General features: G+C 47.8%; 46 protein-coding genes (1 of these 46 running past the window's edge). 15 read left to right on the forward strand and 31 right to left on the reverse strand.

Going from position 1 to position 48,694, the window contains the following annotated elements:
• The 5 genes from uppS to rpsB form a co-directional block, all read right to left on the reverse strand.
• Window positions 1-650: the 5' portion of a polyprenyl diphosphate synthase gene (gene uppS / locus FJM67_RS07375; RefSeq protein WP_140588147.1), read on the reverse strand. The gene continues 82 nt to the left of window position 1, outside the view; only the first 650 of its 732 coding nucleotides appear in the window; it begins with the start codon at window positions 648-650; its stop codon lies beyond the left edge, outside the window.
• 52 nt (window positions 651-702) lie between these two features.
• On the reverse strand, window positions 703-1,260 hold the full coding sequence (gene frr, locus FJM67_RS07380) for a ribosome recycling factor (RefSeq protein WP_140588148.1): 558 nt from the start codon (window positions 1,258-1,260) through the stop codon (window positions 703-705).
• Window positions 1,261-1,267: 7 nt separating this feature from the next.
• Window positions 1,268-1,990 carry a UMP kinase gene (gene pyrH, locus FJM67_RS07385; RefSeq protein WP_140588149.1) on the reverse strand — a complete coding sequence of 241 codons (723 nt, stop codon included), beginning with the start codon at window positions 1,988-1,990 and terminating at the stop codon, window positions 1,268-1,270.
• A 116-nt stretch (window positions 1,991-2,106) separates the two neighbouring features.
• On the reverse strand, window positions 2,107-2,967 hold the full coding sequence (tsf, locus tag FJM67_RS07390; protein WP_140588150.1) for a translation elongation factor Ts: 861 nt from the start codon (window positions 2,965-2,967) through the stop codon (window positions 2,107-2,109).
• 90 nt (window positions 2,968-3,057) lie between these two features.
• The gene (gene rpsB, locus FJM67_RS07395) at window positions 3,058-3,792 is read right to left on the reverse strand and encodes a 30S ribosomal protein S2 (protein ID WP_140588151.1); all 735 of its coding nucleotides are present in this window, start codon (window positions 3,790-3,792) and stop codon (window positions 3,058-3,060) included.
• 334 nt (window positions 3,793-4,126) lie between these two features.
• Here rpsB and map point away from each other — a divergent pair, with 334 nt between their 5' ends.
• The 5 genes from map to FJM67_RS07420 all read left to right on the forward strand — a co-directional run bounded on the left by map (window position 4,127) and on the right by FJM67_RS07420 (window position 10,384).
• On the forward strand, window positions 4,127-4,978 hold the full coding sequence (gene map, locus FJM67_RS07400) for a type I methionyl aminopeptidase (RefSeq protein WP_140588152.1): 852 nt from the start codon (window positions 4,127-4,129) through the stop codon (window positions 4,976-4,978).
• 48 nt (window positions 4,979-5,026) lie between these two features.
• The gene (gene glnD, locus FJM67_RS07405; RefSeq protein ID WP_140588153.1) at window positions 5,027-7,720 is read left to right on the forward strand and encodes a [protein-PII] uridylyltransferase; all 2,694 of its coding nucleotides are present in this window, start codon (window positions 5,027-5,029) and stop codon (window positions 7,718-7,720) included.
• 2 nt (window positions 7,721-7,722) lie between these two features.
• Window positions 7,723-8,913 carry a succinyldiaminopimelate transaminase gene (gene dapC / locus FJM67_RS07410; RefSeq protein ID WP_140588154.1) on the forward strand — a complete coding sequence of 397 codons (1,191 nt, stop codon included), beginning with the start codon at window positions 7,723-7,725 and terminating at the stop codon, window positions 8,911-8,913.
• Window positions 8,914-8,933: 20 nt separating this feature from the next.
• Window positions 8,934-9,971, forward strand: coding sequence for a 2,3,4,5-tetrahydropyridine-2,6-dicarboxylate N-succinyltransferase (dapD, locus tag FJM67_RS07415; RefSeq protein WP_140588155.1), 1,038 nt, complete (start codon window positions 8,934-8,936; stop codon window positions 9,969-9,971).
• A 62-nt stretch (window positions 9,972-10,033) separates the two neighbouring features.
• On the forward strand, window positions 10,034-10,384 hold the full coding sequence (locus tag FJM67_RS07420; RefSeq protein WP_140588156.1) for an ArsC family reductase: 351 nt from the start codon (window positions 10,034-10,036) through the stop codon (window positions 10,382-10,384).
• A gap of 2 nt (window positions 10,385-10,386) precedes the next feature.
• On the opposite strand, the gene FJM67_RS07425 is transcribed toward FJM67_RS07420, so the two are convergent.
• Complete coding sequence (locus tag FJM67_RS07425) at window positions 10,387-10,626, reverse strand: hypothetical protein (protein ID WP_140588157.1); 240 nt, start codon at window positions 10,624-10,626, stop codon at window positions 10,387-10,389.
• A gap of 63 nt (window positions 10,627-10,689) precedes the next feature.
• Here FJM67_RS07425 and dapE point away from each other — a divergent pair, with 63 nt between their 5' ends.
• The 4 genes from dapE to panD are packed head-to-tail and all read left to right on the forward strand — an operon-like array spanning window position 10,690 to window position 12,907.
• The gene (dapE, locus tag FJM67_RS07430) at window positions 10,690-11,829 is read left to right on the forward strand and encodes a succinyl-diaminopimelate desuccinylase (protein ID WP_140588158.1); all 1,140 of its coding nucleotides are present in this window, start codon (window positions 10,690-10,692) and stop codon (window positions 11,827-11,829) included.
• Window positions 11,830-11,840: 11 nt separating this feature from the next.
• Entirely contained in the window at window positions 11,841-12,116 is a 276-nt protein-coding gene (locus FJM67_RS07435; protein ID WP_140588159.1) for a hypothetical protein, read from the forward strand.
• Between the two features lie 5 nt (window positions 12,117-12,121).
• Window positions 12,122-12,496, forward strand: a complete 375-nt coding sequence (locus FJM67_RS07440) for a hypothetical protein (protein WP_140588160.1) — start codon at window positions 12,122-12,124, stop codon at window positions 12,494-12,496.
• Between the two features lie 30 nt (window positions 12,497-12,526).
• Entirely contained in the window at window positions 12,527-12,907 is a 381-nt protein-coding gene (gene panD / locus FJM67_RS07445) for an aspartate 1-decarboxylase (RefSeq protein WP_140588161.1), read from the forward strand.
• A gap of 55 nt (window positions 12,908-12,962) precedes the next feature.
• Here panD and tpx read toward each other — a convergent pair whose 3' ends face one another.
• Both tpx and FJM67_RS17905 read right to left on the reverse strand, forming a co-directional pair.
• On the reverse strand, window positions 12,963-13,460 hold the full coding sequence (gene tpx, locus FJM67_RS07450; protein WP_140588162.1) for a thiol peroxidase: 498 nt from the start codon (window positions 13,458-13,460) through the stop codon (window positions 12,963-12,965).
• Between the two features lie 36 nt (window positions 13,461-13,496).
• Window positions 13,497-13,961: a cold-shock protein gene (locus tag FJM67_RS17905; protein WP_140588195.1), complete on the reverse strand. Its 465-nt coding sequence runs from the start codon at window positions 13,959-13,961 to the stop codon at window positions 13,497-13,499.
• Between the two features lie 276 nt (window positions 13,962-14,237).
• Between FJM67_RS17905 and FJM67_RS07460 the strand changes: the two genes are divergently transcribed.
• Window positions 14,238-14,456 carry a SlyX family protein gene (locus FJM67_RS07460; RefSeq protein WP_140588163.1) on the forward strand — a complete coding sequence of 73 codons (219 nt, stop codon included), beginning with the start codon at window positions 14,238-14,240 and terminating at the stop codon, window positions 14,454-14,456.
• 4 nt (window positions 14,457-14,460) lie between these two features.
• On the opposite strand, the gene FJM67_RS07465 is transcribed toward FJM67_RS07460, so the two are convergent.
• From FJM67_RS07465 to cysM, 10 genes are all read right to left on the reverse strand, one after another.
• Window positions 14,461-15,261 carry a class I SAM-dependent methyltransferase gene (locus tag FJM67_RS07465; RefSeq protein WP_140588164.1) on the reverse strand — a complete coding sequence of 267 codons (801 nt, stop codon included), beginning with the start codon at window positions 15,259-15,261 and terminating at the stop codon, window positions 14,461-14,463.
• A complete protein-coding gene (locus FJM67_RS07470; protein WP_140588165.1) occupies window positions 15,248-15,532 on the reverse strand; it encodes a hypothetical protein in 285 nt (94 codons plus the stop codon). Before FJM67_RS07470 ends, FJM67_RS07465 begins: the two co-directional genes overlap by 14 nt.
• An 18-nt stretch (window positions 15,533-15,550) precedes the next feature.
• On the reverse strand, window positions 15,551-16,354 hold the full coding sequence (locus FJM67_RS07475; protein WP_140588166.1) for an undecaprenyl-diphosphate phosphatase: 804 nt from the start codon (window positions 16,352-16,354) through the stop codon (window positions 15,551-15,553).
• Window positions 16,355-16,357: 3 nt separating this feature from the next.
• Window positions 16,358-17,068: a tRNA (adenosine(37)-N6)-threonylcarbamoyltransferase complex dimerization subunit type 1 TsaB gene (gene tsaB / locus FJM67_RS07480; protein WP_140588167.1), complete on the reverse strand. Its 711-nt coding sequence runs from the start codon at window positions 17,066-17,068 to the stop codon at window positions 16,358-16,360.
• Between the two features lie 6 nt (window positions 17,069-17,074).
• Entirely contained in the window at window positions 17,075-17,731 is a 657-nt protein-coding gene (gene adk / locus FJM67_RS07485) for an adenylate kinase (RefSeq protein ID WP_140588168.1), read from the reverse strand.
• Window positions 17,732-17,962: 231 nt separating this feature from the next.
• The gene (gene ppc / locus FJM67_RS07490; protein WP_140588169.1) at window positions 17,963-20,593 is read right to left on the reverse strand and encodes a phosphoenolpyruvate carboxylase; all 2,631 of its coding nucleotides are present in this window, start codon (window positions 20,591-20,593) and stop codon (window positions 17,963-17,965) included.
• Between the two features lie 37 nt (window positions 20,594-20,630).
• Window positions 20,631-21,434: a nucleoside triphosphate pyrophosphohydrolase gene (mazG, locus tag FJM67_RS07495; protein WP_140588170.1), complete on the reverse strand. Its 804-nt coding sequence runs from the start codon at window positions 21,432-21,434 to the stop codon at window positions 20,631-20,633.
• On the reverse strand, window positions 21,434-23,677 hold the full coding sequence (gene relA / locus FJM67_RS07500; protein ID WP_140588171.1) for a GTP diphosphokinase: 2,244 nt from the start codon (window positions 23,675-23,677) through the stop codon (window positions 21,434-21,436). Before relA ends, mazG begins: the two co-directional genes overlap by 1 nt.
• Window positions 23,678-23,689: 12 nt before the next feature.
• Window positions 23,690-25,033, reverse strand: a complete 1,344-nt coding sequence (gene rlmD, locus FJM67_RS07505; RefSeq protein WP_140588172.1) for a 23S rRNA (uracil(1939)-C(5))-methyltransferase RlmD — start codon at window positions 25,031-25,033, stop codon at window positions 23,690-23,692.
• A gap of 45 nt (window positions 25,034-25,078) precedes the next feature.
• Entirely contained in the window at window positions 25,079-25,972 is an 894-nt protein-coding gene (cysM, locus tag FJM67_RS07510) for a cysteine synthase CysM (RefSeq protein WP_140588173.1), read from the reverse strand.
• Between the two features lie 138 nt (window positions 25,973-26,110).
• Here cysM and FJM67_RS07515 point away from each other — a divergent pair, with 138 nt between their 5' ends.
• Entirely contained in the window at window positions 26,111-26,335 is a 225-nt protein-coding gene (locus FJM67_RS07515) for a hypothetical protein (RefSeq protein WP_140588174.1), read from the forward strand.
• Between the two features lie 41 nt (window positions 26,336-26,376).
• Window positions 26,377-29,175 (forward strand): response regulator, encoded by a 2,799-nt coding sequence (locus FJM67_RS07520; protein WP_140588175.1) that lies wholly within the window; start codon window positions 26,377-26,379, stop codon window positions 29,173-29,175.
• Here FJM67_RS07520 and acpS read toward each other — a convergent pair.
• The 8 genes from acpS to glgC form a co-directional block, all read right to left on the reverse strand.
• The gene (acpS, locus tag FJM67_RS07525; protein ID WP_140588176.1) at window positions 29,111-29,506 is read right to left on the reverse strand and encodes a holo-ACP synthase; all 396 of its coding nucleotides are present in this window, start codon (window positions 29,504-29,506) and stop codon (window positions 29,111-29,113) included. The genes FJM67_RS07520 and acpS overlap by 65 nt on opposite strands.
• Entirely contained in the window at window positions 29,506-30,261 is a 756-nt protein-coding gene (gene recO, locus FJM67_RS07530) for a DNA repair protein RecO (RefSeq protein ID WP_140588177.1), read from the reverse strand. Before recO ends, acpS begins: the two co-directional genes overlap by 1 nt.
• Window positions 30,261-31,235, reverse strand: coding sequence for a GTPase Era (gene era / locus FJM67_RS07535; protein WP_140588178.1), 975 nt, complete (start codon window positions 31,233-31,235; stop codon window positions 30,261-30,263). The genes recO and era overlap by 1 nt, the downstream gene beginning before the upstream one ends.
• Window positions 31,228-31,911, reverse strand: a complete 684-nt coding sequence (gene rnc / locus FJM67_RS07540) for a ribonuclease III (protein ID WP_140588179.1) — start codon at window positions 31,909-31,911, stop codon at window positions 31,228-31,230. The genes era and rnc overlap by 8 nt, the downstream gene beginning before the upstream one ends.
• A gap of 13 nt (window positions 31,912-31,924) precedes the next feature.
• Window positions 31,925-32,749 (reverse strand): signal peptidase I, encoded by an 825-nt coding sequence (gene lepB, locus FJM67_RS07545; RefSeq protein WP_140588180.1) that lies wholly within the window; start codon window positions 32,747-32,749, stop codon window positions 31,925-31,927.
• A 54-nt stretch (window positions 32,750-32,803) separates the two neighbouring features.
• Window positions 32,804-34,609 (reverse strand): translation elongation factor 4, encoded by a 1,806-nt coding sequence (lepA, locus tag FJM67_RS07550; protein ID WP_140588181.1) that lies wholly within the window; start codon window positions 34,607-34,609, stop codon window positions 32,804-32,806.
• A gap of 175 nt (window positions 34,610-34,784) precedes the next feature.
• Complete coding sequence (locus FJM67_RS07555) at window positions 34,785-35,411, reverse strand: riboflavin synthase subunit alpha (RefSeq protein ID WP_140588182.1); 627 nt, start codon at window positions 35,409-35,411, stop codon at window positions 34,785-34,787.
• 194 nt (window positions 35,412-35,605) lie between these two features.
• Complete coding sequence (glgC, locus tag FJM67_RS07560; protein ID WP_140588183.1) at window positions 35,606-36,868, reverse strand: glucose-1-phosphate adenylyltransferase; 1,263 nt, start codon at window positions 36,866-36,868, stop codon at window positions 35,606-35,608.
• 92 nt (window positions 36,869-36,960) lie between these two features.
• On the opposite strand from glgC, the gene glgA reads away from it, so the two are divergent.
• The gene (gene glgA / locus FJM67_RS07565; RefSeq protein WP_140588184.1) at window positions 36,961-38,394 is read left to right on the forward strand and encodes a glycogen synthase GlgA; all 1,434 of its coding nucleotides are present in this window, start codon (window positions 36,961-36,963) and stop codon (window positions 38,392-38,394) included.
• Window positions 38,395-38,456: 62 nt separating this feature from the next.
• On the opposite strand, the gene FJM67_RS07570 is transcribed toward glgA, so the two are convergent.
• The 5 genes from FJM67_RS07570 to trxC form a co-directional block, all read right to left on the reverse strand.
• A complete protein-coding gene (locus FJM67_RS07570) occupies window positions 38,457-39,209 on the reverse strand; it encodes a substrate-binding periplasmic protein (RefSeq protein WP_235890013.1) in 753 nt (250 codons plus the stop codon).
• 202 nt (window positions 39,210-39,411) lie between these two features.
• Window positions 39,412-41,598 (reverse strand): penicillin-binding protein 1B, encoded by a 2,187-nt coding sequence (gene mrcB, locus FJM67_RS07575; RefSeq protein ID WP_235890014.1) that lies wholly within the window; start codon window positions 41,596-41,598, stop codon window positions 39,412-39,414.
• Window positions 41,599-41,910: 312 nt separating this feature from the next.
• Window positions 41,911-44,985, reverse strand: a complete 3,075-nt coding sequence (locus FJM67_RS07580) for an EAL domain-containing protein (RefSeq protein WP_140588187.1) — start codon at window positions 44,983-44,985, stop codon at window positions 41,911-41,913.
• A gap of 48 nt (window positions 44,986-45,033) precedes the next feature.
• Window positions 45,034-45,972 carry an ABC transporter substrate-binding protein gene (locus tag FJM67_RS07585; RefSeq protein WP_181161449.1) on the reverse strand — a complete coding sequence of 313 codons (939 nt, stop codon included), beginning with the start codon at window positions 45,970-45,972 and terminating at the stop codon, window positions 45,034-45,036.
• A gap of 124 nt (window positions 45,973-46,096) precedes the next feature.
• Entirely contained in the window at window positions 46,097-46,537 is a 441-nt protein-coding gene (trxC, locus tag FJM67_RS07590) for a thioredoxin TrxC (protein WP_140588189.1), read from the reverse strand.
• Window positions 46,538-46,770: 233 nt separating this feature from the next.
• Here trxC and FJM67_RS07595 point away from each other — a divergent pair, with 233 nt between their 5' ends.
• Window positions 46,771-48,417 carry a putative bifunctional diguanylate cyclase/phosphodiesterase gene (locus tag FJM67_RS07595; RefSeq protein WP_140588190.1) on the forward strand — a complete coding sequence of 549 codons (1,647 nt, stop codon included), beginning with the start codon at window positions 46,771-46,773 and terminating at the stop codon, window positions 48,415-48,417.
• Between the two features lie 16 nt (window positions 48,418-48,433).
• On the forward strand, window positions 48,434-48,694 hold a 261-nt coding region (locus tag FJM67_RS07600; protein WP_181161441.1), incomplete at its 3' end, for a recombinase family protein.

Below are 48,694 nucleotides of genomic sequence, written 5' to 3' on the forward strand. Positions count from 1 at the left end.
AACACTGGCAGAAACACAAACTCAGAGTAAGCCGCCTGCCATAATAAAAAGTTGCTGATACGCTGCTCCCCTGAAGTCCTTATCATTAAATCAGGAGGCGGTAAATCAGCTAGACAGGTATGCTGGTGTAATCGCGTTTCATCTATTTCATCAGCGGATAAACTACCTGCCGCGACTTGCTTCGCAAGACTTTTTGCCGCTTCTGCGATGTCCCAACGGCCGCCATAATTCGCCGCAATAGCTAATACCATGCCGCTATTAGTAACAGTGGCTTGCTCGGCGTGACGAATTTCTTGCTGCAGACTATCACTAAACCCTTGGGTATCACCAATTACGCGCAGACGGATGCCATATTCATTTAAGCGCTTCACTTCTTTCTTAAGGGAGCGCATAAATAAACGCATCAAGCCATCCACTTCGGCTTTTGGCCGTTTCCAGTTTTCACTTGAAAAAGCAAACAAAGTGAGCACTTTGACACCAGCCCGGGCGGCAGCTTCTACGGTACGACGTACCGCTCCAGCACCTGCTGTGTGGCCAGCGATACTGGGAAGGAGCTTATTTTTCGCCCAGCGATTGTTGCCGTCCATAATAATGGCAACATGGGCAGGTGGAAGCGGTGACTGACCGCGCCCTTGGTCCGACTGCGACATGTACAAGTATCCAAAGCGAGGGTACACAAAGGCGAGCTGGGCTCGCCTTAGCTTAGATTGCCATTAGGTCTTTTTCTTTCGCGGCTAAGCGCTCGTCAACCTGAGCAATGTACTTGTCGGTCACTTTCTGCACTTGATCTTGACCACGACGATCGTCGTCTTCTGAAATCTCTTTCTCTTTCAACAGTTCCTTCAGGGTACTGTTGGCATCACGACGGATATTACGAATCGCAATACGACCATTTTCTGCTTCGTTCTTCGCTTGTTTAGCGTAGTTACGACGCGTTTCTTCTGTCAAAGCTGGTAACGGAATGCGAATTAGGTTACCTGTCGTAACCGGGTTAAGACCCAGATCGGACTTCATAATGGCTTTTTCAATCTCAGGAACCATTTTTGCTTCCCAAGGAGACACGCCCAACGTACGAGCATCTTCAACAGTGATGTTTGCAACTTGGTTAAGGGGGCTTTCACTGCCGTAGTAATTCACCTTGATCGGGTCAAGCAAACTAGGATGAGCTCGGCCAGTACGAATTTTATTGAACGCCACTTCTACAGAAGCAACTGCTTTACTCATGCGCTCTTCAGCGTCTTTGATAATATCGTTAATCATCGTTTCCTCACTTAATCAGTGTGCCTTCGTTTTCACCAACCATGATATTGATTAATGCGCCTGGTTTATTCATGTTAAAGACACGTACCGGCATATGGTGGTCACGAGTTAGACAAATGGCAGTTAAGTCCATGACACCCAACTGTTTTTCTAAAACTTCGTTGTAGCTAAGGGTATCATATTTCACTGCAGCAGGGTCTTTCATTGGGTCAGCAGAATAAACACCATCTACTTTGGTTGCCTTCAAGACCACATCAGCATCAATTTCAATGCCGCGCAGACAGGCCGCAGAATCTGTGGTAAAGAATGGGTTGCCAGTACCAGCAGAGAAGATCACCACATCACCATCTTTTAGGTGACGCATCGCACGGCGACGATCATAGGGCTCTACAATCCCTGTCATATTAATTGCCGACATAACACGAGTAGAAATATTGGCACGCTCTAGAGCATCGCGCATTGCCAAGGCATTCATAACTGTAGCCAGCATCCCCATGTGATCGCCAGTCACACGATCCATGCCCGCTTGACTCAAAGCTTGTCCGCGAAATAGGTTGCCACCGCCAATCACTATGCCGACTTCAACCCCAATACCACGTAATTGCCCGATCTCTAATGCCATGCGGTTGAGCACTTTCGGATCAATACCAAAAGTTTCATCCCCCTGCAGGGCCTCTCCACTCAACTTAAGCAAAATACGTTTGTAATTTGAACTTTTTTCTTTTGGCATCGTGACCTCCAACCAGGGCATTTTAGACATTGCAGAGCATAATACACTGCTTGCAAAAGTAGTATTCATAAAAAGGGGCAGTCAAGCTGCCCCTTTGATTATTGCCTATCCAGCAATTAACCTTTCAACTGTGCCGCAACTTCAGCTGCGAAATCAGTTGCTTCAACTTCAATGCCTTCACCTACTTCAAGGCGAACAAAAGAAGTAACAGAAGCGCCAGCATCTTTCACAAGTTGACCCACTTTAACTTCTGGGTTCTTAACGAAAGGCTGCTCTACTAGGCTGTTTTCAGCCAAGAATTTCTTCATACGACCAACGATCATTTTGTCAACGATCTCAGCTGGCTTGCCAGCCATATCAGGCTGCGCACGGATGATTTCTTCTTCTTTCGCTAACACTTCTTCAGGCATATCTTCGCCACGTACCACACGTGGAGAAACAGCAGCTACGTGCATAGATACGTCTTTCGCCAACTCGGCGTTACCACCTTCAAGTTGTGTTAGTACAGCGATTTGGCCGTTACCGTGTAGGTAACCACCTACTAGACCACCTTCTACAAGCACAGCGCGACGTGGAGTGATGTTCTCACCGATTTTTTGCACTAGGGCTTCACGTAGTTGACCTACTTCACCTTCAAGCAATACTGCCATGTCGGTTTCTTTGCTTTCGAACACGATGTCAGCAACTTTGTTAGCAAAAGAAACGAAGTTTTCATCGCGGGCAGCAAAGTCAGTTTCAGAGTTAACTTCAACTAGGACACCGTAAGAGTTGTCGTCAGCTAGGCGCAATACCATTGTACCTTCTGCCGCAGTACGACCAGCTTTCTTAGCTGCTTTCATACCGCTTGATTTACGTAGTTCTTCGATCGCTAGCTCGATGTCACCGTCAGCAGCAGCAAGTGCTTTTTTACACTCCATCATGCCAAGACCAGTGCGCTCGCGTAGCTCTTTCACCATTTTAGGAGTTACTGCAGCCATGTTAATTCCTCTTGAACGATTACAAATTTATAAAAAAGGGGGCGAGTTGCCCCCCTTTCAGCAAACAAAATCAATGTTAGCGCAAAAAGATTACGCTTCAGTTGCTTCGCTAACTTCTACAAACTCATCAGCAGTACCCGCTGCAGCTGCACGACCTTCTAGCGCTGCATCAGCAAACGCAGATACGTACAATTGTACGGCGCGGATAGCGTCGTCGTTTGCAGGGATAACGTAGTCAACACCATCTGGGTTGCTGTTTGTATCTACGATACCGATAACTGGGATACCTAGTTTGTTCGCTTCTTTGATTGCAATGCGCTCGTGATCAACGTCGATTACGAAAAGAACGTCTGGCAGACCACCCATATCCTTGATACCACCTAGAGAACGCTCTAGCTTCTCAAGTTCACGAGTACGCATTAGCGCTTCTTTCTTGGTCAACTTTTCGAACGTACCGTCATTCATTTGCGTTTCAAGGTCACGTAGACGCTTGATAGAAGCACGGATCGTTTTGTAGTTAGTCAACATACCACCCAACCAACGGTGGTTAACGTATGGCATACCAGCGCGAGAAGCTTGCTCAGCTACTGATTTAGATGCCGCACGCTTAGTACCAACGAACATCACTTTGTTTTTGTTCTCAGCCATTTTTTTAACAAGCGCTAGGGCTTCGTTCATAGCTGGAACAGTGTGTTCTAGGTTGATGATATGGATTTTATTGCGCGCACCGAAGATGAATGGCTTCATCTTTGGGTTCCAGTAACGAGTTTGGTGACCGAAGTGTGAACCAACCTGTAGTAGGTCGCGCATAGAAACTGTAGGCATTAGATTTTCCTTTATTTTGGGTTAGTTACTCTTACTAACAGCCCGACTCTCAGCCCGTCTGGGTTTAAGGCAACCCTGGACACCCTTGAGAGGAAGCATTCGCGGTAGTAAGGTCGTTAGATTAAGTTTAGTTTTTTCGCTTCTAGCTAACCGTTTCATAACGGCCATAAAAGCGAGGCGTTTTATACCACAAAATCAAATTAAGCAAAAGCACCAAGATACTGTACCAGCAGCTTGGATGGATATTTTTCCCTCCGCGGGGGCGATAAAGGTTCTCAACTCATGTAGAATACGGGCCATTATTATCTTATTCGCCTTTATAGATAGAGTTATTATGAGCAACGAAATCCTAGAGCGCGTCGCGCTTCTTACGCAAAACGGTCGCGCGGAAGTCCCCGCTTGGACACCACGCCCCGCAGCCACCCGTTTTACTGATATTAATGACATTAACGGTATGCGCGAGGCTGGCCGCTTGGCTGCCGAGGTGCTAACCATGCTGGCTGAATATGTCGTTCCCGGTGTAACAACTGAGCAACTGGACATCATTGCTCACAATCATATTGTGACGAGTCAAGGCGCCATCCCTGCGCCGCTCAATTACCATGGTTTTCCAAAGTCCTGCTGTACTTCGGTAAACGATGTCATTTGCCATGGCATTCCGAATGATAAAGCCCTCAAAAAAGGGGATGTGGTGAACATTGACATCACCGTGATCAAAGATGGCTATTACGGCGATACCAGTAAAATGTTTTTTGTTGGCGATGTTGCCCCCCATGCTAAGCGACTTTGCCAAGTCACCCAAGAGTGCCTATATCTCGCCATCAAAATGGTTAAGCCCGGCGTTCGGCTCGGTGACATTGGTGCCGCCATATCAGCCCATGCACACAAAAACCATTACAGTGTCGTAGAGGAATATTGCGGTCATGGTTTGGGAACTACTTTCCATGGCGAACCACAGGTCGCTCACTATGGTCGTGCTGGCACGGGTGTCGTGCTGGAAGAAGGTATGACCTTTACTATCGAACCTATGATCAATGCCGGCAAGAAGCAGGTCAAACATACTGGCCCAGATAACTGGATCGCCAAAACCAAAGATGGCCGTCTTTCTGCCCAGTACGAGCACTCATTACTAGTCACTGCGGACGGAGTTGAAATCCTTACTCTGCGCCCCGAAGAGACAATTTAGCGATAACGATTAGCATCCTTTTCGAATAAAACATGGTTTGAGGCCTCTATGGACTTTCCTGCTCACCCTGATTCTCCACCTCTTCTGACGCCTGAAGAGAAACAGTTTTTGGCACAAAGTAGCACCAGCGCTAGCCAATACCGGGCATTGCTGCGGGAAAAGGAAGCCGCCTACCACGATTTATTCCATGCTCTCTATCCTATTGAAAAGTTGGTAAAGGGACTTGCCAGATTATATGACGATGTCATGCAAGCTGCTTGGATCGCCCGTGGACTGGGAGATGAAACCAGTGTCGCCCTCGTGGCAGTGGGAGGCTATGGACGTGCCGAGTTACACCCAAAATCGGATATAGATCTGCTGATACTGACCCATGATGAGCAGCCCGTACCGGAAGAGAAACTCGAAGCCTTTATCACTTTCTTGTGGGATTTGAAGCTGGACGTAGGCCATAGTGTACGCTCTATCCGCCAGTGTACCGAGATGGCAGCTAATGATGTGACCGTCATTACCAACCTTATTGAATCTCGTACCCTTTATGGCCCAGCCGAATTACTGGCAAATCTTAACCTGCATATAGATGTGAGTCAGATGTGGGATGGCCATAGTTTTTACCGGGCCAAAATCGACGAACAGCGCCAGCGCCACGATAAATACCAGAATACCGCTTACAACCTTGAGCCTAACTTGAAGGAATGCCCGGGTGGACTGCGCGATATGCAGGTGATCGACTGGGTGGCTAAACGCCATTTACACACCCATCGCCTCAGCGCCCTAATCGACAAACAGTTTTTGTCAGAGGATGAGTATTTACAGCTCAAGGGAGCTGTTAGCCACCTATGGCGCATTCGCTGGGCATTGCATATGACAGTAGGACGCAAAGAAGACCGACTGCTATTCGATCATCAACGCACTTTGGCACGCATGTTTGTCTTTGATGATGACGATCTAAAGCGTAATGTTGAGCGCTTCATGCAAGGCTATTACCAAAGCGTTGCCGCTATACAGCAACTGAACGATTTGCTTTTACAGCACTTTGAAGAGTCTTTCCTGTTCATTGATGACAACCCTGTGATCGAGCATGTGAATGAACGTTTTCGTATCTGTAATGGACAAATCGAAGCCTGCGCCGCTGACTTGTTTCAGACTACCCCGTCAGCCATGCTAGAAGTCTACAAGCTACTAGGGGAACGCAGTGATATTCGCGGCATTCGCGCTAATACCATGCGCATGCTGCGAGACAACCTCGACTTAATCGACGATAACTATCGCAACGATCCGGTCAACACCAGCCTGTTTCTCGACATCATTGCCAGCCCCTATCGTATGACGCGAGTGCTGAGATCAATGAAGCACATTGGTCTGCTAGGTCGCTATTTACCGGAGTTTGGCGCCATTATCGGCCAGATGCAGCATGACCTATTCCACATATACACCGTTGATGCCCACACGCTGCAGTTAGTGGAAAACCTACGCCGGCTTTGGCAACCCGAGGCACGCAATAATTTCCCCATTTCTTCTCAGACCATCCGCCATTTAGCCAATGTGGAATTACTTTATATTGCTGGTCTGTACCATGATATTGCAAAAGGACGTGGCGGCGATCATTCTGAGCTTGGTTGTGTCGATGCTCAACTATTCTGCGAACGACATGGACTTTCTAAGCACGATACGGACTTAATTGTATGGCTAGTAAGAAACCATCTACATATGTCCGTTACCGCCCAGCGCAAGGATATTTCTGACCCGGAAGTTATTTGGGAATTTGCTAGCTTTGTTGGCAATCAAGAGCGCCTAGACTACTTATTCTTGTTAACCGTCGCTGATATTAACGCCACCAACCCAACCATGTGGAACAGCTGGCGCGCATCGCTAATGCGTCAACTCTATCTCGAGACTAAACGAGCATTGCGGCGTGGGTTGGACTCCCCTATCGATGCGGATATGCAAAGTGACGAACACAAACAACGGGCCTTGGAACTTCTGATTGAACGCAATGTAGATATGGCTGAGGCAGAAGAAATCTGGGAGCGTATCGAGGAAGAATACTTTATCCGCTCCAGTGGTGATGAAATCGCTTGGAACACCGAGGCCATTCTCAAACATCGCCCAAGTACCAAACCCTTAGTAGCCATCACAACGCTAGGTGGCCGTAATTTTTCTGGTGCCAGTAAGATCTTTATCTATACACCACTGGCCAGCCATTTGTTCGCTGTAACAGCAGCGCTACTGGAGCAGCTGGGCCTCACTATCCTCGATGCCAAAATCAACACCACGACGGACAACTACAGCCTAGACACCTTTGTGGTGATGGACAGTAATGATAACAACACCAATCTTTATCTGGACAATAAGCGTATTCAGCTAATTCGTGAAACCCTAATGGAACAGTTGGACTCGCCATCATTGTATGAAAGCATGGTTCGTCGCTTTACTCCGCGCATTCTAAAGATTTTCAATGCGCCATCGACAGTGCAATTTGTTTCGCAACCGGAAGAGGTATGGTCAGCCCTAGAAGTCACGGCACCAGACCGTCCAGGGTTACTAGCCTTAATCGGGCAGTTCTTTATGCAGTCGGGTATCATGCTGCACAAAGCCAAAATTGCTACCTTAGGTGAACGGGTAGAAGACACCTTTTATATTACCGAAGAAAATGGCGAGCTGATTAGTGACCCAGTGCGTATGGATTTTATTTGCCAATCTTTAAAAGACAGTATTGACCGCTTCTCACAGGCGACGGATTAACTATGAACCCATCTATTGCTGCATTACACCCCTATCCATTTCAAAAACTCGCTGACTTATTAGCGGGCACCAAGCCTGCTGCCGATAAGTCACTGATCAAGTTGACCATTGGCGAGCCACAGCATGCGGCACCAACACTTGTGCTAAACGCATTGCGGGATTCTTTAACTGGCGTCTCAAGCTACCCAGCAACTAAAGGCTCGTTAGCCTTGCGTGAAGCCATTGCCAATTGGGCCAAGCGCCGCTTTGCTTTACCTGAGTTAAACCCAGAAACTCAGGTGATCCCGGTAACGGGCACTCGCGAGGCACTGTTCGCTATTACCCAAGCAGTAGTTGGAAAAAAGGCGAACCCACTGGTCATTAGCCCGAATCCGTTTTACCAAATTTACGAAGGGGCCACTATTCTTGCCAATGCCGAGCTAAAGCTTCTGCCTTGCAGTGCCGCAAATGGATACCAAATCGATTATCGAGCCGTCACGGATGCGGAATGGGCCCGTTGCGAACTCTTATTCGTTTGCTCCCCCAACAACCCCACTGGTAGCATAACCAGTCTTGATGACTACCGTTATTTACTGGAAAAGGCACAAGAGTTTGACTTTACCATTGCCGCGGATGAGTGCTACTCAGAAATTTATTTTGACGCACCACCCTTAGGTCTATTGGACGCTTGCATCCAACTTGGAAATCCCACTTTCAAACAGTGTCTGATTTTCCAATCCCTGTCGAAGCGCTCTAACTTGCCAGGCTTACGCTCTGGATTTGTAGCGGGCGATGCACAACTCTTAGAAGGCTTCTTGCTATACCGCACCTACCATGGTTGCGCAATGCCACCGCATCACCAAGACGCGTCCATAGTCGCTTGGAACGATGAAGCTCACGTTGCCGAAAACCGTGCTATTTACCAACGTAAATTTGATCAAGTGTTGGCCTTGCTAGAACCCGTAATGAAGGTAAGCAAACCAGAGGCAGGCTTCTACCTTTGGCCAGAACTGGATATGGATGATGAAGCCTTCTGTATCAAACTATATGAAGAAGAAGGCGTATTAGTATTACCGGGCAGCTACCTAGGGCGCAGCGTTGACGGACATAACCCCGGCAAAAATCATGTGCGTATGGCACTGGTCGCCGAAGAACAGGAATGTGTTGAGGCTGCTCAGCGTATTCGTAACTTTATTATTCGACACCAATCTTAATTTAGCGGAGACAAAACCCAATGAGCGATTCGATTTTCGCGTTTGGCCTAGGTGTAGGCACTCAAAACAAAGAAGGTAACTGGTTAGAAGTATTCTACCCTACTCCTGTACTTGCACCTGAAAAGAGCGTCGTTGACGCCATACTAGAAAGCACCAATTTTGAAGGTGGTAATGATACTCTAGTACTGGAAGAAGGCGACTTGAACCGCCTACATTTAGCTCTGCTAAAAGCCGGCAACATCGAACAGGCGGAATTAGCGTCACGCCTAAAGGCATCTACTCAACCAGTGGTATTGTGTGTGCTTACCAATGATGCAGCGCCACAAAATCCAGCCGAAGTTTACTTGAAGCTACAACTGATCTCGCATCGTTTAGTTCAACCACATGGCACGAAACTAGACGGCATGTTCGGCTTACTTATCAATACTGCCTGGACTAGCGAAGGTCCAATCGATGTTCGTGAATTGGCGGATCGCCAGCTTTCTGCTCGCATGGAAGGGCGTACTATCGAAGTATTCAGCGTTGATAAATTCCCGAAAATGGCCAACTTTGTAGTGCCAAGCGGTGTTCGTATTGGTGACACGGCGCGCATCCGTCTTGGTGCTCATCTAGGTGAGGGCACCACCGTAATGCACGAAGGTTTTGTCAACTTCAACGCAGGCACGCTGGGCGTAAGCATGGTTGAAGGCCGAATTTCTGCCGGTGTAGTGGTTGATAATGGCTCTGACCTAGGTGGTGGTTGTTCTACTATGGGAACACTTTCCGGTGGTGGCAATATCGTTATCAAAGTGGGTAAAGAGTGTTTGATCGGCGCTAACGCAGGCATTGGCATCCCACTAGGCGATCGTTGCACAGTAGAGTCTGGTCTATATATCACGGCTGGGTCTAAAGTCGCCGTGTTAGACGACACTAACACCGTGGTTTCTACCGTGAAAGCACGTGATCTTGCTGGTCAGTCAGATTTGCTATTCCGCCGAAATTCTCAAACTGGCGCGATCGAATGCAAGACCAATAAGTCTGCTATCGCTCTGAATGAAGCACTACACGCACATAACTAAGCACTATCGCTACCCGGCTTTAAGTCGGGTAGCCTTGTTACAGATCTTTTAGGTAGATTTCTATGACCATTATTTACGGTATAAAAAATTGTGACACTATGAAGAAGGCGTTGCGCTGGCTCGATGAGAACCAGATTGCCTATCGGTTTCATGATTACCGCAAGGATGGACTCGAGCGAGAGCTGTTACAGCAATGGCTTGACCAAGAAGGCTGGGAAAACTTAGTCAATAAACGTGGCACCACTTGGCGTAAACTTGATAGCGCTGAACAAGAGGATATGCCTAACCGGGCCGTCGAACTGTTTCAGCAGCATCCAGCAATGATCAAACGCCCCTTGCTTGTACACGAAAATCAGATCACACTTGGCTTCAAAGCGGAAATCTACCAAGCATTATTTCAGATTAACAAATGATCCTATTCCTGGATCACGGTCTCATAGCGTGATGGCTGAGCTGCCGGTTGATCAGAAATTTGCACAGATCGCACTGACTGAGTAGCACTACGCTGACGGTCACTTTCGATCACGGGCGTGTAGTAAGCTTCTTTGTTACCACCTCCAAATAGAGCGTTTGCTGTGTCTACCGCGGTATCGACCACGCTACACGCGCCTAAGGGGAATGCTAGCAAAGCAACAAGCAAGGATTTGAATCGCATAAGTATCTCGGCTGAGTTAAGTTTAAGTAGCTAAAATATCCAAACCAACAACAAAGGTAAAGAATGTCTGACCTCACCCCCACCCTCGAACTGGCCCTCGACTTAATATCTCGTCCTTCCGTTACCCCAGAAGACGCCGGCTGCCAGGAAGTCATGATCTCACGCCTGCAAAAACTTGGCTTCAAGATCGAAAGAATGCCGTTTGGTGAAGTGGTGAATTTTTATGCGAAACGAGGTAGCAGTGGCCCTAACCTTATGTTTGCGGGTCATACTGATGTTGTACCAACTGGTCCGATCGAGCGTTGGAAGGTATCCCCATTTCAACCAAAAATTATCGATGGCGTTCTTTATGGTCGCGGCGCCGCCGATATGAAAGGCAGCCTTGCCGCCATGATTACTGCGGTAGAAGAGTTCGTCACTGCCAACCCAAATCACGATGGTCAAATATCATTTCTGATAACCAGCGATGAAGAAGGACCCTTTGTAGACGGCACCACACGGGTAGTAGATGCCCTCATCGCACGCCATGAGATTGTCGATTGGTGTATTGTTGGGGAGCCTTCTAGTACCAAGACCTTGGGTGACATTATCAAGAATGGCCGTCGCGGCTCTTTTAGCGGTGATTTAACTATTTTTGGCAAGCAGGGACATGTGGCCTACCCCCATTTAGCCATCAACCCAATTCACCTCGCCGCTCCCGCTATAGCGGAGTTATCGCAAACCGTGTGGGATGACGGCAACGAATTCTTCCCGCCGACCAGTTTCCAAGTATCCAACATTCATTCTGGCACTGGCGCAACCAATGTAGTACCTGGCACATTACAAGCTCAGTTTAATTTCCGCTTTTCATCCGAACTAAGTTTTGAGCTATTAAAAGCAAGAGTAATTGGCATTCTAGATAGTCATAATCTCAAATATGATATCGATTGGACCTACAATGGTCTGCCCTTCTTGACGCCTCCGGGGGAGTTGGTGGATGCGGTTACGCAAGCTATTGAAACCACTGTTAACATCACGCCAGAACTATCGACCTCTGGCGGTACATCTGATGGCCGCTTTATCGCTAAAATGGGGACTCAGGTGGTTGAGTTAGGACCGGTGAATGCAACTATCCATCAGATCAACGAATGTGTAGATGCACAAAGCCTAAATGACTTATCCACTATCTACCGTCGGGTATTGGAAAATCTATTTGTAAAATAGCGACCCATGCGATGGCAAAATTCCTACAGATTCTGGACCAGCTGGCATTAAAACTTGGTAAAAATCCTAAACTTGCTCTGATGAAATTAATTCAGGGCGGTTTGTTATTTGCCTTCGGTGTGCTGGTGATCTTCGTTGCAGATAAAGTAATCATGCCCTCTGTTTATCAAGAGATCATTGCCGGATTCGGTTTACTGATCGCCGCTGCTGGTGTGCTTTGGTCTCTTATTGGTTATCTATCTATGAGCGTTCTTCGTATTTATCACATGCTTAAAAACAAGGATTAAGCAGTATGCAGCCAGATATTGAAATCTATTTACTGTCCTGCCCTACCCCGAATATTGAGGCATGGCTAACTGATTTATTTGGACCATTAGACGCCGTCCCAAGCACTGAAACGGGGATAAAGTTTATAGCCCACTATCAGGGACAGCACATTCCCATCACGATCTTGGAGCAAGCGGCGGGCAAACGTTTTACCTCCGTTTGGTTTGACTCGGAACATACTCCTTGGGCGAATGACATAGAATGCGCTGAAGCAGCCTTCGCTTCATTAGGTTGTGAAGTGCGCTGCAATATGGCTAGCTGGGAAGAAGATGAGGAATTAGATCCAGACCTTTGGTGGCGGATCAATAAAAACGGCGCTGGCCCTTATATTTGGCGCTGAATATCCCTTGGTAATAACGTGAGAGAAAACATGCAAATTACTTTGCTGAAAGGCAAATTACACATGGCGACAGTGACTCAGGCGGAACTTTGGTACGACGGTTCTTGCGCCATTGATGAAGAATTAGTAAAGCTCGCTGGGTTGCGAGAATTTGAAAAAATCGAAATATACAACGTGGATAATGGCGAACGCTTTGCCACCTACGTCATCTTAGCGGAAGCAGGATCAGGCACTATCTCTATGAACGGTGCGGCTGCGCGTAAAGTGCAAGTTGGCGATCGGGTGATCATTGCAGCCTACGGACAAATGAGTGAGGCGGAAGCCACTACCTTTAAACCTAAGCTGGTTTATCTAACCAAAGGCAATCAAGTAGAACGTACTACTAATACGATTCCTATGCAGAAAGATTAAAAAAATAGGCCCATGAAGGGCCTATTTTATGTGCTTAACAGATGTGCTTTATCAGTTACGCTAACACGTTTAACACGGCTTCGTAGTTTGGCTCGTCAGCGGTTTCCGCTACTTGTTCAGTATGCAGCACCTGACCATCTTCACCGATCACTACAACAGCACGACTGAGGATGCCAACTAATGGGCCGGTAGTGAAAGTGACGCCATAATCTTCACCAAATGAAGAACGGAAGCTTGAGCCTGTTAGTACATTTTCAATACCTTCGGCGCCGCAGAAACGGGCTGCTGCGAATGGTAAATCCGCAGAAACACAGATAACAACCGTATTGTCTAGTTTAGCAGCCTGTTCATTGAACTTGCGTACAGAAGTGGCGCAAGTGGGCGTATCAATAGAAGGGAAGATGTTAAGTACTAGTTTCTTACCAGCGTAATCGGCTAAGGTTGCGACGGAAAGGTCCGTTTTAACCAATTCGAACTCTGGTGCCTTGCTACCAACTGCCGGCAATTCACCGACAGTCTCAATAGGATTACCTTTTAACGTTACCGTTGCCATATGATTCTCTCGATCGATTATAATGTGCGTTACTGATTATTTTTTGACAATAGAGACGCTTTCCGCCTGCTTGCCTTTTTCGCCCTCAGTAACATAAAAGCGAACCTTTTGTCCTTCAATTAGAAAACGGCGACCACGCCCGCGAATAGCACGATAATGTACAAACACATCATCACCATTATCCATGGTTAAAAAACCAAATCCCTTGGAAGAGTTGAACCATTTAACGGTGCCTTCTTCGCGATCATCCGCCTCGTCGCTCTCTTCGGAGTCTTCGTCATCAGATACGTATTGACGTGTTTCTTGGCTCAAAAGGGCACCGATATATACAGCGACAAATACGAAAGCAAAGTAAATTACATAGTGAGTACCGATATCAGATTCCCCAACCGCTGGAGCAATCAATAACGGTGTTACCAAAGCCAAGATGATACTGACTAATAGTGCGCGCATTGAAAAAAATGCCATTCCTGTTTTTGTTGTTTCCTGTTGTGAACTCATAGTTTTATCTCTATTAATGTTGAAATACACATCCCGCACCACCATATCGACAACTGTGTTTTGTGGTGGGGTCACACCCATAACTAAGTACCCAAGGGTACGCAACCGCAACCCTACTGATAAAGTGGCTTACTTTTTACTTTGCTGGTGGGTTACAAACGATGAACCAGCAAAAACTACGCCAAAAAGAAAGCCTCTACGCATCGGCAAATACGTAATATAATTCAGAAAATTAAGCACTTAGCTTACCTTTAGACTACCACACCGAGCCCCGTTATGAATACCTTAGAACTGCAATCAAGAATCGATGAACTGGAAATGAAAAGCCAGTTCCAAGAAGACACTATTGATGCACTCAATCAGGCACTGGTAACCCAACAAAAAGATATCCTGCTACTAAAAGATCAAATTCGTTTGCTAGCAAAACAAATTGAAACAGCAAAGCAACAGCAACAAGGCATTCGCGATATTAACGAACGCCCGCCGCACTACTAACTAGCTAATCAGAGTTATCTAAAGAGCGCTTGACGTAAATATCAAAGCGTCCTGACTTACCTTCTAGGCGATAAGTGGGCTCTGCGTTATTTAAATCGGGCGCTCCTTTAGGTCGTTTAACCACCACGCGAAAACGGGCTAGCGACATCGCCTGTGGCAACAGCTTATCGCTGTCTAAATCTGCGCCCACCAAGTCTCGGAAAAAAGCCATTTCTTTTTTAGCGGCAGCGGTGGCTTTGTCATTGTGCGGAAACATAGGGTCAAGGTAGACCACATCGCAGCACTCGGACGCTTCCAGATCCATTATGGAACCACTAGTTAGGTCCATATTCTCGATGATATCCATGACCTCTATATGTACCGCTGCACGCTCTAGTCCATCGCGCAGCAGAGCGGACACGAAAGGCACCCGTTCAAACATTTGCACTTTGCAGCCGAGCGTCGCAAAGACAAAACTATCCCTGCCAAGACCTGCGGTCCCGTCAATCACATGGAGACCAGTCCGTTTATTGAGACCCACCGCCTTAGCGATATCTTGCCCCTTGCCACCACCAAAACGGCGCCGATGATCAGCAGCACCGGTGGTAAAATCTACCATCACCGGATTCGGTGCTCCTTTTCCTGTCTTAGCAATAGCCAGACCGTCAATGCCGAGCATTAAAAGATATTCGTAATCGGTCGCGAACTTAAGAGGGGGCTTGAAGGCATAGAAAGGCAACTGCAAATCAGTCGCCAGTTCCTTGGCCGCTAGATTTAATGAAGGAGAAGATGCGGCAACAGCAAGGGAATTGCTAGGCAAAGACATCTACTCCAATTAACTGATTACGAGGATTATCGGCAGATAAGCTCTGTGTCGCTTGATAAGCACTTAGAGCATTTTGCGCCAACCAACTCAGGGAATCGATTTTCTGAAAACGTGGCTGCTGCGCAAACAATGTTTCAAATGATGCGACATCACTGGTGCTCGCTACCTCACGGGAGGGGGTTGCACTGCTCCTACCCTGATCCGTCAGTATGCGACCAGTCTGATTATTCTGATTAGGACTGACGACTGGAAAGTTACTACCAATTCTCACCTTATCCCACTCCTAGACTTAACCTAGATAAATAATCAGCAACAAAATACCACCGAGGGCTAAGCGGTACAGCATAAATGGTAAAAACCCAATATTGTTCAACCATTTCAAGAAGAAGTAGATACAAAGGTAAGCACTAATCGCCGATAACGCAACACCCCAAACGATCGCCTGCCAGTCTACCGGCATAGAACTACTGAGCAACTCCACCGTTTTTAAGCCACCAGCCGCGACGATCAATGGCACGGACAAGAGAAAAGAGAATCGTGCTGCGGCTTGACGGGAAAACCCCAACATACGTGCCGCCGTCATGGTAATACCAGAACGGGAGGTACCTGGAATGAGCGCCAGCGCTTGAGCAAGACCGATAACAACTACGCTTGGTAAACCCAGCTTATCGATATCAAGGCGATCTGCAAAAAAGCGATCAGACACCCATAGCAAAACACCAAAACCTATGGTGGTCATAGCAATCACTAGGATTGAGCGTAAATGGGTCTCAATGAAGTCCCCAAACACCACACCTGCAACCCCAGCAGGGATCGTGGCCAGAATAATCCACCAACCTAATCTACTTTCTGGCGTCGCCGGTTTACCAACAAGGGCGGCCAACCACCCTATGGCAATCGCCCAAATATCCCGCCAAAAATAGCCAATAACAGCAACGAGAGTACCAACATGCACCGCCACGTCAAAGGCAAGCCCTTGATCAGGCCAGCCCAGTAACTGGGAAGGCAAAATCAAATGGGCGGAACTGGAGATCGGTAAAAACTCAGTGAGACCTTGGATCAAGGCCAAAAAGACAATGTGGTACCACAGCATGAATTAGCGCTTTCCTATGCGGGGAGGTTGTTTTTCCCAAGTAATTTCGTCACGTAAATAGACTGGGATGGCTTGGGAAGCGGCTACGCTTTTACCTTGAGCAAAGTCCCTAGCAGCCAATTCCGCTATGCAAGCAGCCCGCGGTGCAATATCAGTCAAAATAAGATTGGCAGGTTGTGGTAGTCGAGCTTGAATGTCGTCTGCATAACACCAGCCTGAGCCCACCCCTTGATAGGGTAAGTCGAAAACGGGCAAAACTTCAGGTTTGATAACTCGCTCGGCCCAGCACTCTTGCAAGTGCCACTGTTGCTCATCATCTACCTGAATATGATAGCCCCCGGCATAAATCTCCCCCATGCGAGCATCTAATGCTGCTAGCCAATAGTCACCGCCATGGAGCTGATAGCCTTCTAGAGCCATCGCCGCTAAAGTACTCACTGGCACGACAGGAAGATCAGCGCCATAGGCCAACCCTTGTACAATACCGGCACTAATTCGTAGTCCCGTAAAACTGCCAGGACCACGCCCGAACGCCAACGCATCCAGTTGAGCTAGAGATAGTTCTGCTTGGGCAAGGATCTGATCTACCATGGGTAAAATCAGATCATTATGCTGTCTAGGTGCCATGCGGAAGTCTTCCAACACAGCACCATCGACAATCAACGCCACCGAACAAGCTGGCGTTGAGGTATCTATGGCTAAAATCGCTGTCATTAATGCTTAAGCCTTTAGCGCTGCAATCAAACCTTGTTTAATGGTTGCCAAGTCACCGACACCATTGATTTTCACAAATTGTGGAGCATTTTCAGGCTCTTGCTCTTGCCATTGTTGGTAATAACCGATCAATGGAGCAGTTTGATCATGGTAAACAGTCAAGCGCTTACGTACGGTCTCTTCGGTATCATCGGCACGTTGAATTAAAGGCTCGCCAGTAACGTCGTCTTTACCTTCTTCCTTAGGTGGGTTGTATACCACATGGTAAGTACGACCAGAACCTTCGTGCACACGACGGCCACTCATGCGCTGTACGATTTCTTCGTCTGACACATCAATCTCAACCACGTAGTCAATCTTCACGCCAGCTTCTTTAAGGGCATCAGCTTGCGGAATGGTACGAGGAAAACCGTCAAACAAAGCGCCATTGGCACAGTCTTCCGCTTGCAAGCGCTCTTTCACTAGACCAATGATGATGTCATCGGAAACCAGTTGACCGGCATCCATCACCGCTTTGGCTTTAAGACCTAGTTCAGTTCCTGCTTTTACGGCCGCACGTAGCATGTCGCCAGTTGAGATTTGAGGAATACCAAACTCTTCCGTAATGAATTGAGCTTGGGTTCCTTTACCTGCGCCTGGGGCACCTAACAGAATGATTCGCATAAATTCTCTCCAAAAGTCTGCGTAAAAAATCGGCGTAACAAGCAAGAACACTGCCGGGGTCTACTCGATATATTTATAAGTATGGTTCGAGTGACTTACTTGCTAAAAAATTCATATCTAAAAAAACGGTCGCCGCCAAGAATAACCAAGCGGCGGCGAACGATGCAAATTAAGAGTCTAAGTTGTCGACTAAAGTCGGGGTATATTACGTATTTTTGAGATTTTTACTACTTAGCCCGTATTTTGCATACCACTGGCAATACCAGCCATGGTAATCATCAGCGCTTTATTGACTGCGCTATTATCCTGATCTTTGCGACTACGGTAGAGCAACTCTGCCTGTAAATAATGCAATGGATCGATGTAGGGATTACGCACATCAATGGACTGACGAATAGTTTTATTATCTTCGATGAGGCGTTCCTGTTGCTTGACCTCTTTCACCAAACTACACACTAATTCGAGCTTTTTGCGTAATAAACGCCCCAGACCGCGCAATTCCTCGGGAACTAGGCGTTTTTCATAGTATTCCGCAATTTCTGGCTCAGTCTTCGCCAATACCATGTCTAACATATCCAAGTAAGCACCGAAGAACGGCCACTGCTTGTGCATTTCTCGCAGTTTTTCCAAATTACCGGACTCAATGCTCTGTTGCAACGCACTCTCAGCACCTAGCCATGCTGGCAGCATCAAGCGAATTTGCATCCAAGCGAAGATCCATGGAATCGCCCTTAGGCTTTCCACGCCACCGTCAGAACGACGACGGGCAGGACGCGAACCTAATGGCAATTTTGCCAGTTCTTGCTCTGGAGTAATGGCTCTAAAGTAAGGCACGAATTCCTGATGTCCACGGACAATAGAGCGGTATTGATTCATGCCCTCTTCCGCCATTTCATCCATTAACGCCCGCCATTCTGCTTTGGGTGCAGCTGCCGGAATTAGTGTCGCTTCCATAACGGCTGAGCAATACAACTCCAAAGAACGTACAGCAATGTCTGGAATACCAAACTTGAAGCGAATCATTTCACCCTGTTCGGTCACTCGAATGGCACCGTTAACTGATCCTGGCGGTTGGGACAGAATCGCCACATGGGCTGGGCCGCCACCACGACCAACCGTACCGCCACGGCCATGGAATAGGGTCAAATGAACGCCATGACGTTTGCACAGGGCGGTGAGTGCTTCTTGAGCTCGGTATTGCCCCCATGTCGCGGCAATTTGCCCGGCATCTTTAGCGGAATCGGAGTAGCCGATCATCACTTCTTGGCGACCATCAATATAGGCTTTATACCAAGGCGTCGTGAACAATTGCTCGATGATTGGCTCCGCATTATCCAGATCCGCTAAGGTTTCAAACAATGGCACGATCGGCAGCTTGAAGCTGACCCCAGACTCTTGCAGTAACAGGGCAACCGCCAGCACATCGGAAGGTGCACTTGCCATGGAAATAACATAAGAACCAAATGAGCTACGATGCCCTTGTGCGATCATAGCAAAGGTATCTAACACCTCTTTGACTTCCGCCGTTGGCGTCCATTCTCGCGGCAGCAAGGGGCGTTTGGAGTTTAGTTCAGCCAGTAGAAAGGCCTGACGAGAAGCTTCGTCCCACTCGGCGTAATCACCTAATCCGTAGAATCGAGTAATCGCAGACAGCACCTCGATATGACGCGAAGCATCTTGGCGTACATCAAGGCGCACCAGCGTCAGACCAAATGTTGAAACACAACGAATCACATCTAACACAGCACCATTGGCAATTACCTTCATACCGCAATCAATCAACGATTGGTAACACAATACCAAATCGTCGTGCAGCTCTTGGGCATCAAACATAACACCTTCGAGGGAAGCAGCTTTCCCTTCTAGGCTAGCTTGAGCCCATTCTTTGGTGGCAATCAGACGGCGTTCTAGCTGTCTGATCACTTCACGATAGGGCTGAGAACTGTCTCCCACCCGTTCACGTAAAGCCCCGTTGCACTGGGTCATGGAAAATTCCGAGCGCAATATAGAAAGATCTTTTATATACAGATCGGCAGCCATCCAACGGGCGAGCAGGGTCACTTGTCGCGTCACGTCATGGGTAACATTAGGGTTGCCATCTCGATCCCCACCCATCCAAGTAGCAAAACGGATCGGCGCCAGGTTGAGGGATAGGCGGTCCTTATCCGTATACTTGGCGAATTGTTCGTCCAATTGACGGAAGAAACGCGGTACCGCTTGCCACAAGCTCTGCTCAATCACCGCAAACCCCCATTTGGCTTCATCAACCGGCGTAGGACGCTGGTCACGAATTTCATCCGTATGCCAAGCCTGGGTAATGATTTCTTTCAGACGGCGAACGTGCTTTGCTTCTTCGAGGGGCAGGATATTGTCTTTGTCCAGTGCTTCTAGCTCGCTCGAAATATTGTCGTACTTGCGAATCAAGGAACGGCGCACCACTTCCGTCGGATGGGCAGTGAGCACTAACTCTACCGATTGTTGCGCCAGAGCCTCTTCCATTTGCTCGGCAGAAAAGCCTTTTTCATGTAACCGAGTCAGCAGATTGCCTACCGGGTTTTTATAGATACCCAAACTTTCATTGGTGCGGCGACGGTGTACTCGATGGTACTGCTCCGCAATATTTGATAGGTTCAAAAACTGATTAAAAGCCCGAGCCACTGGCACTATGTCTTTGTCTGCCAATGCTTCTAGAGCCTCGATCAGTGCTTGAGAATTACCAGACTGACGCCCATCTTTGGAAAGTAGACGAATATTCTCGACGGTATCAAGGAAGTCTTCACCTAAGTGGTTGCTCATGGTTTCGCCCAGGCAGTCCCCTAGCAAGCGTACATTTTCGCGCAGCGAGGCTTGACGGTCGGTCACTATACGTCTCCTTTTGGTGGTATTTTTGTCGGTTGCATTATAGGCCTTGGCGTTTTGCTTCGTCCCACAGTTCATCTAATTGCTCGAGAGAACAGTCGGTTAACGCTACGCCTCGGCCAGATAGTACCTGTTCTATGTAGGCAAAGCGATGACGAAATTTCCGGTTTGTTCGACCCAAAGCGACATCGGGGGAAACCCGACTATGCCGTGCTAAGTTCGCGACAGCAAACAACACATCACCAAGCTCAGCTTCCACTTCATCTTGACTTAGATGCTGATACGCCTGCTCAAGCTCGTTGAGTTCTTCACGAATCTTGGCAAACACCGGAGCCACTTCACTCCAATCAAAACCCACCTTAGCAGCAGTCTTCTGGATTTTTACCGCCTGCTCCAGTGGCCCCATGCCAGTTGGCACTGCATCTAGCAAATGCTGTGGCTTGCTGGCCTTTTCAGCAGCTTTGATGCGCTGCCAATTTTCCGAAATTTGCTCTTCTGTGATCTCAGCCGCCTGCCCGAAGCTGGATAATGTTCCATCTGGGAATACATGAGGATGACGACGCAGCATTTTTTCCATTAATACGCGCACCACATCATCAAAGGTAAAGTCACCGTTCTCTGCCCCTATCTGAGCTTGAAATACCACTTGAAACAATAAGTCTCCCAACTCTTCACATAGATGCTGTGGGTCCTGTTGCAAGACCGCATCCATCACTTCGTAGGCTTCTTCAATGGTATAAGGGGCAATGGTGGCGTGAGTCTGTTTTTGATCCCAAGGACAACCATGCTGACGATCCCGCAGCATGGCCATCAATTGTTGCAGATCCGTGGTGGTAAAACTCATTAATCTTTCTCGCGAAATACATCTAGAACGTTAGGCAACTGATTGATCCGGTGCAGCAGGCGCGACAGCACACTCAACTCGCCCACCTCAATGGTAAAGCGAATCATAGCGCTATTATTTTCCTTGGTGGACAAGGTGTTCATCGCCAGTAAATTGACTTTCTCGTTGGCAATCAGGGCGGTAATGTCATTGAGCAAGCCGGTGCGATCATAGGCGCGAACTTGTATGTTGACGGGATAAAGGTTATCCAATTCTTCACCCCAACTCACCTCTACCACACGTTCCGGTTCATCCACCGAGTGCTGAACCATATTAATACAGTCTTGACGATGTACCGACACGCCGCGACCTTGGGTGATATACCCCACGATTTCGTCCCCTGGAATCGGGGAGCAACATTTTGCCATTTGGGTAAGCAACTGACCGACACCCAAGATGTGAACGTCATTGTCAGCCGCCTTATGACGACTTTTCTTAACGCGAATGGGTCTTGGGGACGGTTCCCCATCTAGACCATGGATATCATCAATCACTCGCAACACGCGCGAAAGCTGGATATCCCCCGCCCCTAAGGAAACGTAGACATCGTCTATATTTACAAAGTTGAAGCGCGCGGCAATCGCCTCTAGATCAAGGCTGGATTCCTCGATACCTAGACGTTTGAGCTGTTTACTGAGTAGCGCGCGCCCCGCTTCTAGGTTGTTGTCCCGATCTTCTTTACGGAACCAACTTTGAATTTTCGCCCGCGCTCGGCTGGTGTTGACGTAACCGAGGGTTGGATGCAGCCAGTCACGACTCGGCGCACCTTCTTTAGCGGTGAGAATTTCGACCTTATCACCGGTTTTCAGAGGCGTAACCAACGAGATAATGCGACCGTTAACCTTGGCCCCACGACAACGATGACCAATTTCCGTATGTACTCGGTAAGCGAAATCCACCGCCGTTGCATTGACCGGCAGATCAACGACATGCCCCTCGGGGGTAAACACATAGATGCGGTCTTGCTCGATATCATTACGCACTTGGGCCGATAGGGACTCCAGATCCCCTTGGACTTCATTGAAATCCAAGATGGTTCGCAGCCACTGTAACTTTTCCTCATAGCTGGAGCTATTGGAGCTGAGATCTGTCCCCTTGTATTTCCAGTGGGCACAGACCCCAAGCTCTGCATCCTCATGCATCTTGTGGGTACGAATCTGAATCTCTAATGCCCGACCTTGAGGGCCGACGACCGCCGTGTGTAACGATTGATAGCCATTGGATTTCGGATTACTGATGTAATCATCAAATTCATTCGGCACTGGGTGCCACAGATTATGAACAATACCCAGCACCGCGTAACACTGCATTGGCTCATCCACCAAAATACGTACGGCACGGACATCATACACTTCATCAAAAGGAATATTTTTGCGACGCATTTTGCGCCAGATACTGTAAATGTGCTTAGCCCGCCCAGTCACATCCGCATGGATATTGATTTCTGCCATGCGCTGCTTTAACAGCTCGATCACATCATCAATAAATTGCTGGCGATCAAGCCGTTTTTCATCCAATAACTTAGCAATACGCTTATATTCTGCTGGGTAAAGGTAGCGGAACGATAGATCTTCGAGTTCCCACTTGATATGACCTATCCCTAGACGATGGGCCAAGGGGGCATAAACGCTTTGCACTTCTAGGGCAACAGATTCTTTACGCGCATCATCTTGGTGCTTGGCTTCTTTGATCGCACAGGCACGTTCCGCTAGTTTGATCAGTACCACTCGCACGTCATCAATGATGGAAACGAGCATTTTGCGCAGAGCTTCGAGCTGGTTTTCGTGGCTGCCTAGTACCTCAGCGGTGGTATCAGCGGAAAGATTTTTCGATACCTCTCCCATGCGGATGACACCTTCCACCAAGGAGGCCACCTTGCGGCCAAACATATCGGCGACTTTACTCAGCGCCAATTGATCCTCGCGCACCGCACGATAGAGCGCTGCGGCAACCAAGGAGTCTTGGTCGGCACGGAATCCTGCCAGAATTTCTACCATCTCCAAGCCAGCACGGAAGGTACTTGCTTGAGGCCCCCAGTAGGATGTTCGACCACTGGCCGCTTCTGCTTGACGAGCCAACTCACAGGCCATACGCAGTGGGATTCGGGTGCCTTCATCAATTTTGTCGGAAAGTTGCCCCATCCAGGCATCGATGTCTACGGAACCATCCGCTAAAATCGGGTGATCCTTTCTTACCGTTACCATTCGCTTTTCCTTCTATTTTCGTTGTAACAACATCATAGTTTCCACATGACTGGTATGGGGGAACATATCCATTAAACTCACCCGCACAACCTGATAACCATGATCGACTAGATACTCCGCATCCCTTGCTAATGTGGCTGCATTGCAAGAAACGTACAAAATCTGCTTGGCCTTAAGCTTGACTAAGCTCGGCAAGAATTCCCACGCCCCGGCCCGAGGGGGATCTAACAAGACTTTGGTCACTCCAGCCTGCTGTAACCACTTACCCACTGGTTGAGTTAAATCCGCAGCGATAAATTCGAGATTGTCCAATCCGGCACGAACCGCATTTTGTCGGCCTGCCGCGATGAGTGACTCTAAACCTTCTACGGCATAAACCTTAAGACTTCGTTGCGCCAGTGGCAAAGAAAAATTACCTGCCCCACAAAACAAATCCAACACCACGTCGTTTGCACTAGGGGCTAACCACGTCATCGCTTGGTCAACCATGTCGTCATTTATGACCCCATTAACTTGGATAAAATCCTGAGGGTGAAAACCAATTTTCTGCCCAGCAACAGGATAGCTATGCTCTTGATGTTGACTAATTCGATCCTGCTCCGGCTCTTGCCAGTATAAAAGTATGTCTTGCTGGCGTGCCCATTGTTCAAGGGAATCACGCTGCTCAGAGGCTAATGGCCGTGACAACCGTACAATCACACTGACACCCAGATCGTCTTCGAGTAGCTCAATATGACCAATTTTCCCGGCGATTTGCTGTTCTATGATTTGGGCACGTAAAAGCGGCAAACAGCCCTGCAGCGACAGCGTCAATACGGGGCACTGTTCTATATCAACGATACGATTGGAGGATTGTGCTCGAAAGCCGATACAAGTCTGGCCTTGGGTCACAAACACCGACAATCGAGCGCGACGGCGGTAACCTTGTTCAGGACCAGTCAGCCACGCAATAGCTTCACCATTGGTAAGCGTTTTACGCAGCTTGTGGCGTAAGCCCTGCTCTTTAGCTTGGTGTTGTAATGTAATGGGCAGGTGTTGTAGCTGGCAACCGCCACACTCATCGTAATGGGAGCAAAACGGAGTTTGGCGTTGCTCAGAAGTTTGTATTAAGCGCGAGACGCTCCCTTCATCGAACTGGCGGGTAGACTTACTTAGGCGCACATCAACCACTTCCCCCGGTAGAGCACCTTCAATAAAGATTACTTTGCCATCAATACGAGCGAGCCCTTTGCCTTCGGCGGTGAGGTCGGTGACAGGCACCTGGGATAAGGTTTTCTGAATCGGGGCAGAAGGTTTGCGTTTGGGAGACCTATTCAATTTACCGTTCTCTTGGTAGCTACAACGAGGGCACATCATACCCTAGTTGCCAATTTCTACATAGAACCCCCCAAACGCTTCCCGTTAGGCGTTAAATACCCCAGTTGAGAGATAGCGGTCACCACGGTCACAGATAATAGCGACAATGGTGGCGTTGTTTACTTGGCGTGATAGCTGCAAGGCGGCACTGACCGAGCCCCCGGAAGAGACACCACAGAAAATGCCTTCTTGAGTCGCCAAATCACGCATCACTTGCTCAGCGTCTGTTTGAGCAATATCCATGATCAAATCCACCCGCTCACGCTCAAAAATGGTCGGCAAATAGGCTTCTGGCCAACGACGGATACCGGGGATACTGCTACCTTCTTGCGGTTGTAAACCGACGATTTGTACATCAGGGTTTTGCTGTTTAAGGTATTTGGAGACCCCCATAATAGTGCCAGTCGTTCCCATTGAACTGACAAAATGGGTGACAGTTCCTTGGGTTTGCTGCCATATTTCTGGGCCAGTGCTCAGGGTGTGGGCGCTCGGGTTATCTGGATTGGCGAATTGGTTCAACACAATACCGATCCCTTGCTGTTGCATTTCCAAAGCGAGATCGCGGGCTCGCTCCATTCCTTCTTCTTTGGACACAAGATGCAGCTTTGCACCGTAGGCTGACATGGCCGCCTTGCGCTCATCGCTCATATTGTCTGGCATAATCAAATGCATGGTGTAGCCCATAATGGCAGCAGCCATGGCCAGAGCAATGCCAGTGTTACCGGAGGTGGCTTCGATGAGGCTGTCGCCAGGTTTAATATCGCCCCGTGCTTCAGCCTGCTTGATCATATTTAATGCCGGGCGATCCTTCACCGAACCCGCAGGATTTTGCCCTTCCATTTTCAATAGGATGGTATTGCTAGGGTTTGGATTTATACGCTGTAGGCGAATCAGGGGCGTATTTCCCACTAAAGATTCAATGGTAGGGTACTCGATCATAAAAACTTCGTTGACATTGTTTTGTTTAAAATGAACACTTTACATAATGCAATACAAAAGCATTAGAATGCTTTTGTATAGATTTATACAATACGAACTCGTTATAAACTTAGTTCTCTTCCTATTGGAGATCGTAAGATGCGCAAGATTACCTTGCTCGGCCTGTTAACCGCAGCGATCGTTTTATCAGGCTGCGACATGTTCGGCGGCCCATCAGCAGATATCCCTGATGCAGAGCTGCGTAGCAAATGGCGCGAGTGTAAGACCATCGCTAACCCATCTCGTACAAAAGTGCTCGCTTGCGAAAACTATGAACGGGAATGTGCCCGTCGTAAAGACAAGGGCAACTTTGTTTGTTACTAAAACCTAATATTTACAAACTTCAAGCCAAATAAGGAAGGCTGATGCGCTGGTTAACCTCCTTGCCCTACTCCCGCAAGTTAACTTTAGCCATCTATCTTCCTATTTTGGTCATTTCTGTTTGTTCTGTATTACTCATCATTGCTTCCCATCACCGTAGCAACTACCAACAGCTGTTTGAGAGTGTGGAGCAAATCAGTGAGCAGGTTGCCAACGCCAGTGAATATGCCTTGTTATTCAATGACAAGTCGTTGCTGGGCAAAAATATCGACAGCCTGTTGCAGCACCCCAGCATAGTCGGAGCCACCTTTTTTGATGGCTTGAGCCGCCGAGTCGAAAGCGCCGGTAACGACATTGAACCAGGGCAATTCATTCCCGCTTTGCAGACAGAACAGCGTCCAGAACAGCAACTATTTATTGTTACGGCACCTGTTTACTACACTATTTCTCAAGGTGAGAGTCTACTTGGCTTACAAGCCAGCACTACCGACAACAATATTGTTGGCTGGCTCCAGATTGCAGCCACTTATACCCCCACAGAATTAGTGAATTTACGCTTTACCCTATTCAGTCTTGGCATTTGCTTGGTGTTTAATTTAGTCGCACTCATTCTGAGCCGTCGTCTTGCCCAGCACTTATCAACGCCTTGGTTACAACTAAAGGACGCCGTAGATAACATCTACCAAGAAAACTTTGGCTACAGCCAGAATTTAGTATTCCCGTTGGAATTTGCCCAAACGAAAGAGGCCCTCGATTACATTGATAGTCGCCTAGCAAACTATCAAGCACAAATTGATGCAGAGATTGAGCAACAGACCCGAGATCTCAATACCCATTCTGAAGAACTAGAGGAAAAAAGTGCCGAACTGCACTTTGCCAACAAACAAGCGGAAGAATCCAATAAACTCAAATCCGAGTTTCTAGCGAACATTTCCCACGAAATCCGCACCCCTCTCAGCGCCATTCTTGGGTTTACCGAAGTGCTGCGTAACTCACCATTAACGGCAGAGCAGCTTTCACACATCAATACGATTCAGCTATCAACCCGCAATCTACTCACTACCATCGGCGATATTTTAGACTTTGCTAAACTCGAATCAGGCAAACTCCTATTAGAGCAGCGAGAATTTAATCTGCATAATCTAATTAATGAGGTTTTCCATGCCCTTTCATCGAGTCTACTGAACGATTCCAAAGACCTGGAGTTCGTCTGTGATTATGCTGCCGATACACCAGAGTGGATCTTGGCGGATGATGGCCGTTTCCGCCAAATTCTGATGAATTTGATTGGTAACGCGATCAAATTTACCAACAAGGGTTATATTCAGGTTGATGTGTCCACCAAGACCCGTCGTAACAGGCGTGTAGAGTTATTAATCCAAGTACGTGACACCGGTGTTGGTATCGCCAATGACGAAATAGGAAGATTATTCCGCCCCTTCTCCCAGGTTGATGCAAGAACCACCAGAAAATTTGGCGGCACAGGACTGGGGTTAGTCATTTCAAAGGAACTGGTTAAACAAATGCGCGGGGAGATCACCGTATCCAGCAGCGTTGGGAGAGGCACCAATTTCTACTTCACCGTCGATATACCAGTGGCGCAACGAGCGCCGACACCAATACAGCCAATCAACAAGAAGCTCTTTATATTTGAGCCAGCTCACATCTGTCACCGCTCTCTCGCCCATCATCTAGGGTTGCTGAATATTGATGCCCATTGGTTCACCGATGGAAAAAGTCTTGTGCAGGCGTTGCAAGCCAAATCATCAGCTCAGCCTGATGCGCTACTCTTATCCACCTCTAGCCGAATCGTCAGTGAAAACGAGTTGCTCGCGTTAGTGCAGTATTGTCAAACGGTCTTAGAAATACCTTGTGTCTTGATGGGCCACACAACTTCTCCTAGTTTTTCGATCGACCGTTTCCGCCCCTATACCAACGCCTTTATCAGCAAACCATTCTCCACCAGTGAATTAAGTCAGGCATTAACAGAGCAAGCTCTCCCTACCTTGCTTAATCCGCAGTCCGCTTCCCCAGCTCCCACTCTTAAGGCCAACAGCCGAATTAAGGGATTGTCGATCCTCGCAGTAGATGACACACAAGTAAATCTTCACTTGGTACGCCATTGGTTAACTCCCCACGGGATTGAATTGGATTTAGCCTACGATGGTCTGCAAGCCGTTGAGCGGGCTAAAGAAAAAGACTACGACCTGATCTTGATGGATATTCAGATGCCCCAAATGGATGGTATCGAGGCGACCCTGCAAATCCGTCAACTACCGGGGCACATAGAAACCCCAATTATCGCTCTGACCGCCCATGTCCTTGGGGACGAGAAGAAGCGTATTATCGCAACAGGCATGAACGACTATCTTACCAAGCCCATTACTGAAGAAGTGCTATTTAAAACCATAGAACATTGGTGCTTTGGCGAAGATAGCCACGATCAAGCCGTGGCCAGAGCATTAGAAGGTATCTTTGATTACCAAAAAGCGCTCACCATGACCAATCAAAATCATGCGATAGCTAAAGATCTGTTCACCATGATGGTAGAAGGATTACCCCACGACTGGCGCATGATCCAACTGCATTATGAGCAGGGCAACCTAGATGAGCTGATATCGGCGGTGCACAAACTACACGGCGCCAGCAAGTATACTGGCACCATCGGCATCACCAAGCACGCTAACTACCTAGAAACCCATCTAAAAGAGTTTGGCTTTGAGGATGTGGAGGAAGTCTATAATGACTTTATTGCGGCCATCCAAGAATTTGAACAGGCTATTCCTCTGGTTCAATGGCCTCAGCAATCACAAACGCCTGAGCATAATGGCGCTCATCGCTGAGTGTTAAATGCCACTTAATAGGTTGCCCAACTAGTTGCTCTATTTCTTTTGCTACCGTTAAAACGGGTTGACCACTTGGCAAATTCGCCACAGTAAAATGCTGGAAACTTACCCCATTACCAATCCCTGTCCCAATCGCCTTTACTGCTGCTTCTTTTGCAGCAAAACGCTTGGCTACAAAGGCATTAGCTCGTTCTGACGTTGATATTTGCTGCCACTGCGCTACTTCAGAGTCGCTCAGAATACGCCGAACAAAACGCTCTCCAGTCTTCTCTATAGACGTTGCAATACGTCGAATATCGACTAAATCCGTGCCAATACCAATAATCATCAATTTACTCCTATGACAGGGTAACGGAACAAGGGCACCTGCCACAGACGTTCCCCCTGATACGGCTGCTGCGGTAACAATTTGCGAGCATTAATTGGTTTGCCCAGTAGTTGGTCCAACCAAATTCGATGCAGCTCTTTCCCCATAAGTAACACTAAGGGATCAGACCACAAACCAGCCACGTAGGCATTGGCAACAGCCCCTTCCACAAAGATCAAAGGTTTGACCTTAGGCTGCTCGCCAAAATAAGGACGTAGTCCATGCTGTCCATCGAGTTGATAGATCTGCTGAGGCTGCAACGGCTCCCCACGACTGGTGGCCGCTAGCGGGACTTCATTGCCTAGTTCATGAAATAGTCCCGCTTCAAAACGACGTAGGATGGGCGCTAAGGGCAAACCGGTGATAAATCCCTGCAACAGCCACTGATAGAGTTGAAACAATTCTGGTAACGGCAAATGAAATGGCAGTAATCTCTCCATGATTTCATGGATATAAAATGCGCTGTAGAGGCTTGTCCCACTCAGTTGAGCAGCGGCCCCACTGGCCTCGACTTTTTGGATCGTTTTTAGCTCACCGCGACCAGATACAAAACACTCGTAAAACAAAAATGGCCCGGGGGTAACCCGAGCCTCTTTTTTATTACGGCGAAACACACCGCGGATAAGACCCAATTCTTGGGTAAAAATATCCAGTAGAAGTTTATTGTCTTGAAAGGGGCGAGAGTGAAGCACATAGCCCCGCACCCATTGCGCCATTAGTCTTCCTGATAACCTAAACTTGCCAATGCACGTTCATCATCTGACCAGCCCGAACGTACTTTTACCCAAAGGTTCAGCATTACCTTGTATTGGAATAGATTTTCCATATCGATACGTGCTTCACGACCAATAAGCTTAATCTTAGCGCCCTTGTCACCGATGATGATGCGCTTCTGTCCGTCTCGTTCCACTAGGATTAAGGCGCTGATATGTATGGTAGAGCCTTCGTAAACAAACTCTTCGATCTGCACCGCCACTTCGTAGGGCACTTCCTGACCCAACTGACGGGTGATTTTCTCCCGTACAATTTCTGCCGCCAAAAAGCGTGAGCTACGATTGGTGATCTGATCTTCTGGGTAGTATTGGGAGCCTTCCGGAATATAGCTCTCTACTAGTTTCTCTAATCGATCAAGATTACTGTTACGCAAGGCGGAAATAGGTACGATCTGGGCAAAATCCATCTTCTCCGATAGTTGCATCAAGCGCGGTAGCAATTCATCCTTTTCTTCTAGTTTGTCCACCTTGTTCACTACCAACACCACCGGAGCGTCAGCGTATTGCACCCGTTGCAGCACCACTTCGTCCTGCTCCGTCCAGCGCTCCGCTTCAATCACAAACAATACCAAGTCCACATCTTTCAAAGCAGAGGAGGCAGTACGATTCATGTAGCGGTTAATCGCCTTATCTTCCCCTTTGTGAAGTCCTGGTGTATCCACATAAATAGTTTGCACATGACCTTCGGTTTTCACACCGATAATCTGATCACGGGTAGTTTGTGGCTTACGGGAAGTAATCGATAACTTTTGCCCTAAAATATGGTTCAGCAGGGTGGATTTCCCTACGTTAGGACGACCAACGATGGCAACGAAACCACAATGGGTGATTTCTAGGGGCTCATCAAGTTCATTATCCTGGGCGTCGTCAAAGTCGTCACCTAGGTACTCATGCTCTGGCAAGTCATCGTTATGCATGTTTTTGATCCAGTAATTTCAGCGCTTTAGCAGCAGCATTTTGTTCAGCGATACGGCGACTGTTGCCTTTGCCCTTGATTGGCTCATCCAATAACTCAACCTGGCAATGCACAAAGAAAGTCTGATCATGGGGATCACCGACAATATCCACCACATCGTATTGGGGCAGCCCATGGCGACGTGCTTGCAAGTATTCCTGCAAGCGGGTTTTCGCATCTTTGGTCACGATTTTAAGGGAGGTGGCATCTAAACGCTGGCGATACCAAGCTAGGATATGCTCCCGACACACATCCATACCAGCATCAAGATAGATAGCACCTATGATGCCTTCGACCGCGTCGGCAAGAATGGAATCACGGCGGAAACCGCCACTTTTTAACTCACCAGCACCTAATTTAAGATAGTCACCCAAGCCAAACTCCCGGGCTAACTCCGCTAGGGTATCCCCCTTAACAAGGGATGCTCGCAGGCGACTCAACTCTCCCTCTTTGGCCTTGGGAAAGCGATGAAACAGGTCTTCCGCAATGACGTAATTGAGAATGGAATCACCAAGGAACTCTAAGCGCTCATTGTTTTTACCACCAAAACTACGATGCGTTAAAGCCAGCTCTAACAGTCCAAGGTCAGCAAAAAAGTAACCTAACCGCTGACACAACTTCTGATACAGTGAACTCAAAACATCTCCAAAATTATTCTATTAAGCCATTATTTTTAAAATTGGGCAGGCTGAAGAACTCGTTCCAGTGCAACCAAACGTAAAATGCGCGCCCTTTCAGGTTTGCTGCTGGCACAAAGCCCCAAGCACGGCTGTCGGCACTATTGTCCCGATTATCGCCCATCACGAAGTAATGGCCTTCTGGCACGATCCAGTCGCCATCAAGTGGGCTACGGCGGTAGCTCTCGTATATTTCGTGTTGCACACCCAACAAATCTTCTTTAAATACTTTAACTGGCTCGCCACTGGGGTTCTTTGACACCATCAGATCTGCCAAAAATTCATCACTGATAATTTTACCGTTAATCATCAGGGTTTTGTTGTGGTAGCTGATCACATCCCCAGGCAAACCGATCAAACGTTTAATATAGTTCACGCTAGGTTGTTTCGGGTACTTAAACACTACAACATCGCCACGCTCCGGCTGGGTCGTTGGAATCAGTTCGGTATTTAGAACCGGAAGGCGCACGCCATAGTCCAGTTTATTCACCAAAATGAAATCACCAATCTCCAACGTCGGCAACATTGAACCGGAAGGAATCTGAAACGGCTCAACTAAAAAAGAGCGAACCCCAAAAATCACCGCAATGATGACAAAGTAGGATTTCACTTCTAACAACCATTTAGGGGCACCACCAAGGCGCTCCTTTGCTTCTTTGTTCATCGCCTCAACCGCACTGCTCGGCAATTGGGACAGAGCTTCTTTGCGTTTTGGCGCATAAATCACTCGGTCATATACCCAAGCGATCAGCGTCACTAAAAAGGCAATGGCGAGAATAATCTCGAAATCAAAATCCATTGTTGCTCTCCAAGCAAAAGAGCCGCAGGTTATGCGGCTCCCAAGTCATTATGATTAACTGTCCACTTTCAACACAGCGAGGAACGCGGCTTGCGGAACTTCGACGTTACCCACCTGCTTCATGCGTTTCTTACCTTCTTTTTGTTTCTGCAACAGTTTCTTCTTACGGCTAACGTCACCACCATAACATTTGGCAGTTACGTTTTTGCGTAATGCCTTCACGGTCGTACGGGAGATAATCTTAGCCCCAACTGCGCCCTGAATAGCAACATCAAACATCTGGCGTGGAATCAGTTCCTTCATCTTTTCACACAACAAACGTCCTTTATGCTGCACGTTATCTCGGTGCATGATTAACGCCAACGCATCCACTCGATCGCCGTTAATCAGAATATCGAGACGCACCAAAGGAGCAACCTCAAAGTGGTGGAAGGAATAATCTAGGGACGCAAAGCCACGACTACAAGACTTCAGACGATCAAAAAAGTCTAAAACCACTTCATTCATCGGCAAATGGTAGCGCAACTGCACTTGGCTACCCACGTACAACATGTCTTTTTGAATACCGCGTTTTTCCACACATAGGGAAATCACGTTACCGAGATAATCCTGTGGCACTAGGATATTTGCTTCTACGATCGGCTCGCGCATTTCGCGAATGCCGCCCGGATCTGGCATTTTCGACGGACTGTCAACATTGATCACTTCACCATTGTTGAGCTCGACTTCATACACTACTGTCGGCGCCGTAGTAATCAAGTCTAAGTCATACTCGCGTTCTAAACGCTCTTGGATAATCTCCATGTGGAGCATGCCCAAGAAGCCACAGCGGAAACCAAAACCAAGCGCATCAGAGGTTTCCGGTTCGAAGAACAAAGACGCATCGTTCAGGGTTAACTTATCTAACGCCTCGCGGAAATCTTCGTAGTCATCAGAGCTTACGGGGAATAAACCAGCGTATACCTGAGGCTTCACTTTCTGGAAACCGGCAAGCTGAGGCACATCTGGAGTCGATGCCAAAGTAATGGTATCCCCCACTGGTGCACCATGGATATCTTTAATACCCGCCACCACATAGCCTACTTCACCGGCACGGAGAACGCCGGTTTCTTTACGCTTAGGTGTGAAAATACCAATGTTATCAACAGGATAAGTCTTTTTAGTCGACTTGATAAAAATCTTATCTTTCTTTTGAAGCGTACCTTGTTTAATGCGCACCAAAGAGACGACGCCAAGGTAGTTATCGAACCAAGAGTCGATGATTAGCGCCTGTAGGGGTGCCTCGGTATCACCTTGCGGCGGTGGAATCGTTGCAATAAGGCGCTCTAAAACGTCTTCAACACCAATGCCAGTTTTTGCCGAACAAGTTACTGCGTCGGTCGCATCAATACCTATAATTTCCTCGATTTCCGCCGCGACACGGATTGGCTCAGCTTGGGGCAAGTCGATCTTATTAAGTACTGGCATCACTTCCAGGCCTTGCTCGATAGCGGTATAGCAGTTCGCTACTGATTGCGCTTCAACGCCTTGGGCGGCATCCACAACCAACAAAGCCCCTTCACAGGCAGCAAGGGAACGGGATACTTCATAGGAAAAGTCGACGTGCCCCGGTGTATCGATAAAGTTCAACTGATAGGTGTTTCCATCTGCTGCTTTGTAGTCCAACGTCACACTCTGGGCTTTAATGGTGATACCGCGCTCACGCTCAATATCCATCGAGTCCAGTACTTGGTTGGCCATCTCGCGCTCAGACAGACCCTCACACTTTTGGATAAAGCGGTCAGCCAGCGTCGATTTGCCGTGATCTATGTGGGCAATGATACTGAAGTTACGTATGTGCTTGAGATTATCTGACACGATGAACCTACATAAAGAAAAAAGTTAATCTGAGTCTCTGTTGATAAATAGCTTAGTTAACCACACGACGGTTAATAATCTGAGCTTATGAACGAGTTCTCGGGGAAAATGTGGCGCGCATTCTACCGAAAATCCCTAGTAGACTCCATTTATTTCCGAGCACGCCACTAGAGACATATTAGGGAAGCACGATTCCCCGTTGTTTCAATACGCGCTCGACAGTATCAACGGTCGCTTGGGTATGGGCGTCGATTTCCAGATTCACTTTATCGCCAACCTTGATGGTGCCAAAGGTTGTAAGACGCAAGGTTTCGGGGATCAGAGACACCTCAATCCAATCGTCACCGATAGCACTTATGGTAAGACTTGCCCCATTTAGTCCGACATAACCTTTGTCAAACAAATAGCGGCGCTCATCCTGGTGGTTATTTACCTGAAAACGAATGTGTACGCTTTGCTCAATTTTCTCCACCTGGGACACAGTCACCGTCGTCATAATATGGCCCGACATGACATGACCGCCCACTTCATCCCCCATTTTGGCAGCACGTTCAAAATTAACTGTATCGCCAGCGTTCAAAATGCCAATATTGGTTAATGCTAGGGTGGTATCAATCACATCAAAGCTCAGATAATCTCCTTCGATTTTGGCAACGGTCAAACATACCCCATTGATAGCAACACTAGCACCCAGCTGCTGATCAGCCATTACACCGACGGGGAAACGAACTTCAAGACGCATATTGCGCCCTATTGGTTGACACTGAGCCACTTGGGCAATGCCTTGAACAATACCGGTAAACATGATTTTGCCTTTCGCTAGAAGTATGTGGAATAGGTTAACACAGTCCCTTGCAACAGGCACTGGGGAGAATTTAACCCAAACGTCAAAAGTCGCGCCAGTATTCACTTTGCGCGACTTATCATGTATTCACCAAGAGGGTTATCCACAGGCGGAGGGGATAAAAAAACCCAGCTAATGCTGGGTTTTTAAAACGTTTATTCAGCCACCGGAGGCAGTTTATCGATCATTTCTTGTGTCACTAAAACGATGCCATCTTTGTTGCGGTAGAAACGTTCCGCGTCAGCTACAGGATCTTCGCCAATGACGGTATGAGGCGGGATCCGGGTATCTGAATCCAACACCACTCGGGTCAAACGACAATGACGTCCGATATCACAACGGGGCAATATCACCGACTTATTGACGTGGGAGTAGGAATTGACTCGCACGTTGTTAAATAGAATCGATTGTTCAACGGTAGAACCTGACACGATACAACCCGCTGATACCACGGAGTTTAGCGCCGTACCAATACGTTCTTCGTAATTGTAGTTAAACTTAGCCGCTGGGCGCTGGTACTGGGTGGTGCGGATTGGCCAGCTTTCGTCGTACAAATCTAATTCTGGGACCAGCTTGGTCAAGTCCATATTAGACTCCCAGTAAGCGGTCAAAGTACCCACATCCCGCCAATAAGGGGTATCAGGATAGCTTTCATTTTTGATACAGCTGTTGGCGAAGTGGTGGGCTTTGATGCGGGATTTACCGACAAACAAAGGAATCAAATCCTTACCAAAGTCGTGGCTAGAGTCATTGTCTCCTGCATCGGTGACTAAATTTTCACGCAGGAAGCGGGTATTGAAAATATAGATCCCCATACTTGCCAAGGATACCTTCGGATTACCTGGCATGGTTGGCGGATTGCTCGGTTTTTCTTCAAAGGCGATGATGTTGTTATCTTCATCCACATGCATGATACCGAACTGATCCGCCTCTTCTACCGGAACTTCAATGCAGGCCACACTCACATCTGCACCGCTTTCGATGTGCTCCGCCAGCATAATGCTGTAATCCTGCTTATAAACATGGTCCCCAGCAAGAATTAGGATGAACTCGGAGTCAAGCTCGTCGATCATTTTTAAATTTTGGTATACCGCATCCGCTGTACCACGATACCAGTCCTCACCGGTTTGTTGCTGGGCCGGCCATAGCTCAATGAACTCGTTGAAATCGGAGCGTAAAAAGTTCCAGCCCCGCTGTACATGTTGATTCAAGGTATGAGAACGATATTGGGTCAATACCGCGATCTGGCGTAACCCAGAGTTGATACAGTTAGACAGGGGAAAGTCGATAATTTTGTATTTACCAGCAATCGGTACGGCAGGCTTGGAGCGGTGGTCAGTTAAGTGTTTTAGGCGAGAGCCTCGTCCCCCAGCAAGAATCAGGGAAAGCGTTTTCGTGCGCGCGGTATTCAAATCCATATCGGAACCTATATTTTTGTGGCTAAACTCTACTTACGTCCGTAATTAGGTATACTCTTGTGCATACACTAAATCAATAAGTTAACGGTATTATGAAAATTCTATTCGCCGCTTCAGAAATACACCCCCTACTAAAAACCGGTGGTTTAGCCGATGTTGCTGGCGCTCTGCCGCTGGCTCTTCGTCAACAAGGTGCCGATGTACGCTTAATTATGCCGGCTTACCGGGGTATCGTAGAAAAGCTCCCACCAGCCCAGCGTACTACCAACCTTGGCAACCCATTTGATGTCGGTGATCTTATTCTGCTAGAGACACACCTTCCTGCAACGAATACCCCGATTTTTCTTGTCCAATGTCAATCTTTGTTTGAACGAGAAGGCGGCCCCTACTTAGATTCATTTGGTAATGACTATTGGGACAACCATATCCGCTTTGCCGCGTTCTCGTGGGTCTGTGCTACGCTAGCTCAATATGGCAATTTGTACGGCTGGCAGCCAGATATTCTGCACTTAAACGATTGGCAAACTGGCTTTGCTGCGGCCTACCTAAAGAGTTGGAAACTACGCCACCCTGCTATCGTTACCACAGTGCATAACCTGCGCTACAACGGTAGTTTCCCGCTTGATAGCTTTGCCCAGACACGTTTGTCTGGGGATGTGCTCAACTTGCATGGTATGGAGTTTTACGGGCGCTATAGCGCTTTAAAAGCGGCTTTGTGTTTTGCTGATGCTATTACCACAGTAAGCCCCACCTATGCACAAGAGATCTTAACTAGCGAATATGGCGATGGTTTAGATAGCACCTTGCGCCCACGCCAAGATCGGCTCCATGGTATTCTCAATGGGGTAGACTATGATGAATGGTCGCCAGAAAAAGATGCTCATATTGAGCAGCATTACAACTTAGAGACCCTAGATAAGAAGCAGCAAAATAAGCTTGCCTTACTGCGAGAGAGTGACTTGCCTGAGGATCTTAATGCCCCCTTATTTGCCGTAGTCAGTCGCATGACCGAACAAAAAGGGCTCGACCTCATTCCTGGCGCCATGCAGCATGCTTTGGCTCAAGGAGCAAAACTGGTAGTGCTGGGCTCAGGGGACAAATGGCTAGAACAAGACTATTTAAACCTAGCGGCACAATACCCCAATCAGGTTGCGGTACGTATCGGTTACGATGAAAGCTACTCCCACCGGATTCAGGCCGGCGCCGATGTCTTTATGATTCCATCACGGTTTGAGCCCTGTGGTCTAACTCAGCTCTATGCGTTGAAATACGGCACACTGCCTTTGGTTCGTCGGACTGGAGGATTGGCGGATACCGTGTTTGAAGGGGGCAGCGACGCCAATGGCTTTACTTTTGAACACGCCAATGGAGCGGACTTAAGCTATGCGATTGCTCGTTGTTTAACGCTATGGGGAGATCAAGACGCTTGGCAACAGCGCCAACGTAATGGCATGGGTCAAGATCATAGTTGGCAGAGCAAAACCGGTGCTTGGTTGCAACTTTACCGTAGCCTAATGCCCCGATAAGCCAGAGACTAACGAAAAGAGAAACGTCCGTTTCTCTTTTCGATTTTTCACTGTTCTTACCACTATTTAGTGTTTAGCTGATTCCATTCCTCAAGGGCATCCTTCACCGCTTGCTTAGCAACTCCTTCCGTATGCATAGCACGCAAGGCATCAGCGATGCGTTGCTTTAATTTGGGGGTATTGCACGGAGATGCTTTGGAAAAGGTCAGAAACAACCCTTCAGAGCTTATGGGGGGATCAATTTCAATGACTTGTTCTTCAAACCCCAACTTATCCCGGTAAGCAAGTCCAGGCGAACGCTCATAAAGAGCATAGTCGGCACGTCCTGACGACAACATACTAAAGGCTTGCTCTAGACTTGCTACCGTCAATAAATTCAGGTTTTTACGGGCATACTCATCAAATGACTGGCCAAAGCTATTATTAATGACCGTCACGCCCCAACGCCCCTTCAAATCTGAGCGACGGTGAAATTCAAATGGTCGTTGATTTCCTTGCCACACTACACTGCGGGTATAGAGCATAGCGGGAGAGAAGTACTCCATATAATCTGAACGGGCAGTCGTATAAAAAGCACCCGCCATTAGGTCGATTCGACCACTGCGCACTTCCTCTTGCGCCCGTGACCATGGTCCCACATCTACCACATTCACGGTCACACCAATGCGTTCACCGAGCTCACCTACGAAATCGGCTACCGCTCCATCTAATTGTCTACTGCCAGCCTGACGCCACAAAAATGGCGGATACTCTGAATTCCCTGTGGCGGTTAACTGAGTACATTCTTCCGCTGCAGTGACTGAATGGACTGTCAAAAACGAAAATCCCGCCGCTACCAAGAATGCTCGTCCCAAACAAACTAATGGGGAAAGAGCCAGCCTCATACACACCTCGCAAGAATCTGAACGGCACATTTAAATATGAAAAAATAATTCAAATAGATAACCACAGCCCCCTGCAAAACTCAAACCCAATTGTCGCTTTTTCAAAGGAACCATTACCAGAATCAGTACTTCATTAGAAATTCCAAATACAACTATCTGCTCTACCCGCCTCGCTGCCACGCACAAAGGGCAAGCGAATCCCATCGTCACAGCGCTCGCCGGCTTCGACAAACTCACTTTCCCTGACATTTTGCCATACTGCCCCGCCAGCTAGACGCGGCACCAGCGACGCCTGTGGACGCCGCCGAGTAAAATCGATCCAGACTTGCTGGGCCCCACTACTACCAGTGATCGGTAACGCTTTATTCTGATCATCACCAAGCCAAATCACACTAGACAACTCATCCGTAATTGCGACAAACCAGCTATCGCGGTTGTTGTTGGTGGTCCCTGTTTTGGCGGCAAATTGCAGATGAGGAAATTGGGTTGCCGCTGCTTTGGCTGTTCCCAGTTCGGGCACTTTCATCATCCCCGCTAGAGTAACGCTCAAGGCTGCATCACTAAAGCGCGCGCCACTTTTTGGCGTAAAACGGGTTAGCACTTTTCCATTCGCATCGGTAACAGAGCGTACTATACCCAGTTCGCTACTGCGCCCCTCGGAGGCAATAGGTTGATACAACCGGGCCACCTCAAATGGCGATAACTCAATTGCCCCTAACGCTACCGCAGGCACCATAGTAAAGGGACGTTTAACGCCCAGTTCTTTTAGGGTCTGAGCTACCCTATCAAAACCTAACTCGTTGGCAAGCGCCACGGTCGCCACGTTATAGGACTTAGCTAAGGCTTCGTACATGGGGACGACCCCATGATAACGACGATCATAATTTTCGGGTTGCCAATAACTCCCCCCCAAATCAAAGCGCAGCGGCTGATCTTCTAGTCTTGACCACCAGGTGTAACGCCCGCTAGCTATAGCGGCTAGATAAATTGGCGGTTTTACCAATGAACCAATTGGACGTACAGCGCCCAATGCGCGGTTAAAGCCGGTATAGAGTTTAGCGGCGGAACCAACCAGTGCCCGCACTGCACCGGTGCGACGATCGGTGATAACCACTGCTCCTTGCAACTCTGACAGCTCCCGATGTTGTTGCACCAATCGTTGCTGAGTTTCTAGCAGCGCTTGGGTCGCAGCTAGTTGGGTACGCACATCCAAATTGGTATAGATCTTCAAATTCTGGGTCGCCAATGTTTCTTCGTCAAACTCGCGTCCCAACTGCATTGCGACCATATCTAGATAATCCCGAAACACCGGTTGCTGTTTAGAAAAGGCCGCTAGACGGATCGGTTGCTGTACCAATCTTTGGTAGTCTTGGGGACGTAAACGCCCATTTTCATTCAGAATTTGCAGGACCACATTGCGCCGTTCTAAGGCACGTTCGGGATTCCGACTTGGGTGATACAGGGATGGTCCTTTCACCATCCCCACTAATAGGGCCATTTCATCGAGAGAAAGCTCCGCTAGGGGACGACCAAAAAAGTGCTGACTGGCAGCGGCAAAGCCATGCAGCCCATGACGCCCCACCTGCGTTAGGTAGACTTCATTCACATAGGCGGTCAAGATTGTTTGCTTGTCATAGCGATACTCTAAAATCAGCGCCATCAACATTTCTGTCAGTTTGCGTTGGTAGGTGCGCTCTGAAGACAAAAACATATTCTTTACCAGTTGCTGGGTCAGCGTTGACCCTCCTTGCCTGCGACTGCCGCTAGTAAGGTTCACCCACAGCGCCCGAGCGATACCGGTAATGGAAATGCCATGATGGGAAAAAAAGTCTCGATCTTCAGTTAAAGTAAGAACATCAATAAAGGAAGGCGGAATATCAGCATAAGCAAGTAACTCACGCTGTTCCGAATTACCACCGTAAAGATGGCCGATAGAAATTGGGTCAAGCCAAACCCGATTGATTGGGCGCCCTGCCAAGTCTTGGATTGCTAGCTGACCATTCTCGAACGAGAAAATGACTCGTTTGGCGGGGGATGTACCAGTATGATCTGAAAATGAACGTAAGTGTGCACTTACCCTTGTCTTGCTCTGGGCGGCCCAGCCAACTTTCTCACTATTGCGACCGAAGCGATAACCAGCATGATGTAGCAGCTCTACCAAATCCGACTGACGCCATGGTTGCCCACTTTCGAGCATGGTGGGCGCACTGAATACTTCTGACGGAATCTGCCATTTCTGCCCTTCAAAGGTGGCAACCACCTGTTTATCTAATCGCCAAACCCATATCCCCAATGGCAAACTAGACAACAGTGCTAGCAATACAGTTAGCCATATTGCACGCTTTAGCACACGGGCAAAAAAGGATGAAGATCGACGTTTTGATTTAGAGCTGCGTCTCTTGGCAGGCCCTCGGCGCTTAACTTGGGGGCTTGTTTTGCGAGGCGTTTTCTTAGCAGAATCTGTCTTGGATTTAGTCATGGGGCGAGTATAAAGACCAAGACTAAGCTTGTATATCGCAGACCAAGAAAAACCGTCTCAAACGCAAGCGCCAACAAATATAAGAATTAATCCCCGCCCCATGGAGCAAACAGCCTTCGCCAAGATCATAAAAATTATGTAGACAAAACGTGACTAATGACTTGGCTTAGTTTGGTTCGTCCAGCGCCCGTACCAATTAAGAACATCATGGGGTGGTATCGGCCTTGATATTAGATACCCTTGCCCGAGTTCACAACCAAGGGCCAATAACATATCTGCATGGGCTTGGGTCTCGACGCCTTCGGCAATTACCTTGAGATGGAATGCATCCGCGAACCCAATCACACCTTTTACGATGGCCAAATCGTCTTCACTTTCAAGCATATTGCGGACGAAGCCATGGTCGATTTTCAACATATCCACAGACAACTCTTTCAGGTGACTTAATGTCGAGTATCCCGTACCGAAGTCATCCAGTGAAATTTGAATCCCCAATTCCTTACAGCTATTAATTACCCCAGACACGTGGGCCAAGTCCTCAATGGCACTGGTTTCGAGAATTTCCAATTCCAAACCTTTGGCAACATCATCAGGATAGCCCACTAACGCATCAGCCAAGCGCTGGGTAAAGTCCGGCTGTTGCAACTGGAAACCCGCCAAATTAATACTGATTGATTGCTGATAACCCTGTAGCCGCCACTGATGCAGCTGTTCTAATGCAGTACGCAGCACCCACTCCCCTAATTGCAGTTCTAATGGCTGCTGATAGACATAAGGTAAAAACTGACCGGGAGCCAAACAACCACGCACCGGGTGCAACCAGCGAATCAAAGCCTCGTAGCCAAACACTTCGCCGGTTTTCATGTTTACTTTCGGCTGATAGAACAAGCTAAATTGATCGCGCTCTAAACCTAGCTGGATTTCCTCCAACAAACGGTGCTGCTCGATCAAATTACTTTCCTGATCAATGTTGAAGACACAAAGGCGATTACGCCCCTTGATTTTAGCCTGATACATGGCTTGGTCTGCTTGCCGAATGAGTTGGTCGGCATCAATTTCTTTGGCCTGTGGGAAGAAAGTGATACCGATACTCGCCGAAACATGCAGGTCGATATTATTAATTCTGAATGGCTCACCAATGGCTGATAATAACTGCTGGTAGGCACGTTCAGCTTCAATTTCATCATCTTGCTGTTGCAGCAAGATCACAAACTCATCACCACCAAAGCGCGCCACGGTAGCCGATTTATTGGCTGTTGCACGCATCCGTTTAGCCACTTCAACCAGCAACAGATCTCCCATATCATGGCCAAAGGTATCGTTAATTTCTTTAAACCCATCTAGGTCCAAGAAGCCTAAGGCAAAACGCTGATTAGTACCGTCAGCAGTTTGCATCTCGCTCACTAGGCGTCGTGTCAAATTGGAACGGTTTGGCAACCCGGTCAAGGCATCAAAGTAGGCAATATGGGCTAACTGCTGCTCGTTCTCTTTTTGCTGGGTAATATCCGAGAACAAAGATATGTAGTGGCTGACTTTACGTTGACCATCGTAGACCGCTGCGATAGTAAGATACTGGGCGTAAATCACCCCATCCTTGCGTCGATTCCAAATCTCCCCTTCCCAAAAACCGAGTGACAAGATCTGCTGCCACATATTTTCGTAGAAACTGGCTGGCTGACGACCTGAATTTAGGATACGCGGATTTTTACCGATAATCTCATTACGTTTGTAACCGGTAATACGGGTAAAAGCGCCGTTGATTTCGAGAATACAACCATTCACATCGGTAATAGCAATCCCTTCCCGGGCATTTTCAAATACACTGGCCGCAAGTTCCAGTTTCCCATTTGCTTCCTTACGGGCGCTGACATTCGTATGGGCACCGACTAAGTCCATCACCACGTGGTCCTCATTACGAATTCCATTAAGGATATCTTCCACCCAAATCCAACCGTTTGGTGTTTGCATGCAATAGGTGTGCTGCAATGAACCATGGTATCCAGATTCACGCCACCGCTGCATTTGAGCTATCACCTTAGCTCGATCTGCTTCATGTATGCTATTTATCCACCAATCTGACGTAGCCAAAATCTCTTCAGCACTAATGCCAAACAGGGTCATACAATTGGCTGAAACAAAATGGGCTCGTAAGGTAGTAGGATTGAGTGCATAGACGACGGATGGACTACTGGCAAACAAATAGCCGAGTTGTTGCAAGTGGCGATCTTGCTCTTTGCGTAGCTTTTGCTCTTTGGCAACCGCTTTGGCCAGTGCGTTGCTTTGACGCTTAAAGGTGAACAAGCCGATGAGGAGCAACAAAAATACTAAGACCAACGCTAGGATGCCGATAAGATAGGTTTTTATGATCACGACGATATTGAGTTGATCTTCAAAATCGTAGGGGGCAAGTCGCAGCTCGCGCATGGCTTTTTCCACCACCAGATAATCGACAGCCGGAACGAAACCACTGATGCCGGCAGTGGCTATGGTGGAGTTTTCGGGTGACAGGTTCAATAACGCTGAAGTAATCGCCCTAACAGCATTAATATCAACATGGGATAAGGCAATCACTGGCCACTCAGGCGCCAGACGAGTGGAAGTGTGGTAAGGGTAGTTCGCGAGGCGCTGCTCGTTTAGTACCTGTAATTGACCGCTACTAACTACACCTCTGTCAATTAATCGTTCCAACTGACCGGTGCGTAAAAAACCAACGTCAGCATTTCCTTCTAGAATCGCGGTAACGGTTGCCTGAGATGTGCCGAGACTAGTGACCTGTTGCGCCGAGGGTACCGGCAAGCCTCGACTAAACAACTCATAATACTGGGCCCAATAGGTGCCCCAAAATTGGGTTGAGGGGGTGACTATGCGGTACTGATCTAACGCAGTGAAAGAAATTTGCGTCGCCCGATCGGCACGGACTACGACCACGCCACCATAGCGACTCGTAGATTCGCCGTTACGGGAACGAAACACGGTTGCCATGACGCTTGACAGACTATCCCGACTACGAATCCATAAATACAAGGTTGGATCAACGATCAGCAAATCGTATTGATGGGACTCGATACCTGTTTGAATGGCCTCGTAGTCGGCCACAGTAAGCGTAATCTCAATATTTTGGAGACGCTGATTTAATTCCTGTACTACCGGTTGGTAACGATAGACAAGATCAGGGCGATCTTGGTAAGACAGCACGCCCAAACGTAATGTTTGAGCCGCAAGCGGCATGCTGAGGAGACACAAAAAAACAATTAAAAAACGCACAGTATCATCCTGCTATGGTTTGACCGGCAAAAACTGGTCGTCAAATATTCGGTCTCTTTCGGTGGTGGGCAATGAATGCTGTAACAAGTGACTTTGAATCCAATCAATAGCTGTTGCCATTGGCCCATCGGGCGACAGCAAATCACGATTGCTGTCCAATCCAGGTAAGTACAAACCAGAAAAAATTGCTTGGGTATCACTATAGCTCACAGCACGCCAAGCAGCGATTCGACGCAGGGCATCTTCTCGATTCACCCTTATATAATCCAACGCTCGAAAATGAGCCGCCACTATATCGCTTACCACCATTTGCTGATACCAAGAAAGATCGTCGCGAACCACTAGAACATCGTAAATCATGCCAGGGAATTGACGACTATCAAATAGTCGCTTGCCGCCGTGCTGCATTAAAGTAGTGGCATAGGGCTCGTAAGTAATCGCCAAATCATAGTTACCAAAACTCCAACCGTAGTTTTGTTGATCCGGCGTTCGAAGAATCAAGTGAACTTGATCTTGGGTAAGATTCGCCTTGCGTAATAAATTCTCTAATACGATGCTGCTCACTGCACTTTGCTCTAGTGCGATGCGCATTCCTGCTAATTCTTCTAGGCCAGCAACATGGGGTTGCGCCACGACCACATCCGCGCCGATGGATTCATCCATCACCACAATAATTTTCAGGGGCGTACCTTGTTCATTTAAACGTAGCGCCTCGTCTAATGTCAGTGCTGCCACATCAACTACGCCTTGGCGCAAACGCTCTATCGACTCTGTCGCATTATTGCTGCGCTGTAAGATGACCCCTTCCGGCAACCAATCGAACTCTTCCGCTAAAAACAATGACTCATAACCAGGCCATGGATGAGCGCTAATAACAACGGGCTCTCTGGTCTGTTGCCACATAGCACGGCCATACACGCCAATCAGCAGAGCCAATAGCAATGTAACCACCAGAGATATCCTTAGCATGAGACGGTCTCGCCTATTTTGGTCGACTTAACACAATTCGCCATGATCGCTGCATGATACAGAAGAATAGAGACATGACCCTCAGGGTGAACACTTGCTTTTCCAATCATTTTGGAAGGTTCTGCCGCACCCAAGTGACAATATCCTTCGCCATCATGGCCCCAGATTGCCGGGCAACTTCTTTGCCTCGGTAAAGTAGAATCATAGTCGGAATACTCCGAACATGGTATTTACTACCAAGCTGTGGTTCCGCTTCCGTGTCGACCTTCGCTAATACCACTTCGCCGAATAATTGCTGCGCCGCGCTGGCAAATTGTGGTGCCATCATTTGACAGGGGCCACACCAAGGCGCCCAAAAGTCAATCAGTACGGGTAAGTCACCATTTAAACCATGGGCAGCAAAGGTTGCTGATGTCAATGCTAATGGGGTTGTTAGTAGTAGTGGTTGCTTACACTTCCCGCATTTGGGCCCATCTTGTAGCCGCTGAAGCGGAAACTTATTTAAGGCATTGCAGTTACCACAGGCCAAATGACATAAATCACTCATCACTTGCTCTCCTCCATTAGCACTAGAAAATATTGATATAACACAATTTATCTCGATCGAACGGTCGTCAAATTAAATCGTGCCAAGTAGTGTCGTATTATTGCCACTATTTTGTCTTAACATAGTAAAAAATGTCCATTATTGTTAGGTTTTGCTATAAAGGTAAGTGGTTGTGTTAACTTTATATGTCACCAGACGCCCTAAAGAGTTTGTTGTAAAAGGAGCGAATTATCTTGCTCAGTTGGTTTAAGGAATCTTTGGCGTTACTGTTTTCTGCCCTTGTCTTTATCTTATCCTTAGGCATAGGCGGGTATCTTACCGAGCTCGCCAACGACAACATTGTCAAAGAAAACAAGTTACTACTCAGCGGTATCGCCCGCACACAAGCTTCCGAACTGGAACGACGTCTCTCATCGGCCTTCACCTCGACACAAATTCTGGCCCACGCCGTCAGTCAAAGTGACGGCAATATCAGTGATTTCGATAGTTATGCGGCCAACATCATGGACAGCATTGGCGGCATCGCCAACTTACAACTCGCCCCTGGCGGCATAATTAGCAATATTTACCCTCTCAAAGGTAATGAAAGCGCCATTGGCTTAGATATTTTGGCTAACCCAGATTACCGAGAGGCGGCAGAATTCGCCATTAAAGAGCGCTCCTTAATCGCGCTTGGTCCGGTATCTTTGGTGCAGGGCGGTACAGCGGTAATAGTACGCGCACCCGTTTTTATTGGTGAGGATAGCAATCAATTCTGGGGCTTTGCTTCGGCACTGATTTTTCTCAAAGACTTAGTGGAAGCGAGCCGACTGATTGAACTGGAACAGGAGGGCTACAGCTTTGCCTTAACTAGGGTACATGCTGACAGCGGTGACACTCTGACGTTCTACCACTCCGATCATGCTGTTGACGAGCAAAGCATGGTACAAGCAGATATTGTGCTACCAACCGGCACATGGCAACTGTGCATTTCTCACAACAATAGTGAGTTTATTATTGCTAGAACCAGCATCAGCTATCTAGTGGTCATCATAATCTCGGCAATTTTGGCGGTGGCATTTTATCTAATCCTGTTACAACCCCAGCGCCTAAGACATCAAGTGGCAGAAAAAACCAGAGAGCTGCAACAATTGGCGCTGCGCGACCCCTTAACAGGATTGCCCAATCGGCGCTACTTGAATGACAAACTTTCAGATTTGCTGCGCGAGTCCATCACCCTAGGACAACATGGCGCCTTTATCTATTTCGATTTGGATAACTTTAAAAGCATCAATGACACCATCGGTCACGATGTGGGCGATCAAGTTCTGATTAAAGTAGCAGAGCGTCTGCAACGACTCGTCTCTGGTAACGACACGGTAGTTCGCCTGGGAGGAGACGAATTTGCCATTGTGTTTTTTGATCTAGCTAACCTCCAACAGGCTGAGCAAAAAGCCGAGGGCATTCTGCAAGCCATAAGCGCTTTAATGCACATCGGTGAACGTGAATTTCGTCTAAGCACATCTCTGGGTATTGCCACCTTCCCTGAAAACGGCAGCCACACTCTTGAATTAATGCAAAATGCAGATGTGGCCTTATACCAAGCAAAACAAAAAGGTAAAAACCAATACAAGTGCTTCGACGAGCAGATGAAGCAAACTGCTCTGAATACCCATAATGAGGAGCAAGCTCTAGCGCGCGCCATCCATAACAAAGAAATTGTGCTGTATTACCAACCTCAATTTGACATAAAGCTGGGGCAAATCGTTGGGGCCGAGGCACTGGTACGCTGGAATCACCCAGAACGTGGGCTAGTGTTCCCCAATGAATTTATACCATTGGCCGAAGCAACGGGGTTTGCAACTGTTGCTGATTTTATGTTACTGTATGTATATACATAGTAATATATTGGTGTAAATGAAGCTTTCAGATTGGGCAAGAAAACAAGGAATAAGCTATCGTACCGCATGGAACCAGTTTCGTAGCGGCAAGCTTCCTGTGCCTGCAAGGCAGCTGCCTACTGGCACGATCATTGTTGATGAGGTTGTTAGAGAGTCTAAAGCGGTTATTTATAGTCGCGTCTCCAGCTCCGATCAGAAAAAGGATTTAGATGGTCAAATCGCCCGCTGCCTGAGCTTCGCAAATGCTCAAGGAATTGCTGTATCCGCTACTGTCTCT

Source organism: Maribrevibacterium harenarium (genome assembly GCF_006385675.1).
GTDB lineage: Bacteria > Pseudomonadota > Gammaproteobacteria > Pseudomonadales > Marinomonadaceae > Marinomonas > Marinomonas harenarium.

What these genes read in the sequence shown, in the direction of transcription:
- frr (WP_140588148.1), bottom strand. Translation starts at nt 1,260, where the DNA reads ATGATTAACGATATTATCAAAGACGCTGAAGAGCGCATGAGTAAAGCA.
- pyrH (WP_140588149.1), bottom strand. Translation starts at nt 1,990, where the DNA reads ATGCCAAAAGAAAAAAGTTCAAATTACAAACGTATTTTGCTTAAGTTG.
- tsf (WP_140588150.1), bottom strand. Translation starts at nt 2,967, where the DNA reads ATGGCTGCAGTAACTCCTAAAATGGTGAAAGAGCTACGCGAGCGCACT.
- rpsB (WP_140588151.1), bottom strand. Translation starts at nt 3,792, where the DNA reads ATGCCTACAGTTTCTATGCGCGACCTACTACAGGTTGGTTCACACTTC.
- map (WP_140588152.1), top strand. Translation starts at nt 4,127, where the DNA reads ATGAGCAACGAAATCCTAGAGCGCGTCGCGCTTCTTACGCAAAACGGT.
- glnD (WP_140588153.1), top strand. Translation starts at nt 5,027, where the DNA reads ATGGACTTTCCTGCTCACCCTGATTCTCCACCTCTTCTGACGCCTGAA.
- dapC (WP_140588154.1), top strand. Translation starts at nt 7,723, where the DNA reads ATGAACCCATCTATTGCTGCATTACACCCCTATCCATTTCAAAAACTC.
- dapD (WP_140588155.1), top strand. Translation starts at nt 8,934, where the DNA reads ATGAGCGATTCGATTTTCGCGTTTGGCCTAGGTGTAGGCACTCAAAAC.
- FJM67_RS07420 (WP_140588156.1), top strand. Translation starts at nt 10,034, where the DNA reads ATGACCATTATTTACGGTATAAAAAATTGTGACACTATGAAGAAGGCG.
- FJM67_RS07425 (WP_140588157.1), bottom strand. Translation starts at nt 10,626, where the DNA reads ATGCGATTCAAATCCTTGCTTGTTGCTTTGCTAGCATTCCCCTTAGGC.
- dapE (WP_140588158.1), top strand. Translation starts at nt 10,690, where the DNA reads ATGTCTGACCTCACCCCCACCCTCGAACTGGCCCTCGACTTAATATCT.
- FJM67_RS07435 (WP_140588159.1), top strand. Translation starts at nt 11,841, where the DNA reads ATGGCAAAATTCCTACAGATTCTGGACCAGCTGGCATTAAAACTTGGT.
- FJM67_RS07440 (WP_140588160.1), top strand. Translation starts at nt 12,122, where the DNA reads ATGCAGCCAGATATTGAAATCTATTTACTGTCCTGCCCTACCCCGAAT.
- panD (WP_140588161.1), top strand. Translation starts at nt 12,527, where the DNA reads ATGCAAATTACTTTGCTGAAAGGCAAATTACACATGGCGACAGTGACT.
- tpx (WP_140588162.1), bottom strand. Translation starts at nt 13,460, where the DNA reads ATGGCAACGGTAACGTTAAAAGGTAATCCTATTGAGACTGTCGGTGAA.
- FJM67_RS17905 (WP_140588195.1), bottom strand. Translation starts at nt 13,961, where the DNA reads ATGAGTTCACAACAGGAAACAACAAAAACAGGAATGGCATTTTTTTCA.
- FJM67_RS07460 (WP_140588163.1), top strand. Translation starts at nt 14,238, where the DNA reads ATGAATACCTTAGAACTGCAATCAAGAATCGATGAACTGGAAATGAAA.
- FJM67_RS07465 (WP_140588164.1), bottom strand. Translation starts at nt 15,261, where the DNA reads ATGTCTTTGCCTAGCAATTCCCTTGCTGTTGCCGCATCTTCTCCTTCA.
- FJM67_RS07475 (WP_140588166.1), bottom strand. Translation starts at nt 16,354, where the DNA reads ATGCTGTGGTACCACATTGTCTTTTTGGCCTTGATCCAAGGTCTCACT.
- tsaB (WP_140588167.1), bottom strand. Translation starts at nt 17,068, where the DNA reads ATGACAGCGATTTTAGCCATAGATACCTCAACGCCAGCTTGTTCGGTG.
- adk (WP_140588168.1), bottom strand. Translation starts at nt 17,731, where the DNA reads ATGCGAATCATTCTGTTAGGTGCCCCAGGCGCAGGTAAAGGAACCCAA.
- mazG (WP_140588170.1), bottom strand. Translation starts at nt 21,434, where the DNA reads ATGAGTTTTACCACCACGGATCTGCAACAATTGATGGCCATGCTGCGG.
- relA (WP_140588171.1), bottom strand. Translation starts at nt 23,677, where the DNA reads ATGGTAACGGTAAGAAAGGATCACCCGATTTTAGCGGATGGTTCCGTA.
- rlmD (WP_140588172.1), bottom strand. Translation starts at nt 25,033, where the DNA reads ATGATGTGCCCTCGTTGTAGCTACCAAGAGAACGGTAAATTGAATAGG.
- cysM (WP_140588173.1), bottom strand. Translation starts at nt 25,972, where the DNA reads ATGATCGAGTACCCTACCATTGAATCTTTAGTGGGAAATACGCCCCTG.
- FJM67_RS07515 (WP_140588174.1), top strand. Translation starts at nt 26,111, where the DNA reads ATGCGCAAGATTACCTTGCTCGGCCTGTTAACCGCAGCGATCGTTTTA.
- FJM67_RS07520 (WP_140588175.1), top strand. Translation starts at nt 26,377, where the DNA reads ATGCGCTGGTTAACCTCCTTGCCCTACTCCCGCAAGTTAACTTTAGCC.
- acpS (WP_140588176.1), bottom strand. Translation starts at nt 29,506, where the DNA reads ATGATTATTGGTATTGGCACGGATTTAGTCGATATTCGACGTATTGCA.
- recO (WP_140588177.1), bottom strand. Translation starts at nt 30,261, where the DNA reads ATGGCGCAATGGGTGCGGGGCTATGTGCTTCACTCTCGCCCCTTTCAA.
- era (WP_140588178.1), bottom strand. Translation starts at nt 31,235, where the DNA reads ATGCATAACGATGACTTGCCAGAGCATGAGTACCTAGGTGACGACTTT.
- lepB (WP_140588180.1), bottom strand. Translation starts at nt 32,749, where the DNA reads ATGGATTTTGATTTCGAGATTATTCTCGCCATTGCCTTTTTAGTGACG.
- FJM67_RS07555 (WP_140588182.1), bottom strand. Translation starts at nt 35,411, where the DNA reads ATGTTTACCGGTATTGTTCAAGGCATTGCCCAAGTGGCTCAGTGTCAA.
- glgC (WP_140588183.1), bottom strand. Translation starts at nt 36,868, where the DNA reads ATGGATTTGAATACCGCGCGCACGAAAACGCTTTCCCTGATTCTTGCT.
- glgA (WP_140588184.1), top strand. Translation starts at nt 36,961, where the DNA reads ATGAAAATTCTATTCGCCGCTTCAGAAATACACCCCCTACTAAAAACC.
- FJM67_RS07580 (WP_140588187.1), bottom strand. Translation starts at nt 44,985, where the DNA reads ATGCCGCTTGCGGCTCAAACATTACGTTTGGGCGTGCTGTCTTACCAA.
- trxC (WP_140588189.1), bottom strand. Translation starts at nt 46,537, where the DNA reads ATGAGTGATTTATGTCATTTGGCCTGTGGTAACTGCAATGCCTTAAAT.